Genomic DNA, 57,671 nt, shown 5'->3' on the forward strand with positions numbered 1-57,671 from the left:
AAGGAAGTTATACAGGAGACCGTAAAATACGGTAGCCCTAGTTTCCTATTGACTAAATTCAATTATTAACATTGTTATCAAAAAAGATAGGGTTTAAACCCTTAATTTATTTTCACAGAAAAGAGCCTTTAAAAATTCGCGGTTCTATCTTTTCTAGCATTGTCATAAGATTTACTAGACTTGCTAAAAGAGGTGGAACCGTGAAACGTTTAAAAGGGACAGGAATGATTGTAACAGTTCAAGGGACAAGCCTATTCAAAGTAGTACTGGCTTTTATTTTTTTTCTAATAGCTGTTTTTACTTTTAGTGGATTGATGACATCGCTCAAGCCAGAGTACCGAATTGCCTCCAATTCGATCAATCAAGCTGCTAACAACATCAATGGTGAAATTTTATATAAGTTGATGGGGTGGGAAAATCACCAGTTTTTACAAACATTACCTGAACAGGCGGATTCGTTAAATCTATCGAATCTTGTTTTCAAACTTTCTACCAATATCAGTTTAGATGACCCTCGAAGTTTTCTGGGCAGAGAACTACCAGGCTTTGATTTATTTGATGGGAAAATCTTGGTTGCTGGTGAAGGTACCAATTATACAAATATGCCAATGGAATCAGCTCCGCCAATTGAGGTGCTACAAAGAGAACAAGAAGCTGCTCTTCAGAATACGGAAGAACTTGAAGGGGAAGGAAAGAATAAGGATACACCTGCTCCGCCAAAATCCACTGGAGATCGGAAAGTTGTTTATGTTTATTTCTCTCATAATCGTGAATCATACTTGCCTTACCTAGAAGGTGTTACAAATCCTGACTTGGCTTATCATTCGCAGGTGAACGTGACAAAAATTGGTGACCGTTTGAAGGAAACATTGGCAGACAAGGGGATCGGAACACATGTTGATAAAACCGATGTGATGGGGCAATTAAATCAAAAAGGTCTTGGTTTTGGGCATGCTTACCAAGAGTCCCGGTCTGTCGTCCAAACAGCAATGGCTGGCAATAGGGATCTACAATATATCATTGATATTCATCGAGACGCACGCAGAAAGAAGGATACAACGGTAACAATTGATGGAAAGTCTTATGCTAAGCTCGCATTCGTAATCGGTGGAAAAAACCAAAACTATGAAAAGAACTTAAAACTCGCAAATCAAATTCATGAGCGCCTAGAAAAAGATTACAAAGGCTTAAGTCGGGGAATAATTGAAAATAAGGGTCCAGGACAGAACGGAGTATACAATCAGGATCTATCAGGGAATGCAATATTAATTGAGTTTGGCGGTGTAGATAATACATTTGAAGAACTATACCGGTCCGCTGATGCATTAGCCGATGTATTCAGTGAAGTTTATTGGCAAGCAGAAGAAGTGAATGCGGAGCCAGCTAATTAAGACAGTCCAAGGTGGTTATCACGATGAAGATGTTTATGCTAAAAGCTTTTTTACTAGTTTGTATGATGTTTATCTGCGTTCTTACTGGAATGCAATTAGCTAATAATGGCATACATGATATGAAGGGTTATGAAGATCCGAATTTCAATTCAGTAGTCTCCGTGAAAGAAAATGAAGAAGGGGCGGTCGAGGGGGCTTTTTTAGGAAATGACCTATCGAGCCATGATCTTCAACAGAAAAAGGAAAAGTTAGAAAAAATGGAGGCTTTTAATCTCTTTTCCACAATGGGGAAAAAACTGGCAGATGGTTTTGAAGTTGGGGTTGAAAAATCACTAGAGTTTATAACAAACAAGGAAAGTTGAAAGAAACAGGGGAAGTTCCTGTTTCTTTTTCTTTTGGTTGTTAAAGCACAATGTAGAAGTGTGATTTCAATAATAATTGAATCTTCATCTAGCTACTGATATAATCAAAAAATAGTGTGTATGCGCGAGAACAGTAGGAGTGAAGCACCAATGAATAGAGAAGAAAAATTGAAAAGACAATCGAAAATCCGGAATTTTTCGATTATCGCTCATATTGACCACGGGAAATCAACTTTAGCTGACCGTATCTTAGAGAAAACCAATGCGTTAACCGCACGTGAGATGAAGGACCAGTTACTTGACTCCATGGATTTAGAGCGTGAACGAGGAATTACCATTAAACTAAACTCAGTCCAGCTAAAGTATAAAGCAAAAGATGGTGAGGTTTATACATTCCACCTTATTGATACTCCAGGACATGTGGACTTTACGTATGAAGTTTCACGAAGCCTTGCAGCATGTGAAGGTGCCATCCTGGTTGTCGATGCGGCTCAAGGGATTGAAGCACAAACGCTAGCAAACGTTTATTTAGCTCTCGACAATGATTTGGAAATCATGCCTGTAATTAATAAAATCGATCTACCTAGTGCTGAACCAGAGCGCGTAAGGGCGGAGATTGAAGACGTTATTGGCCTTGATGCGTCGGATGCTGTGTTAGCATCGGCTAAAGCTGGAATTGGAATTGAAGAAATTCTTGAACAAGTTGTAGAGAAAATCCCAGCTCCCGAAGGAGATCCTGATGCTCCATTGAAAGCCCTCATTTTTGACTCATTATATGATGCATATCGAGGGGTTGTTGCTTATATCCGTGTCGTAGATGGAACGGTTAAAGCAGGAGATAAAATCAAAATGATGGCGACAGGAAAAGAATTTGAGGTAACAGAGGTTGGAGTGTTTAATCCGAAACCGCTTGTCACTGAAGAATTATCTGTTGGGGATGTAGGTTTTTTAACTGCTGCAATTAAAAACGTGAGCGATACCCGTGTTGGGGATACAATTACAAATGCAAAAAATGGTTCGACAGAGCCTTTACCAGGTTATCGTAAGTTGAATCCGATGGTATATTGTGGACTTTATCCGATTGATACATCTAAATTCAATGACTTGCGAGAAGCATTGGAAAAACTCGAGTTAAATGATTCAGCTTTACAATATGAGCCAGAGACTTCTCAAGCATTAGGATTTGGATTCCGGTGTGGCTTCCTTGGGTTGTTGCATATGGAAATTATCCAAGAGCGGATTGAACGCGAATTTAAGATTGACCTAATTACTACAGCTCCAAGTGTTATTTACCATGTCCACATGACAGATGGCACTGAGATCAAGGTTGATAATCCGGCCAATATGCCGGATCCACAAAAAATTGATCGGATTGAGGAGCCGTATGTTAAAGCAACGATGATGGCACCAAACGACTATGTTGGTGCAATAATGGAGCTGTGCCAGGATAAACGCGGAAACTTTATTGATATGCAATACTTGGATGAAAATAGGGTAAGCATTATTTATGAAATCCCGCTGTCGGAAATTGTATATGATTTCTTTGATCAATTAAAATCTAGTACAAAAGGATATGCCTCCTTTGACTACGAACTAATTGGATATAAACCATCAAAACTCGTTAAAATGGATATTCTTCTTAACGGGGAAAAAGTAGATGCTCTAAGCTTTATCGTTCATAGAGATTTCGCTTATGAACGGGGTAAGATAATTGTTGAGAAGCTAAAAGAATTAATCCCAAGACAGCAATTTGAAGTTCCGGTTCAGGCTGCGATTGGGACGAAAATTGTTGCTCGTTCATCCATTAAGGCCATTCGAAAAAATGTCTTAGCCAAATGTTATGGTGGCGATATTTCACGTAAACGGAAGTTGCTAGAAAAACAAAAAGAAGGTAAAAAGCGCATGAAACAGGTTGGATCTGTAGAAGTGCCGCAAGAAGCCTTCATGGCTGTCTTAAAGATGGATGACAGTTCGAAAAAACAGTAGGGGATTTCTTAAGGAGGTTAGACCGGTAGCAAGATTCGGCCGGCTCTAACCTCTTTTTTAAAGGCTGTTTTCGTAAAGTTTGATGTTAAAATCCTAATACCGATTTTAACGCAGAATAAGACTAAGTTTTCAAGCCCATTCTCCAAATCTACATTAAAAATATAGGTAAGGCTTAATATTTTATTTCTGATAGCAACAAAGCTTTAAGAAAAGAGCCTCGAAAAAAGATGTCTAGTTCAACACTTGTTTTTTCAAAAAGAGACAAGAGAGCTTTTAGAAAGAAGTGATTAGAATGTTAAAAGCTGCTTATATTCATATCCCATTTTGTCATCATATTTGTCATTATTGTGATTTCAATAAAGTGTTTATGGCTAGGCAACCTGTGGAAGACTATTTGCTCAGCTTAAAAAAAGAAATGGGAATTTCCATGAAAGAGAATCCTGTTCCCTATTTTCGATCTGTTTTCGTAGGTGGAGGGACACCAACAGCTTTAGATGAACGTCAATTGGAACTATTAGTAGAATCCATTCACGAAATATTGCCATACGATCAACAAACTGAATATACGTTTGAAGCAAATCCGGGAGATTTGTCAAAGGAAAAGTTAAGGATTTTAAAAGCTGCTGGCGTGAACCGACTTAGTTTTGGAGTTCAGTCTTTTAATGATGACCTATTGAAGAAGATCGGCAGGTCGCATCGAGCAGAGGATGTATTCAAGTCGATTCATGAAGCGCAGGATATAGGTTTTGAAAATATTAGTGTTGATTTAATTTATAGCTTGCCAGGACAAACGATTGAGGATTTTGAGGCAACATTAAAAACAGCACTGGATTTGGAACTAGTACACTACTCAGGATACTCACTCATTATTGAGCCGAAGACCGTTTTTTATAATCTCTTAAATAAAGGGAAACTTCGTCTACCGGGAGAGGATATTGAGGCGAGAATGTATGAAATGTTAATGGATAAAATGGAAGCGAGAGGGTTGAAACAGTACGAAATTAGTAATTTTGCGATCCCAGGATTTGAGAGTTACCACAACCTTACTTATTGGAACAATGATGAATATTTTGGTTTTGGTGCAGGGGCGCATAGTTATGTGAATGGCTATCGAAGATCCAATTATGGTCCGTTGAAAAAGTATATGGACCCTTTGAACGAGGGGAACCTCCCGTTAATGGACAATCATTTAACGACAAAAAGTGAGCGGATGGAAGAGGAAATGTTCCTTGGCTTGCGAAAGACAGAAGGTGTCTCAATTCCACGCTTTACCGAGAAATTCCAAGTGAATCCAGAGGTTCTTTTTGTGGAAGAGATCAAGGATTTAACCGCCAGAAAATTATTAGTAGTTGATGAAAATCATATCAAGTTAACAAGGAATGGGCGCTTGCTTGGAAATGAGGTTTTTCAATCTTTTCTTGGGATATCAAATGATTGACAGCAACGCTATTTATTGATAATTTATTATTAGATTTAGCACTCGTTAGGTGAGAGTGCTAACAGAGGTGATGAGTGTTGTTAACAGACAGGCAAGTATTGATTTTACAGGTGATTGTTGATGACTTTATCCGCACCGCTCAACCGGTGGGATCAAGAAGCTTGTCGAAAAAAGAAGAGATTTTGTTCAGCTCGGCGACAATTCGTAATGAGATGGCCGATTTGGAAGAGCTCGGTTTTATTGAGAAAACACACACTTCATCAGGGAGGGTTCCTTCCGAGAAGGGGTATCGATACTATGTCGACCATTTATTGTTACCACAAAAGTTGAATCGGTCGGAAATCCAAACCGTTAGATCAATTTTTGCTGAACAAATTTATGAGCTAGAAAAGATCGTTCAAAAGTCAGCAAGGATTCTATCGGAATTAACGAGTTATACCTCGATTGTGTTAGGTCCAACGGTTAACGAAAATAAACTTAAGAAACTACAAATTATTCCGTTGAATCAGGATACTGCGATTGCTATTATTGTTACTGATACTGGTCATGTCGAGAATCGTACATTCCATTTTCCTGCTAGTGTTGATCCTGGGGACGTCGAAAAAATGGTGAATATCCTGAATGAGCGTCTTTCAGGTATTCCGCTTGTGGATTTAAATACGCGTATTTACAAAGAGGTTGCCTCAATCCTAAGACAGCATATAAAAAGTTATGATGTCTTGATGGGGTCTTTATCTGAAACGCTATCGATTCCAGCAAGTGAAAAAGTCTTTTTTGGCGGTAAAACCAATATGTTAAACCAACCAGAGTTTAATGATATTGACAAGATTCGAAATCTCATGACGATGATTGAGCAAGAGGATGGGATTTCCCAGATTATTCGAAAAAACCCTAAGGGGATTAATGTGAAAATCGGTAGAGAAAATAATAACTCGGCAATGGATGATTGTAGTTTGATTACAGCAACCTATTCAATTGGAGACGAACAGCTAGGGACCATAGCAGTTCTTGGACCTACTCGGATGGAATATTCGAGGGTAATTAGCCTACTTGACTTTATTAGTGCAGATTTATCAAAGGTATTAACGAATCTGTATCAAAACAAATGAGCATGGAAATATTGTTAAGGGTGGAACTGCATCCGTTCAGGGTCATCCCTTAACATGTTAAAAAGTGTTCAAAAAATAGAAGAACTGGCCCTAATCTGACCAGTACTAGAGCGAAGCCTTTGGCCTTTGCTTTAGATTTCCTTTAAGGGAGGTGAGTTTGAACATGGAAGAGAAAAACAACATCGCACCAGAAATGGATCAGTCCGAAGAAACTCAGCAAGAGGAAGTTGTTGAAGTAGTTTTTGCTGAAGAACAAACGGACGAAACGAATCAAGGTTCCTCTTCAGAAGAGTCACTAGAAGAAGCGAACTTAGCTAAAATAACTGAATTAGAAGCGAAGCTTGAGGAAACGGAGAATCGTTATTTACGACTTCAAGCTGATTTTGATAATTTCCGTCGCCGTTCAAGATTAGACCTTGAAGCAAGTGCAAAGTACCGAGCTCAAAGTCTAGTAACAGAATTATTACCGGCGCTTGATAATTTTGAAAGAGCAATGCAAATGGAAGTAGATAATGAACAAGCCAAATCCCTTCAAAAAGGAATGGAAATGGTTTATCAGGGTTTGCTAACTGCTCTTAAAAATGAAGGTGTTGAGCAAATTGAAGCAGTAGGTCAAGAATTTGATCCACATCGACACCAAGCGGTGATGCAAGACAATGACGAAAACTATGGTTCGAACATTGTTGTAGCAGAATTGCAAAAAGGATACATCTTGAAGGACCGTGTAATCCGTCCGTCAATGGTAAAAGTAAATCAATAGTTTGTATACATATTAGTGGGGAGGTAATATTCCATGAGTAAAGTTATTGGAATTGATTTAGGAACAACAAACTCTTGTGTTTCCGTGTTAGAAGGGGGAGAACCAAAGGTTGTCCCGAATCCAGAAGGGAACAGAACGACTCCATCTGTTGTTGCTTTTAAAAACGGTGAACGCCAGGTAGGGGAAGTCGCAAAACGTCAAAGCATCACAAACCCTAACACGATTATGTCCATTAAGCGTCATATGGGAACATCTCATACTGTTGAGATCGAAGGGAAAAAATATACACCTCAAGAAGTATCAGCTATTATTCTTCAACATTTGAAATCTTATGCAGAAGATTATTTAGGTGAACCTGTAACAAAGGCTGTAGTTACTGTACCTGCTTATTTCAATGATGCAGAGCGTCAAGCAACGAAAGATGCTGGTAAAATTGCAGGCCTTGAAGTAGAGCGTATTATCAACGAACCTACAGCTGCAGCACTTGCTTACGGTCTTGATAAAATGGAAGAAGACCAAACCATTCTTGTCTATGACCTTGGTGGTGGAACGTTTGACGTTTCAATCCTAGAATTAGGTGACGGTGTATTTGAAGTTAAGTCAACAGCTGGAGACAATCGTCTTGGTGGAGACGACTTTGACCAGGTCATCATCGATTATTTAGTAGCTGAATTTAAAAAAGAAAACGGAATTGATTTATCACAAGATAAAATGGCAGGCCAACGTTTAAAAGATGCGGCAGAAAAAGCAAAGAAAGATTTATCTGGTGTAACATCGACACAAATTTCCTTGCCATTTATCACTGCAGGAGAGGCTGGTCCACTTCACTTAGAAGTAAACCTAACACGTGCGAAATTCGAAGAACTTTCTTCTGATCTTGTTGAACGTACAATGGGCCCAACTCGTCAAGCGTTACGCGATGCAGGATTAAGTGCATCAGAGATTGATAAAGTAATCCTTGTTGGTGGTTCCACTCGTATTCCGGCAGTACAAGAAGCGATTAAGAAAGAAACTGGAAAAGAACCTCATAAGGGAGTAAATCCAGATGAAGTTGTTGCAATGGGTGCGGCAATTCAAGGTGGAGTTATCACTGGGGATGTAAAAGATGTTGTCCTTCTTGACGTTACACCACTGTCACTTGGTATCGAAACAATGGGTGGCGTATTTACAAAATTGATTGATCGCAATACTACAATTCCAACATCTAAATCTCAAGTATTCTCAACTGCTGCAGACAGTCAAACAGCTGTTGATATCCATGTTCTTCAAGGGGAACGCCCGATGGCAGCAGACAACAAAACATTAGGTCGCTTCCAATTGACTGATATCCCACCAGCTCCACGTGGTGTGCCTCAAATCGAGGTAAGCTTTGATATCGACAAGAACGGAATTGTCAATGTTCGTGCGAAAGATTTAGGCACAAACAAAGAACAAGCTATCACAATTAAATCTTCTACTGGCTTATCAGATGAAGAAATTGATAAAATGGTACGTGAAGCAGAAGAAAATGCGGAAGCTGACAAAAAGCGTAAAGAAGAAGTTGATCTTCGCAATGAAGCAGATCAGTTAGTCTTTACTACTGAAAAGACGCTTAAGGATCTTGAAGGCAAAGTAGAAGAAGCCGAAGTTACGAAAGCGAATGAAGCGAAAGATGAGTTAAAAGCGGCTATCGAGAAAAATGATCTTGAAGAAATCCGTAGCAAGAAGGATGCATTACAAGAAATCGTTCAAAACTTGACGATGAAACTTTATGAGCAAGCTGCACAGGCACAGCAAGCAGCTCAAGGCCAAGAAGGTCAAGCTGATAAAGACAATGTTGTAGATGCTGAATTCGAAGAAGTAGACGATAAAAAATAAGCATTAGCAATCAAAAAGTCAAAGTCAGGTCCTTCTTGGCTTTGACTTTTTATTCGTTTTGATGATGGTTTAGTTTAAAGTGTGGATGGATATATATTGCACTCTTTGAGCTGTGAATGGTAAAATTACCTTTATGTGAAAAGAATCGGGAGTGTTCTAAAAATGAGTAAACGTGATTATTATGAGGTTCTTGGTGTCAGTAAAGAGGCATCTAAAGATGAGATAAAGAAAGCGTATCGTAAGCTCTCAAAAAAATATCATCCAGATATTAATAAAGAGCCTGATGCTGATGAAAAATTTAAAGAAGTAAAAGAAGCTTATGAAACATTAAGTGATGATCAGAAACGTGCTCACTATGATCAATTTGGCCATACTGATCCAAACCAAGGTTTTGGTGGTGGTGACTTCGGTGGTGGCTTCGGAGGCTTCGAAGATATCTTTAATAGTTTCTTCGGTGGCGGTGGCGGTAGAAGACGTGACCCGAATGCCCCTAGACAAGGTGCAGACCTACAATACACAATGACTCTTTCATTTGAGGAAGCGGTCTTTGGAAAAGAAACCGATATTGAAATACCACGTGAAGAGACTTGTGACACCTGTAAGGGATCTGGTGCGAAACCAGGTACAAAGGTTGATACTTGTGGACACTGTCATGGTACGGGCGAATTAAACATTACCCAAAATACACCATTTGGTAGGATTGTAAACCGTCGGGTTTGTTCATACTGTAATGGAACAGGGAAAGAAATTAAAGAAAAATGCCGTACATGTTCTGGTGCTGGAAAAGTGAAGAAACGTAATAAAATCAATGTGAAAATTCCTGCAGGTGTTGATGATGGTCAACAGCTACGCGTTGCCGGTAAAGGGGAGCCAGGTATCAATGGCGGCCCAGCAGGAGATTTATATATTGTCTTCCATGTTCGTTCCCATGAGTTCTTTGAGCGTGATGGCGATGACATTTATTGTGAAATGCCAATTACGTTTGTTCAGTCAGCACTAGGCGATGAAATTGAAGTGCCAACTGTTCATGGTCGTGTGAAGTTGAAAATTCCTGCTGGTACACAAACAGGAACTCGTTTTAGATTAAAAGGCAAGGGTGTTCCAAATGTCAGAGGGTATGGTCAAGGTGACCAACATATTATCGTAAAAGTTGTAACGCCTACGAAATTAACGGAGAAACAAAAGCAGTTATTACGGGAGTTTGCCGAAATCAGTGGTCAAGAGCCATTGGGAGAACATGAAGAAAGCTTTTTTTCAAAAGTAAAAAGAGCCTTTAAGGGTGAATAATGAAGGAGCGGTTTTTTTATGAAATGGTCTGAAATTGGGATTTTAACAACGAATGAAGCGGTTGAACCAATCTCAAATATTTTACATGAAGCAGGGGCTAGTGGAGTTGTAATTGAAGACCCGTTAGACCTAATAAAAGAGAGAGAAGACCAGTTCGGAGAAATCTACCAGCTTAATCCTGAAGATTACCCTAAAGAAGGAGTTATTATAAAAGCCTATCTTCCCGTTAATAGCCATTTAGCTGAGACAGTAGAAGAAATCAAACTAGCCATTAATAATCTGGTTCAATATAATATCGATATAGGTAAAAACAAAGTGTCTCTCAGTGAGGTCCGTGAGGAAGAATGGGCTACAGCTTGGAAGCAATATTATCATCCAGTGAAAATTTCTGAGAAATTTACGATTGTCCCGACATGGGAAGACTATACACCTGCAAACCGTGATGAATTAATTATTGAACTAGATCCGGGAATGGCGTTTGGGACAGGGACTCACCCCACAACCGTTTTATGTATCCAAGCGTTAGAGCGTACCGTGCAAGAAGCCGACCGGGTAGTGGATGTTGGGACAGGTTCAGGAGTCCTCAGTGTTGCTGCTGCGAAATTAGGTGCGAGTACAATTGAGGCCCTTGATCTCGATGAAGTAGCGGTAAGGGTCGCAAAGGAAAATATTGAGCTTAATAAGGTTCAGGATAAGGTTCAAGTTCGTCAAAACAATTTGCTAAATGGTGTGAATGGGCAAGCGGATTTAATTGTTGCAAACATTTTAGCTGAAGTCATCCTTCGCTTTGTAGATGATGCAAGCCGACTTGTAAAACAGGGTGGATATTTTATTACCTCGGGCATCATCAAACAAAAGGAAGAGATTGTGAAAGATGCGATTGTCAATGCCGGTTTTTCCATAGAAGAAGTCATGACGATGGAAGATTGGGTTGCTATTATTGCGAAAAAGTAACAAATGAGGAAAGGGGGCTCTCTTAATCCCCTTTTTTTCTGTTGTTAAAATAGAAATGAATCTTTAATCTGAATAGCTATTAAGATTTTATAGGTAAAATTGAATAATTCTAATCGCAAGGGAAGGTGCGTTGATGCAACGCTATTTTGTTAATAATCCTTCAGAAGATGGCCGCTTCCAAATAATTGGCGATGATTACCATCATCTTGTTCGGGTTATGAGAATGAAGCAAGGCGATCAAATCATCTGTGTTTCACCTAACGGGGACAGTGCGCTTTGTGAAATTGCAGAAATTACCGCTGACCAAGCAATAGCAGACATTGTAAAATGGAATGAGGATTCTCCTGAACTCCCTATTCAAATTACAATTGCGAGCGGACTGCCCAAAGGGGATAAACTTGAGTTGATTATTCAAAAAGGGACAGAGCTTGGAGCGTATGGATTTATCCCTTTTATTGCAGCTCGCTCTGTTGTGAAATGGGATGAGAAAAAAAGCAAGAAAAAAGTTGAGCGCTGGCAAAAGATTGCAAAAGAAGCTGCAGAGCAGTCCCATCGAACAAAGATTCCAAACGTTGAGGAACCTTTCAACTTTAAAGAGCTTGTTGAGTTAGGGAATCAATTTGATTACAAGTTAATTGCTTATGAGGAAGAGGCTAGGAAAGGAGAAGCATCTGTACTTGTTGATGTTTTTAGTACGATGCAGCCTAAACAGTCTTTACTAGTAGTATTTGGTCCTGAAGGTGGACTGACTGAAAAAGAAGTGGCTATGTTAACGGAGAAAGGGTTTCTTTCTTGTGGTTTAGGGCCACGAATTTTGAGGACAGAGACGGCACCATTATATTTGCTGTCTGCTGCTTCTTATCATTTTGAATTAATGAGGTGAAGAAAATGCCTACAGTTGCTTTCCATACACTTGGATGTAAAGTAAACCACTATGAAACAGAGGCAATCTGGCAATTATTTAAAGAACAAAACTATGACCGTGTAGAATTTGAATCTACTGCGGACGTTTATGTTATTAATACATGTACCGTGACTAACACGGGGGATAAAAAAAGTAGACAAGTGATTCGTCGAGCTGTACGTAAAAACCCTGATGCCGTTATTTGTGTAACTGGATGTTATGCGCAAACTTCACCAGCAGAGATTATGGCAATTCCTGGTGTTGATATTGTTGTAGGAACTCAAGACCGAGTGAAAATGCTTGAGTATATTGAACAATATAAAACGGAACGTCAACCAATTAATGGTGTTCGTAATATTATGAAAAACCGAGTTTACGAAGAATTGGATGTTCCGGCGTTTACCGATCGAACTAGAGCCTCTCTTAAAATTCAAGAAGGCTGCAACAATTTCTGTACATTCTGTATAATCCCTTGGGCGCGAGGATTGATGAGATCACGTGATCCGCAAGAAGTTATTAGACAAGCTCAACAACTTGTTGATGCTGGTTATAAAGAAATTGTTCTCACAGGTATCCATACCGGTGGATATGGCGAGGATATGAAGGATTATAACTTAGCTCGCTTGCTAACGGACCTTGAAGCAAATGTAAAAGGTTTAAAGAGATTACGTATTTCTTCAATTGAAGCTAGCCAAATCACAGATGAAGTGATTGAGGTTATTGATCGATCGAATATTATTGTGCGCCATTTGCACATTCCTATCCAATCTGGTTCGGATACAGTACTGAAGAGAATGCGTCGTAAGTATACAATGGCATTCTTTGCGGAACGTTTAAACCGTTTAAAAGAAGTGTTACCAGGCCTAGCTGTTACTTCTGATGTTATCGTTGGCTTCCCAGGCGAAACTGAAGATGAGTTTATGGAAACTTATAATTTTATTAAAGACCATCAGTTCTCTGAGCTTCATGTTTTCCCTTACTCAAAACGTACAGGTACTCCTGCTGCTCGGATGGAAGACCAAGTAGATGAAGAAGTAAAAAATGAGCGGGTGCACCGTCTTTTGACATTAAATGACCAATTGGCGAAAGAGTATGCCTCTCAATTTGAAGAAGAAGTGCTTGAAGTCATCCCTGAAGAACGTTATTCGGAAAAAGAAGGTTATTATGTAGGATATACAGATAATTATCTAAAGGTAATCTTGCCGGCAACAGAAGATATGGTAGGGAAAATTGTGAAAGTGAAAATTACAAAAGCAGGTTACCCGTATAGTGAAGGACAATTTGTACGAGTAATCGACGAAGAAGTCGTAGATGAAAAAGCTGCTATTTAATAGTTAAAGGGAGTTGCATAAGCAATTCCCTTTTTTCATTTGGCTCTTTTCTTAAAACTTGTTGCTTTCTAGAAAAATAAAGAGAAACACTTTATTTTCACTGGAAAGAACTATTAGATTAGGAGAAAAGGGCCTGCAAACTTAGTACGAACACACAATTTGGCTAATTCTGCGTTAAATTCGCTTTAAGATTTTAACAAAGATCGTTACGATCACAGCCTTTTCTGTTCTACGTTAACAGCCAAATGTCTTAATCGTGAGCTCGCAACGGGCTAGTTTTTTCTTACTAACTATTACTTCACTTCCGCTTTTCCGTGAAAATATAGAATCATTTTTCCGTATTGATTTGCAAATGGCAATACTACAAGGGACGACACTACATTAAATAGAACGCTAGCGTGAGCTAGTTGTACGTCAAGGCGATCAGCCGTTAATGGCGCGATTAAAGCATAATCATCAATAAATGGAAAGAAAAATAATGTCCCAGCTAAATTGAGCCATAAATGTGCATAAGCTGTTAACCGAGCTTCTCTTCCTGCACCAGTTGAGGCAAGTAAGGCGGTAGCACATGTCCCAATATTTGCGCCTAGCATCGCTGTTAAAGCAGGTGCAAATTGAAGGGTTCCTTCTGCCAGGAAACTCATTAAAATTCCAGACATGGCTGTACTGGACTGAATAATTGCTGTTATTAACGTGCCAGCAATTAAGCTGTAAAAAAGGCTATCGTTTATATGGTTAAGCATATTTTGAACAATCGATAAGCTTGTCAGGGGCTCTGCTAGAAAAGAAAAACCACGCATTGCCGCAAAAACTGCAGCCATCCCTAAGGATATGCGTCCAATGTTTTGGTTCCGCGCTCTTCCTGTGAACATAAGAATAGCTCCAAGTATCGCAAGTGGAACGATGAAAACGTCGATATCGATTGTAATGATTTCGAGTGTGAAAGTCGTCCCAATATTTGACCCAAGGATAATTCCAATCGATTGGCGAAAGGTCAATAAGCCGGCACTAATCAGCCCAATTGTAATAACCATGACTGCCGAACTACTGTGTAGTAAAGCAGTCACGATGATCCCTGCCAACATTCCTTTAAAGGGTGTATCTGTCATACTAGCGATCCATTTTTTCATTGTATCTGCGGACAGATTAAAGAGCCCTTTTCGAAGTCCCATCATTCCAAATAAAAATACAAGAACTAACAAAATAAATAATGCTAAATAGACCATCGTCCCCATCCTCTCTTCACTTTAATGTTTATGAGAATAAAATGTGGACATGCGTGAAATTTTTTGTCAGAATGGCTTATAACATTTAAAAGCACACAGATCAAGTCGTGTTTTCCTTTATCCCGCATTACTTGAGAGAGAGTAAGACTCCACTGAATGAAGTTTCATTTTATGGTATCTTTCTTGCGTGAGAAGGATGGTACAATAGTATAGTTTAAATCTCTTTATGTTTTTCTTCTTAGAAACCAAAACCCTATTGACCAGTAAAGGGAATGCTAGAGCTAATAAGGGTGTTTATTGTTGTGTATATTTTAGGCAATAATATTTTGTCTATCTTCATTTATTCAGTTGACCTTATACGATGGTTATATTATAATTGCAAAGTACATGGTATCCATGTGTTTTCATGTAAGTGTGTTGTGTTCGGAGGGAGGGAAAGAGAATGTCTAAAACTGTTGTTCGCAAAAACGAATCGCTTGAAGATGCTCTTCGACGCTTCAAAAAAACTGTATCGAAATCAGGTACAATTCAAGAAGCTAGAAAGCGCGAATTCTATGAAAAGCCTAGTGTAAAGCGTAAGAAAAAGTCTGAAGCTGCTAGAAAACGCAAGTTCTAAGAGAGGGTGGAATCATATGAGTCTTCTCGAGCGTTTAAATAAAGATATAATCCAAGCGATGAAGAACAAGGAAAAAGACAAACTCACGACGTTTCGGATGATAAAGTCTTCCTTGCAAAACGAAGCAATTAAGCTCGGGAAGCAGGAGTTGTCCGAAGAGGAAGAGTTGACTGTACTTTCTCGCGAAATGAAACAACGCAAAGATTCCCTCCAGGAATTTGATAAAGCAGGTCGTGAAGACCTTGTTGAAAAATTGCGAATGGAATTATCCTACGTTGAAGCGTACATGCCTGAACAGTTAAGTGAAGAGGAGTTATCGAAATTCATTTCGGAGACCATCACTGAAGTTGGGGCATCGTCGAAAGCTGAAATGGGTAAAGTGATGGCTGCTTTAATGCCTAAAGTAAAGGGTAAAGCAGATGGTTCACTTGTTAATAAACTTGTACAACAACACCTTTCATAAAAAAACTTGTACTGGCCGTAAGCATTTTGCTTACGGCTTTTAATATATCTGAGGGAAGAACATATGGTAACATAAGCTTATACATAAACTTTCATGCAAGTATTAAGCGACAAGTTGCATATATTTCTTAATTTAAATTAAGGAATGAAACCATTTGGGCATGATATCCGTAATATAGGAAGCCGTAAAAAAGGAAAGAAAGGGGGGAGAACTTGAAAAGGAGTCGAGCTTTTATATTGTTCTTCATGCTACTAGCATTTATGGCATCGTTCATTCCTGAAGAAATCACGGCGGCTAAAGAAGCAGAAACAATCTATGTTGTTCCTGTTGAAGAAACGGTTGAGAAAGGGCTTTTTGCTTTTTTAAACAGAGCTGTTTCGGAAGCGGAGAAAAATCAAGCTTCTGCCATTATTTTTGAAGTGAATACTCCAGGTGGTGCTGTGGATGCGGCTAGTGAAATTGGAAAGCTGTTTACATCCACGGACCTTCGAACGATTGCATTTGTGAATAAACAAGCCTTATCTGCCGGAGCGTTTATATCGTTGAATGCGGATGAAATTTATATGGTGCCTGGTGCAACAATGGGCTCTGCTGCAATCATTGACCAAAGTGGTAATGCAGCTGATAAGAAAGCACAATCTTATTGGCTTGCAGCAATGAGAAGTGCTGCTCAAGAGTCAGGCCGTGATCCTATTTATGCTGAGGCCATGGCAGAAGAGAGTGTGGATCTGCCGGAGTACGGTGCAGGCAAAGGGGCGCTATTAACCCTGACAACAGAACAAGCGCTAGAGGTAGGGTATTCTGAAGGTACTGTTGAAAATTTAGAGCAGTTAATTGAAACATTGGGATATGAGAATGCGACAATTAAAAGAGTAGATGAAACTTTTGCTGAAAAGGTAGCGCGGTTTATTACAAACCCCGTAGTTGTCCCGATCTTGTTATCAATTGGCAGCCTAGGTTTAGTAGTCGAGCTTTATTCTCCAGGGTTTGGAATTCCTGGTGCCATGGGAATTACTTCTTTACTTTTATTCTTCTATGGTCATCTCGTAGCTGGATTAGCGGGCTATGAAGCACTTATTTTATTTGCTGTCGGAATTGGCTTATTAATTTTGGAGTTATTTGTTCCTGGAGGAATTATTGGAATCATTGGTTTTATCGCTGTTATTGCTAGCTTCTTTCTTGCATCAGGAAATGTTGTTCATATGGGAATCTCCCTGTTAATTGCTCTCTTTGTTGCGATACTAGTTTCAATCCTAATGGTAAAGGTGATGGGAAAGAGGATGAAATTTTTCAGGAAAATAATCCTTACTGATTCAACTAGTACGGAAGATGGATATATTTCTAATAAAACACGAACTGAACTAGTTGGTTTAGAGGGTGTAACTGTTACGGCATTAAGGCCAGCAGGGACTGTGCTGATTGGCGACGAACGAATTGATGTTGTCAGTGAGGGGAGTTTTATTCAGAAAGATAAGAAGGTTAAAATTGTAAAAGCAGAAGGGTCTCGAATTGTTGTTCGGGAGTTAGTAGAATCTGAAGATTGATAGGAGGAGTTTTTATGGTTATGAGTACAAGTACGATTTTTGTTCTAGTAGCAGTTGTAATTGGAATTTTGCTACTAAGTGTTTTATTTACATTTGTACCTGTTATGCTCTGGATTTCAGCGTTAGCAGCAGGTGTTCGAGTTAGTATCTTTACGCTTATTGGAATGAGATTACGTCGGGTAATTCCTAGTCGCGTCATTAACCCGTTAATTAAGGCGCATAAAGCGGGTCTAGGGGTTTCAACTAACCAGTTGGAGAGTCATTACCTTGCTGGAGGGAACGTCGACCGAGTAGTGAACGCATTAATTGCCGCTCACCGTGCGAACATTGAACTAACTTTTGAAAGAGCCGCTGCGATTGATCTTGCAGGGCGTGATGTTTTAGAAGCTGTACAAATGAGTGTTAATCCTAAAGTAATTGAAACGCCATTTATTGCCGGTGTCGCAATGGATGGAATTGAAGTTAAAGCAAAAGCAAGAATTACCGTTCGAGCCAATATCGATCGCCTTGTCGGTGGTGCAGGTGAAGATACGATTGTGGCACGTGTTGGGGAAGGGATTGTTTCGACAATTGGTTCTTCTGATAATCACAAAAAGGTTTTGGAAAACCCTGATATGATTTCTCAAACGGTTCTTGCAAAGGGATTAGATGCTGGGACGGCTTTTGAAATTCTCTCGATTGATATTGCTGATGTGGACATCGGTAAAAACATTGGTGCTGAATTGCAAACAGAGCAAGCAGAGGCAGATAAGAAGATTGCCCAGGCTAAAGCTGAAGAGCGTCGTGCAATGGCGGTAGCTCAAGAGCAGGAAATGAAGGCACGTGTAGAAGAAATGAGAGCGAAAGTGGTTGAAGCAGAAGCGACTGTACCATTAGCGATGGCAGAGGCGTTAAAAGAAGGAAATATTGGTGTAATGGATTATATGAACATCCAAAATATCTCTGCGGATACGGACATGAGAGATTCCTTTGGTAAGCTCTCTGGTGGAAAGAAAGACGATAAGAAGAATGACTAAAAGGAATTCTAGTCTTGGAAGGGGGTAGATCAGATGGAGTTCTTATTTGAAAATCCCTTATTAATTTTTATCATAATGGGTATTCTTTCAAGTCTTTTTAGAAAAGGAAAAGAAGAACAAAAGCAGGAACCAAAAAGACCATCACGTCCTGTTCAACAACAAAGAAGTGATGGTCGAGCAAGCCAATCGGAAAGTATGGAGCCGACAATGGCACAAACAATAGAGCATGAAGAACCTAGAATGGATCCAAAGCAAATGGTTCCTGAAAACCCATTCCTCGATATTCAAAAAAAGTACGAGGAAAGAAGAAAAGAATTGGAACAAATTGCATCTGAACGAACTCATTCAAGTGTTAATCGGCCAACAGCTCCAACCCGAGCTGTCGATCCAAAAACCGATGGGGAGACATCACTTGACTTAACTCCAAGCCCAGATCGAGTAATCGAAGGTATTGCTTGGTCACAAGTTTTAGGACCGCCGCGCGCGCGTAACCCATACCACCGTGACCGACGGAGATAAACGTTTATTCCAACCGTTTCCAAACTGAAAAAGAAGTGCTAGAACCCCTTTTTGGCTCATAGATATGAGATGAAAGGGGGTTCTTTTTTTATGGCAAAAAAATGGAGCCAGCTCATACGAAATTGGATGACTCAAAAAATGGAACTTCCACCGGATGTCATGATGGATCTCCCCCGAATTACAATGGTTGGTCAAATCCATATTTATATTGAGAACCACCGTGGCTTATTGGCTTTCTCTGATAGGGAAGTTCGGCTGTTACTTGAGCAAGGTCAGCTGCTTGTAAAAGGGAAAGCGTTTGTTATAAAAATGATTTTACCAGAAGAAATCCTACTCGAAGGAAAAATCGACCAAGTGATATATATCAATGAATGATTCAGGAGGAAGGGCATGAAAAATCAGTGGATAAGCGGTTTGGTTGGGATCGTAAGAGTCAAAGTGACGGGCAAAGGTGTTGAACGTTTTTTAAATCAGTTGACCCGAAATGAAATCCTTATCTGGAATGTCAAAAGACACGGAACAGAAGCAATCACATTTCAGATAAAGTTAAGTGATGTTAAAAAAGTGCGTGGCCCTGCTAGGCAGAGTGAGTGTAAAATCCGATTTATTGAGAGGGCAGGTGGCCCTTTCTTTTTACAACGATTATGGACAAACAGTGGATTTGTCCTTGGGGGTGTCGCATTTTTTGCTCTCATTCTTTTCCTTTCAAATATGGTGTGGGGAATAGAAATAAAAGGAGCCAGTCCCGCAACGGAATACCAGATACGTAAGGAATTAAAAGAAATGGGGGTTAAAATAGGCAAACCCCAATTCACAATTGAAAATGTCGATGTGATTCAACGTGAATTAACGGATCAGGTAAAGGCATTGACGTGGGTCGGAGTGGAACTGCGAGGAACGACCTATCACTTCCAAGTAGTCGAGAAAGAAGAGCCAGAAAAGCCGAAAATATATGATGCGCAAAACCTTGTAGCAACAAAAAAAGCAACGATTGTAAAAATGTTCGTAGAGGAAGGAGAAAAAGTAGTTAGCATTCATGATCATGTTAAACCTGGACAGCTACTTGTATCGGGTTTAATTGGGAAAGAGGATGAGAAGCAAAAAGTGGCAGCACGGGGTGAAATTTTAGGGGAAACTTGGTATAAGTCACAAGTTGAACTTCCGTTAGAATCCACCTTTCAAGTTTTTAGTGGGGAAGAAAAACGGAAATTTTACCTTGATATATCGGGTGCTGAAATCCCAATTTGGGGTTTCGGTAAACATGAATTTCAAGAGTATGAAGAAGAATTGAACACTCATCAATTAAAAATATTTAAATGGAAAACACCGATTGCAGTTACAACGAAAACAATTCGCGAGCGGGAAGAAGTAAATCGAAGCTATTCTGAGAAGGAAGCCGTAAAACGTGCAATGGATTTAGCAAGAAAAGATATAAAAAACCAGTTACCTGAAGATGCTATAGTGAAAGGGGAAGAAATTTTACATCAGTCAATAAACAATGGTAAAGTAAAATTATCCATACTTTTTCAAATTATAGAAGACATTGCAAAAAGTCAACCAATTATTCAAGGAGACGAAAATGACGGAAGAAATAAAAACGATGGAAATTCAACTAGTTAATCATGAAGAAGCAATTGCTTTATTTGGAAACGCAGATGCTAATTTAAAAGCAATTGAGAACCAACTTAACATCTCAATCGTTACTAGAGGAGAATCAATTAGTCTTTCCGGTTCATCAGAAAAGGTTGAGTTAGCAAGAGATGTGCTTGAAAAACTTCTAGCAGTTGTAAGAAAAGGGATAACGATCAGTGAGAGGGATGTCATTAACGCTCTTCAAATGGCTGAAAAAGGCACCCTTGAGTTTTTCCATGATTTATATGATGAGGAAATTGCTAGAAACTCAAAAGGGAAACCCATCAGAGTTAAAACACTTGGGCAGAGATACTATATCAATGCGATTAAAAAACATGACTTAGTGTTCGGGATTGGTCCAGCTGGTACAGGGAAAACGTATTTAGCTGTGGTAATGGCAGTTAGTTCCCTGAAAAATGGAAATGTAAACAAAATCATTTTAACAAGACCTGCTGTGGAAGCAGGAGAAAGCCTAGGCTTTTTGCCTGGGGATTTAAAGGAGAAAGTAGATCCGTACTTACGACCATTGTATGATGCACTCCATGATATTCTAGGTGCTGAACATACTCAGAGGTTAATCGAACGGGGAACGATTGAAATAGCCCCATTAGCTTATATGCGTGGCCGAACGTTAGATGATGCTTTTGTCATTTTAGATGAAGCTCAAAATACAACTCAGGCTCAAATGAAAATGTTTTTAACAAGACTTGGATTTGGGTCAAAAATGGTCATTACAGGGGATAAAACACAAGTAGACTTACCAAAAGGGGTGAAGTCTGGACTGATTGTTGCTGAGGATATTCTAAAAGGTGTAAAGGGGATGGAGTTTGTCCATCTCGAACAATCAGATGTAGTGCGTCATCCATTAGTCGCTAGAATCATTAAAGCTTACGAACAAGTCGATAATGTGAAATAGTCTGCCTATTTGGGCAGACTTTTTCCTTTCCTCCATAAATTGTGAGCGAGGGGGGCATATAAATCACGTTTATGTTCATGTTTTCGCTTTCCAGATGAAAGGTGAAAAATCGAAAAAAAACTGGTATGATGTAAAATAATGAAGATAAAATTTACCAAATTAAATCATTTTAACGGTTTAAGGACGGGAAAGGAGGAATTGGGATGGAAAAGCTTCAACATTCTTTTACTAGCATACTAAATTTATTAAAAATCAGGCTTTTTCGGGTTTTACTTTTTCTGATCCTTGGTTTGGTTATGTTTTTGTCTATGTATAGCAATGTAAAACCAGAAAAGCTGAATCTAACCCTATTTTCGATTGCAGACCAGACAATCCGTTCCCCCATAACCGTTGAAGATAAGGTGAACACAGAAAAAAAGAAACAAGATGCCATAGATCAGGTCCAAGATGTATATACAGTTAAGAAGGAATATACACAAAATCAGGTGGACCTCATTACCTCTATTTTTGATACGATTACTGAAGTCCATGAAGAAGTAAACGAAGAAATCACTCAAAAAACAGATGAGGGTGAAGGAGAAGGTCCCTCTAGTCCTGAAGAAGTAATGTCAGAAAAATTGACTAGGGTCAAGGAGAAACTGACTGAAGGGGTTACAGATGAAGTTTCAGATCAATCGTTTATTTCAATGATAAACGCAAGCAATGGAGATTTGTCCATTGCTAAGGACTTAACAGTAACAGCGGTTAACAATGTGATGAGCAATCGGATTCCAGCTGATGGTGTGGAAAACGCTAAAAAACGTGTTGAAGAAGAATTAAAATATACTAGTCTAAACAGCGGACTAAAAAAAGCTGTCATTGAACTAGGTCGATTTGCGGTTATTCAAAATGAATTTTATGATCCAAAAGCGACAGAAGATCTTCGCCAACAAGCCGGTGATGGTGTCGAGCCTGTAAAGATTTTAGAAGGTCAGATTATCGTGTCAGAAGGGCAACTTATTAGTAGAGATGTTTATCATAAGTTGGAGTTAGCAGGTTTATTGGATAATGAAAATTCACTAAGACCTTTTGTTGGACTTGCAATGTTCATATTTATTATCATAGGTACTCTCTTGTTTATCTTCGATGAGATGAATACTGCAGAAAACAAACATAAGCAACTTTTGATTTTCAGCTTAATATTTGTTACAGCCTTATTAATTATGAAGCTTCTAAGTTTATTTACAGAATATGAACTATCGGAGATTGGTTATGTTTTTCCAGCTGCTATGGGACCGATGTTAATAAAGATTTTAATCAATGAGCGACTGGCCATCTTTCAAGCTGTTATTTTAGGGATTTCTGGAAGTATTATGTTTAATCAGGGGATCACTGGAACGTTAAATGTTATGGTGGCAATTTATATTATTGCAAGTGGTTTGGCTGGTGTTTTATATTTACGTCAGCAAAATCAACGTTCAAAGATCCTACAAGCAGGTGTATTTGTTTCGCTGGTTAACCTATTTATAATTATTGCTTTGGTTCTGTTACGGAACAGCCAATATACTGGTTTAGAATACGGTATCAATTTATTGGTTGCTTTTCTGTCAGGAATATCCTCAGCTGTCTTAACCATAGGGTTGCTTCCTTTTTTTGAGGCTGGCTTTGGTGTCCTATCAACAATGAAGCTCATTGAACTTTCGAGCCCTAACCATCCACTTTTACGGAAAATCTTGACAGAAGCTCCTGGTACCTATCATCATAGTGTGATGGTTGCAAATCTGGCGGAATCGGCTTGTGAAGCGATAGGTGCTAATGGTTTATTAGCTCGAGTAGGTTGCTATTATCATGACATAGGTAAGACGAAACGACCGCAGTTTTTCATTGAAAATCAAATGAATATTGAGAACCCGCACGATAAATTACCACCATTAACGAGTAAGAATATCATCATTGCCCATGCAATAGATGGAGCTGAAATGCTTAGAAAGAATAAAATTCCAAAGGAAATTGTCGATATTGCTGAACAGCATCATGGAACTACGCTCTTAAAATTTTTCTATCATAAAGCAAAACAGAATGGAGACGATGTTAAAGAAGCGGATTTCCGATATCCAGGACCTAAGGCAAAAACAAAGGAGACCGCGGTTATTGGTATAGCCGACAGTGTTGAAGCGGCAGTGCGCTCAATGTCTAATCCGACACACGAACAGATTGAATCCTTAGTGAAGAGTATTATTGCTGACCGTCTACAGGATGGTCAATTAAGCGATTGTGACATTACATTAAAAGAGTTGAATATTGTTGGGGAGTCGTTTTGTGAAACCCTAAAAGGGATCTTCCATTCACGTATTGAATACCCAGAAATGAATAAGCAGAAGGTGAATAAAACATGAATTTAGAGATTGATATTATTGATGAAGTAGAAGCATTAACGGAAGAACAAATAATTGAAATTGAAAAATTGCTTCAATTTGCTGCAAAAAAAGAGGGAATTGAGCAAGACTGTGAGGTTTCCATTACTTTTGTTTCAAATGAACGAATACACGAGATAAATCGTGAATACAGGGATAAAGATAGACCAACTGATGTCATCTCATTTGCATTGGAAGAGCTTGGAGAAGGGGAAATCGAAGTAATCGGTCTGGAAATGCCTCGTGTTTTAGGAGATATTATTATTTCGATTTCTAAAGCTAAAGAGCAGGCTGAAGAATACAATCATTCGTTTATGAGGGAGCTGGGCTTCTTAGCTGTACATGGCTTCCTTCATTTATTAGGTTATGATCATGAAACAGAAGCTGAGGAAAAGGTGATGTTTAATCGCCAAAAGGAAATTTTAGATGAGTATGGACTCACAAGGTAAAGGGAATAAAAAAAACCTTTCGATTGTTGCTTCGTTTAGGAATGCTTTAGAAGGAATTAAGAAGGCAATACAAACTGAGCGCAATTTAAAAATCCACCTATTCTTTACGGGTTTTATCATTATTGTGGGGAGTTTCCTCTCCCTTACAAAGCTGGAATGGGCTCTTCTTGTATTTGCTATTGGGGGGATGTTAACTGCGGAAATGATAAACAGTGCCATTGAAAGGGTTGTGGATTTAGTAACGGAAGAATATCACCCGTTAGCAAAACAAGCAAAGGATATGGCAGCCGGAGCGGTATTCTTATTTGCTGTAACCTCTGTTTTAGTTGGTTTTATCGTTTTGGGACCCAAATTATTGATGTACATCCAACCTTAGCTGCTCATTTTGGGCAGCTTTTTATCTTTTTGGAATGGTGGTTTGAGTATGAAACCGAAAAAATGTAAAATGAATATGAAACTGAATAGTATTAATAATTTTTTAGAAAATTTAAAATTTTTAACTTTTTTCAGTGAAAATACCTTTCAAATAAGGTAAAATAGTGGAAAGGAAGATCCTTTAAATGAATACAACAATGTTGATCAGTGAAGCAAAGAAAGCGATGGAAAAGGCCTATGTTCCTTACTCTAAATTTCAGGTAGGCGCTGCACTTCTAACTGATGGTGGGAAGGTTTACCATGGATGTAATATAGAAAATGCCGCATACAGTATGTGTAACTGCGCGGAGCGAACCGCGATTTTCAGTGCATTTGCTCATGGAGATCGTAATTTCAAAGCACTTGCTGTAATCGCAGACACAGATCGCCCAGTTTCTCCTTGCGGCGCTTGTCGCCAGGTTATATCAGAATTATGCCCAAGGGATATGACCGTTACATTAACAAACTTAAAAGGTGATACACTAGAGATTACAGTTGAAGATCTACTACCAGGAGCTTTTTCAGCGGAGGACTTAAATGAATAAAGAATTTAAATCAGGATTTATATCCATAATCGGTAGACCAAATGTAGGTAAATCAACGTTTTTAAACAGAGTAGTAGGACAAAAAATTGCGATCATGAGTGATAAGCCCCAAACAACACGCAACAAAGTTCAAGGTGTTCTCACACAAGATGATGCGCAATTGGTCTTTATAGATACTCCAGGGATTCACAAGCCAAAACATCGGCTTGGGGATTTTATGATGAAAGTTGCACAAAATACTCTTAAGGAAGTTGACCTTGTTTTGTTTATGGTGAACGCCGAGGAAGGCTATGGCAAGGGAGAAGAGTTTATCATTGAAAAGCTTCAGTCTGTCAAAACACCGGTCTTTCTTATAATCAATAAGATTGATTTAATTCACCCAGATCAATTATTAGAACTAATTGATGGTTATAAGGAAAAATTTGACTTCAAAGAGATTGTTCCGATATCAGCTTTAGAAGGAAATAATATTGAGACGCTTTTAGAACAAATTAAGGCTTATTTGCCGGAGGGACCTCAATATTACCCTAGTGACCAAGTTACTGACCATCCTGAGCGTTTCATTGTTTCTGAGTTAATCAGGGAAAAAGCGCTTCATTTGACACGTGAAGAAATTCCGCATTCTCTAGCAGTTGTAATAGAAAAAATGGAGCGACATTCAGAAAAGGATCAAGTGCATGTAATGGCTACCATTATTGTTGAAAGAGCTTCTCAAAAAGGCATAATAATTGGAAAGCAAGGAAGTATGCTAAAGGAAATTGGGAAACGAGCTAGACTCGATATTGAAAATTTACTAGGTAGTAAGGTGTTTTTGGAATTGTGGGTGAAAGTTCAAAAGGACTGGAGAAATCGTGCTTCCCACCTCCGAGATTATGGATTTAGGGAAGATGAGTATTAATCGTTACACATGCCTATAAGAAAGTCCTATTTAATGTATTAGGTGTAGTCGTATAATATGCATACAACCTTTTTACAATTTTTATGAAACATGAAAATTTGATTGACAGGCTATGATAATGTTAAGGATTTGGGATGTAATAAATGCTAGTACCGATTAATGAAAGGTGGGGTTTTCGATGTTGGATTTTACCTGGAAGGTGTTTAAGCAAACAGGTAATATTGACACTTATCTCCTCTTCAAGGAGTTGGAGCAGGAAAAACGAGAAATACCCGAAAATCAGGAAGATGAGCTAGCAGAAATTGATTTCCCCATCTCATAGGTTTGTCTCCTCAATGGATGGTGAAGAATGGTGCTGGAAAAGTGTGAAGGCATCGTTATAAGAACAACTGATTATGCTGAAACCAATAAAATTGTAACTTTATTTACTCGTGAATGGGGAAAGGTTGGAGTGATGGCTAGAGGGGCGAAAAAGCCTAACAGTCGGCTTACGGCTATCTCCCAGCCTTTTACTCATGGTTACTATCTTGTCCAAAAAGGTAGAGGATTGGGAAGTTTACAACAAGGTGAAATGATTACGTCTATGCGAAGCATTCGCGAAGACATCTTTTTAACCGCTTATGCGAGTTATGTGATTGACTTAACAGATAAAAGTACTGAAGAGAAAAAACCGAATCCATTTTTATTTGAATTACTTTTACAAACGTTAAATTATATGAATGAAGGATATGACCTTGATATTCTAGTGAATATTTACGAAATGAAGATGTTGAATGTTCTTGGTTTATATCCTGTTTTGGATCACTGTACGGTTTGTGGAAGTACTGAAGGGAATTTTAGTTTTTCAATCCGTGAAGGTGGTTTAATTTGCCATCGTTGTATTGAGAAAGATCCGTACCATTATAAGGTTTCTTCAGCAACAATTCGCTTGCTAAGGATTTTTTATATGTTAGATCTTTCACGGCTTGGCAATATCTCTGTTAAGGACTCTACAAAAGCTGAGTTAAAGCAAGTAATTAACGCTTATTATGATGAGTATTCTGGATTGAACTTAAAAACGAAGAAGTTCTTAAACCAATTGGATCGTTTTAAGGACAAGCTGTAGATGGTTGACATTTGATTTTGTTTCCGCTATGATTTTTAATATTAACTTACATATGTTGCGGTGAAGGAAAGGAGTATCTAATTTCCTCTATAAAAGCGAACTTGGGATGGTGTGAGCCAGGTTATAGAGCATTAGAGAATGGCGTTCCGGAGCAACTTGGCTCAAAGTGGCTGCTTAAATGCAGCAATTAGGGTGGAACCGCGGGTAACTCTCGTCCCTATGTCTTAATTAAGGCATAGTGACGGGAGTTTTTTGTTTTCCTGTCACTGCCTTAGTGCTTATAAATTTGGAGGTGTTAGCATTTATGAATATCCAAAATATGATTTTAACCCTGCAAAAGCATTGGTCTGAACAAGGCTGTATCTTGATGCAGGCATATGACGTGGAAAAAGGTGCAGGAACGATGAGTCCATACACGTTTTTACGAGCAATTGGACCAGAGCCTTGGAATGTCGCTTATGTAGAGCCTTCCCGTCGTCCTGCCGATGGACGCTATGGTGAAAATCCAAATCGCCTCTATCAGCACCATCAATTCCAAGTCATAATGAAACCATCACCAGATAATATTCAAGAACTTTACTTGGATTCTTTGCGTGCTTTGGGAATCGACCCACTTGAACACGATATTCGATTTGTAGAAGACAACTGGGAGAATCCATCCCTAGGTTGTGCTGGTTTAGGTTGGGAAGTATGGCTAGATGGGATGGAAATCACACAGTTTACTTATTTCCAACAAGTAGGGGGTCTTGAGTGTAAACCTGTTTCCGTTGAAATCACATATGGAATTGAGCGACTTGCTTCGTATATTCAAGATAAGGAAAATGTATTTGAACTAGAGTGGACAGATGGATTTACCGTTCGAGACATTTTTGGACAACCAGAATTTGAACACAGTAAATACACATTTGAAACATCAGACCCTGAGATGTTATTTAACCTATTCAATATTTATGAAAAAGAGGCTCATCGCCAAATGGAAGAGGGGTTAGTACACCCTGCATACGACTACGTTTTAAAGTGTTCTCATGTTTTTAATATCCTTGACGCAAGAGGTGCTATTTCGGTTACAGAACGCACTGGATATATCGGTAGATGCCGGAACTTAGCTAGAAAAGTAGCGAAAACATTCTATGAAGAACGTGAAAAGCTAGGCTTCCCAATATTAGCGCGAAAGGAGCAAAACGAACATGAGTAAACGAAACCTGCTTATTGAAATCGGCCTGGAAGAAATGCCAGCCCGGTTTATTGATGATAGTATTAATCAGTTAGCGTCAAAGCTCGAATCTTGGTTATCAAATCAAAAGATTGCATTTAATGAAGTCCAATCCTTCGCCACTCCCCGCCGACTTGCTGTGCTTGTGACGGATGTTGCCGAACGTCAAGAAGATATCCATGAAGAAGCTAAAGGTCCTGCAAAGAAAATCGCTCTAGGACAAGACGGGGCTTGGTCTAAAGCAGCTCAAGGGTTTACTAGAGGTCAAGGAATGACCGTTGATGATATTTACTTTAAAGAAATCAATGGGGTTGAATATGCTCATGTTAAGAAATTTATTGAGGGACAGGAAACGGCGGTCTTACTTCCTGAATTAAAAGGTCTTATTACAGGCCTGACCTTCCCTAAAAACATGCGCTGGGCAAATGAGGAATTACGCTATATTCGGCCAATTAAGTGGATAGTAGCTATGTTTGGAAAAGAGGTTATTCCGTTTTCCATTACGGGGGTTGCTGCAAGTAATCACTCGAAGGGACACCGATTCCTAGGTTCTGAATTGGAAATTTCTTCTCCAGAAAACTATCAAGATGAATTACTTGATCAATTTGTTATTGTGGATACAGAAAAGAGAAAACAAGCCATTTTATCCCAAATTGAAAATATTGAAGATGACAATGGTTGGGTGATTCCAGTAGATGAAGACCTATTAGATGAAGTAAAGAATTTAGTTGAATATCCAACAGCATTATATGGGAAATTTGAGGAAGAGTTTTTAGAAATCCCGGAAGAAGTACTCATCACATCGATGAAAGAACACCAACGGTATTTCCCGGTCAAATCAAAGGATGGACATTTACTCCCTTATTTCGTTACTGTTCGAAACGGTGATCATCAAAACCTCGAAAAAGTTGCCCGTGGAAATGAAAAAGTGCTTAGAGCACGTTTAGCAGATGCAGCTTTCTTCTATAAAGAGGACCAAAAGTTATCGATTGATCATGCATTGGCAAAGTTGAAGAACGTTGTCTATCATGAAGAAATCGGTACAGTAGCTGAAAAGACCATAAGGGTACAAAGACTGGCAAACTTAATAAGTGAGCGCTTAGGTCTTAATGCTGAAACGGCGACGGCTATAAATCGCACAGCTGAAATTAGTAAGTTTGACTTGGTTAGTCAAATGGTTTATGAGTTCCCAGAGTTGCAAGGGATTATGGGGGAGAAATATGCTCTTCAAAAAGGAGAATCCTCTATAGTTGCCAAGGCAATTAACGAACATTATATGCCAAGAAATGCCGAAGACTCTACCCCGGAAAGTGATACTGGAGCAGTAGTTTCAATTGCTGAGAAGCTAGACACGATATGCTCATTTTTTGCCATCGGCGTTGTGCCAAGTGGCTCACAAGATCCTTATGCGCTTCGTCGACAAGCTACAGGTATTGTTCAAACGCTTATTAACAAGCAATGGAGCTTGTCGCTGGAGCTATTAATCGGTCTTTCCTTGGATCTTGTTGATGAATCAGGTATCCTTAAACGTACGAATAAAGAAGTTTATGAAGACCTTGCTCATTTCTTCGGTCTGCGAATCAAACATTTGCTACAAGAGCATGGTATTCGCTATGATTTAATAGATGCGATTATCGGCAGTGGTTTGAGAAATATTCCTGGCCTATTGGAAAATGCCCACATTCTTCAAGTGAAAAAAGAAGAATTAGGATTTAAAGAAAGTATTGAGGCCCTAAGTCGTGTGTTAAATATTGCGAAGAAGGCTGAGGTAAGAGGGGATATTAACCCTGAATTATTTGAAAACGACCAAGAGCAACAACTTTATCAAGAATTTCTTGAAGCTGCAAAACAAGCAGAGGAAGGAATTTCAGGTTCAGCTTTATATGAACTACTTACTTCGTTGAGACCGACCATTACTGAGTATTTTGACCACACTATGGTCATGGCAGAGAATCAGGATTTACGTCAAAACCGTTTGAATCAAATGTCAGCTTTAGCTACATTGATTTTAAAGTTTGCTAAGGTTAATGATATCAATGTGAAATAATCCCTGAGATAAGTGCCTATCATCATCGATAGGTACTTTCTCCTGTTTTGAATTTAAGAATGGTCTATTATGGGTGGTGAGAACAATCGAACTGAATAAACGCCAAGAACAAATTTTAGAAATCGTAAAAGAGAATGGACCAATTACTGGAGAACAAATTGCTGACCGTCTTAATCTTACTAGGGCGACATTAAGACCGGACTTAGCAATCTTAACGATGGCGGGTTTCCTTGATGCAAGACCGAGAGTTGGTTATTTTTATACGGGGAAAACAGGGACTCAATTATTAACAGAAAGCCTAACAAAGATCCATGTGCGTGACTATCAATCTATTCCAGTAGTGATTTCAGAAAATGTATCTGTCTATGATGCAATTGTAACGATGTTTCTAGAGGACGTCGGAACACTATTTGTTTCGGACCATCAAGGGTGTTTAGCAGGTGTCCTTTCAAGAAAAGATTTGCTAAGAGCTAGTATTGGTAAACAAGAGCTGTCTGCAATACCTGTGAATATTATTATGACTCGTATGCCAAATATAACGGTGTGTAAGAAAGAGGATTTATTAATCGAAGCAGCAAAGAAACTGATTGAAAAACAAATTGATGCATTACCAATTGTCAAAGAGACGGACTTAGGATTCGAAATTGTTGGAAGATTGACAAAAACGAATATAACGAAAGCTTTTGTCGCTTTAGTGGATGAGGATTAGAAGAAGACAATTTAGGGGGATGGTATTGATATGGATAAAAAGCCGATCATCTATGTAGTTTCTGATTCAGTTGGTGAAACAGCTGAATTAGTGACGAAGGCTGCAGTAAGCCAATTTCACAAAACTGAAATAACAATTAAACGATTTCCTTTTGTAGAAGATATCTCTAATGTCGATGAAGTAATCTCCCTTGCAAAACTAGATGGCGGAATGATTGCTTATACATTGGTAAAACCAGAAATCAGCAATTATATGAAAGAAGTTGCTAAAAGAGAGGGAATTATCACTTCTGATCTTCTTGGTCCACTCATTACGCAAATTCAAGATCAATGTGGTGAAACCCCTTTATATGAGCCAGGGCTTGTTCACAAATTAGATGAGCATTATTTCAAAAAGATTGAGGCGATTGAATTTGCTGTCAAATATGATGATGGCCGAGATCCTAGGGGGATCTTAAAGTCTGATATTGTGTTAATTGGAGTATCCCGAACGTCGAAAACGCCGTTATCTCAATATCTTGCTCATAAGCGTTACAAGGTTGCGAATGTTCCGATTGTCCCTGAAATTGAACCGCCAGAAGAATTAAAATTAGTTCCAAAGGAGAAATGTTTTGGACTACGTATTTCTTCAGAAAAGCTTATTCAAATCCGACAGGAACGTTTAATTTCGTTAGGGTTAAATGAAAAGGCCATTTATGCCAACATCGATCGAATTAAAGAAGAGATCAATTATTTCGATTCAGTTGTTGATAAAATCGGGTGCCAAGTCATTGATGTAACGAATAAAGCGGTTGAAGAAAGTGCTAATGTTATTATGAATATCATTATGAAAAAAGCTTATCGATAAAATAAAAAATTCTTTGCGACGATAGCACAGAGATGTGCTATTCTTTTTTGGCGAAGGCTCTTTCTCAATGATTGTTGCTTTTTAAAGGAAAATTAAGCAATGATTCTATTCCAAAGATCATTTACATAATTAGAATTGAGCTTAAAAATTAAGTAGTAACGCAGAGAAAAGCTTTTTCACGTTAAGAGTGGCTCTAGGATATAACAACTAACTTTATGAGGCAGCCTTGGCACAGAAACATTTCGTGGAGACCTTCTCGATTTTGAGCGAGTCTAATCTTTAAGAGGCGTTGGAACATCATTGAGTCTGTTGAAACGCCTCGAGGACTTTTTTTGTAATGACCTTTGTCGCTTGCCATCCCTAGCAAGCCTGAGCCTTTCGTGATTGGTCCGAATTTTTTTGAAAAAATGGATGGCAAAATTGATTTTCTTATACTATAATAAAAAATTGTGATAAAAATACCCATCTTTAGGTTTAGACTTGACTATTTACGAATAAACTATTTATTGTTACATGTCAAGTTATTGGGTGAATAATATTTCGACAAAAACTGATTTTGAAAAATTCCTGTTACTAAGAAGGAAAACGCGGAGTGATGTAGAATTACTAGTTATGAATCGGAATATTTGACGGTTTTTGTCGATGCAGATTCCTGTCCTGTTAAGAAGGAGATCATTCAGATTGCTTCAGCCATTTCGGTAGAATTAGTCTTTGTTGCTTCGTATGCACATATGAGTAACGAATTTTCCTTCTGTTAAATGGGCCTATGTGGATTCTATTAAAGAGGCTGCAGACCTTTACATTATGAATTATATCTCTAAAGGAGATATTGCGATTACACAGGATATTGGTCTAGCTTCGACACTGCTCGTAAAAGGAGTTTATGTTCTTTCACCTAGGGGGATTTTATTCGAGGAAAAGGAAATCGAAACAGCCCTTGAACTTCGGCACCTTTAAACAAAAGCGAGGAGAAGAGGGATTTATGGGAAAGGTCCGAAACCTTTTAGTGAAAAAGATCGTGAAAATTTAAAGCAGGAATTAACAAAACTTTTGTCGAAATTTCAAGAGAGAAAATAATTGGAGTAATGCACATGGCGGAAAGGATTGCCGAAGAGAAAATTAATGAAATTCGTGAGGCGGTTGATATCGCCGATGTCATTGGTGATTATATCCAGCTAAAGAAGCAGGGACGCAATTATTTCGGTCTTTGTCCTTTTCATGGGGAAAATTCTCCATCTTTTTCCGTCTCACCTGATAAACAAATTTATCATTGTTTTGGTTGTGGAGCGGGAGGAAATGTATTTTCCTTTCTGATGGAGATAGAAGGATTTTCTTTTCAAGAAGCAGCCATCAAATTAGCTGAACGAACGAATGTTCAGTTGGATTTTGATGCTTCTGCCACATTGAGAAAGAAAGCTATTCCTGAGCATTTCCGTCAAATGGTAGAAGCGCATGAATTGCTCCGCAAATTTTACCATCATTTGTTGGTTAATACAGATGAGGGGCAAAATGCCCTTGAATATTTAACGAAAAGGGGTTTTTCAAAAGAGTCAATTGAAAAATTTCAAATTGGTTACGCTCTACCATCTTGGGAGTTTGTGAGTAATCTTCTTCAGAAAAGAGGATTTTCTCCAGAGCAAATGGAAAAGGCTGGTCTAATTATCCAACGCGAGCGTGATGACAGTTATTTTGATCGGTTTCGGAATCGAATCATGTTTCCAATTTACGATCATCAAGGGAATACGATTGCATTTTCCGGAAGAGCATTAGGGGACGATGAGCCCAAATATTTGAATAGCCCGGAAACACCAATCTTTAATAAAAGTAAAATTTTATATCGTTTTAATCAAGCTCGAGCGGCGATTCGGAAACAACAACATATTGTATTGTTTGAAGGGTTTGCCGATGTAATTGCTGCTGACAGGGCAGGGGTTGAAAACGGTGTTGCCACAATGGGAACATCTTTAACCTCAGAACATATTACCGTTCTAAAAAAGAACGCTCAGACTGTAACAATTTGCTATGATTCCGATAATGCGGGAATCGAAGCTGCCCACCGAGCTGCTTTGATGCTTCAAGAAGCGGGTCTTATTGTGAAGGTCGCCAAAATGCCTGACGGGTTAGACCCTGATGACTATATTCAAACATACGGCGAAGAAAAGTTTCGAAACGAAGTCATTCATTCAAGCCTTACGCTTATGGCGTTTAAGCTCCTTTATTACCGAAGAGGCAAAAATCTTCAGAATGAAGGAGATCGACTACAGTATATCGAAGAAGTAGTAGATGAGATTGGGCGCTTAGACAAAGCGGTCGAAAGAGATTTTTACCTAAGACAATTGGCCGATGAATTCTCCCTTTCGTTGGGGGCTTTACAACAACAATTAAGTCAGACAGCGAGACAAAAGCAGCCAAAGACAGAAGAACGTAGATCTGCGCCTGAGATGAACACTATTCCAACACCAGTAATCAGGCAAGGAACCCTCAAGCCGGCTCACTACGAAGCAGAGAGAAGATTAATTTCACATATGCTTAGAGATAGTGAGGTTGCTTATAAAGTTCATGAAATGCTACAAGGTCAAACCCTGAATGTCGATGAACACCAAGCAATCATTACTTACTTATTAGGTTTTTATGAAAAAGGACATGAGCCAGATTTAAATGGGTTCTTAAATTATCTAGAAGATAATAAGCTAAAAAGGATTGTAGCAGACATCGGAATGATGACCATCAACGAAGAGCTTAGTGATCAGGAATTAAATGATTATATCAAGCAGGTGTTGAAACATCAAAAGATGTTAAAAATAAAAGCTAAAGAGTTAGAACAAAAGGAAGCGGAACGTCAAAGTGATTATTTACGTGCAGCCGCAATCGCAATGGAGATTATCCAATTGCGTAAATCTTTATAGAGTTTGATTAATGTGTCGTGATTTTGGAAGGAGGGGTACATATGGCTGAAAAGTCGGCCCGTTCTAAAGAGGTTGAGCCAGAAGTTACCTTAGAACAAGTGAAAGACCAGTTAACTGCACTGGGTAAGAAAACCGGTGTCCTTGCATATGATGATATTGCTGAAAAATTGTCAAGTTATGAGTTAGATTCAGACCAGATGGATGAATTTTATGAGTTTCTTGGTGATCAAGGCGTAGAATTAGTAGGCGACAGTGAAGCAGATGCTGATGAGGATCCAGCTGTAAAGGAACTCGCAAAGGAAGATGATGAAGAATTCGATTTGAATGATCTAAGTGTTCCTCCGGGTGTTAAAATTAATGATCCAGTTCGTATGTATTTAAAAGAGATTGGTCGTGTCGATCTCCTTTCTGCTGAAGAAGAAATTAACTTGGCTACAAGAATTGAACAAGGTGATGAAGAAGCAAAAAGACGCCTTGCTGAAGCCAATCTTCGTCTAGTTGTTAGTATCGCGAAACGTTATGTTGGCCGTGGAATGCTATTCTTGGATCTCATTCAAGAAGGAAATATGGGATTAATTAAAGCAGTCGAAAAGTTCGATTATCGCAAAGGCTTTAAATTTAGTACCTATGCTACATGGTGGATTCGCCAAGCGATTACAAGAGCAATTGCCGACCAAGCAAGAACAATTCGTATCCCAGTTCATATGGTTGAAACAATCAATAAACTAATCCGCGTGCAAAGGCAGTTGTTACAAGATCTAGGTCGTGAACCAACACCCGAAGAGATTGCAGAAGATATGGATTTAACGCCTGAAAAAGTACGTGAAATTCTCAAGATTGCACAGGAGCCGGTTTCTCTTGAAACACCAATCGGTGAAGAAGATGACTCTCATCTTGGAGATTTTATTGAAGATCAGGATGCAACATCTCCATCTGAACACGCTGCATATGAATTATTAAAAGAACAACTCGAAGATGTTCTTGATACATTAACCGATCGTGAAGAAAATGTACTGAGACTCCGTTTTGGGCTTGACGATGGACGTACTCGAACTCTTGAAGAAGTTGGTAAAGTCTTTGGAGTTACCCGTGAACGGATTCGTCAAATCGAAGCCAAAGCTTTAAGAAAGCTTAGACATCCTAGTCGTAGTAAAAGGTTAAAGGATTTCTTAGAGTAACATTTTAAAAGCAGGAATAATTTGCTTAGGTGAATTATTCCTTTTTCAAAAAGACGGTGCTTTTACGCCGCTGTTTTCCCTTTAAGCTCGCCAGCCGGCGAGTTTTCTTTTAAGGGAAAATTAGTTTTGCCCTACAAGGAAGTTTCAATTAACACTATCTAAAGCTATTTTACTGAATTGTCTCTCACTTTGCAAATGCCCTTAGGATTATTTTCCAAACTGCGGTTAAAATTTTATTTTTTCGTTGAAAAAACAGAAAAATGTGTCTAAATTGTGGAATAGTGTGATAAAGTTTGTTTTTATACTTTTAATAGGAACATTTTTCAAGTAAAATAAAGTTGTTTGCAATAGTTATAACAACTAATAACTTATACATAAGGAGGGGTATATGTGAATCGAAATCCAATTATTCCATTTGTACTGATTATGGTCTTTGGGATTGGCTTAATGTTTTTCCTTTCTTTCAAAGGCTTAGGGGATGCTGAACAAATTGCTAAGGAAAGCGAAGGTGGAGAAGCGACGGAAGAGGTCGCTGATGCAAGCCCTGAGGAAATTTATCAGCAGAGCTGTGTCGCTTGTCATGGTGACCAAATGCAAGGTGTTTCAGGACCAGCTTTAACAGATGTTGGAGGAAAGTACTCAGCAGAAGAAATTCAGGACATCCTTGCAAACGGAACTCCTGGAGGAATGCCTGGTGGACTAGTTCCAGGTAATGAAGAAAAGATGGCCCAGTGGCTTGCTGAAATGAAATAATTATATGAAACAGTCCTTTGCAACTGCAAAGGACTTTTCTTATACTAAGAATTAAGCAATAGTTTGATGACAAAATGATTTTAGTAGGTGAATAAATGAATACAGATAAATTGTCAGCAAGACTGGCGACAGTTGCAAGTTATGTATCAGAAGGATTAAGAATTGCTGACATTGGATCAGATCATGCCTATTTACCATGCCATTTGGTAAAAAAGGGCGTTGTACCGTTTGCAATAGCTGGTGAAGTAGCGGAAGGTCCATATCAATCTGCAAGGAAGCAAGTGCGGTTAGAGGGCTTAAGCGAGCAAATTATCGTGCGTAAAGGCGATGGATTAGAGGTTGTTCAGCCAGGTGAAGTAGATTGCATTACAATTGCCGGAATGGGCGGCGCATTGATTGCTAATATTTTGGAAGCAGGTAAGGATAAGCTTAAGAATGTAAAGAAACTGGTACTTCAACCAAATGTAGGGGCATCAGCCATTCGAGAGTGGCTAATTGAAAATAACTGGAAGCTAACTGCTGAAAACATTTTAAAAGAAGATGGGAAAATCTATGAAGTCCTTGTTGCTGAAATCGGGAATCCCGAAGAACCTTACGGCAACCGACATGAACTAGAAATCTTATTTGGTCCCTATTTATTGAAGGAAAAGAACGAAGCTTTTAAAGAAAAGTGGGGACTGGAAAAACAAAACTGGGAGCGAATTCTCAATCAGTTAGAAAAAGCAGATCTAAATGAGGCAACGCAATCAAAGAAGACAGAGGTTATTGAAAAAATAAAAATGGCTGAGGAGGTTCTTTCTTGAAAAAAGTGAATGGACATCAAATTATCCAGTTATTTGAAAAGTTTTCACCAAAGGCTTATGCAGTTGAAGGTGACAAAATTGGCTTACAAGTTGGTTCTTTAAATAAGCCCGTTACTAGGGTAATGATTGCACTTGATGTTCTCGATGAGGTCGTGGACGAAGCGATCGAGAAAGAGATTGACTTAATTATTGCACATCATCCTCCTATTTTTCGCCCAATGAAAAAAGTTACCGATGATCAAGCTTCGGGTCGTTTGATTACCAAGCTAATAAAACATGATATAGCCGTTTATGCAGCGCATACCAACTTGGATGTAGCAAAAGGTGGTGTAAACGACTTATTAGCTGAAGCATTGGGGTTGCAAAACACGGAGGTGCTTGTACCTACATATGAAGAAAAGCTCCTTAAATTAGCTGTCTATGTGCCTGAGGAAGCAGTCGACAAAGTCCGGGAAGCTCTTGGAAATGTCGGGGCAGGTGCAGTAGGAAACTATAGCCATTGTTCTTTTTCGGTAGCAGGAACTGGTCGCTTTTTACCAGGTGAGTCAACAACCCCTCATATAGGTGAGCAAGGAAAACTTGAAGCTGTTCAGGAGGAAAGGATTGAAACGGTTTTTCCGAAAAGGCTAGAAAAGAAAGTGCTTTCGACCTTGTTTAAGGTACACCCTTATGAGGAAGTAGCTTATGACCTATATCACCTTGAAAATAAAGGAGAAGAGCTAGGACTAGGGCGTATTGGGCAAGTTGAGGAAATGAGCTTGAAAGAATTCGCTGAGCATGTGAAGGATGTGTTGAATGTTCAAGCTGTACGAGTAGTGGGGAATCTAAATGATCGAGTAAAAAAGGTCGCTGTCTTGGGTGGAGATGGGAACAAATACTATTCTCATGCGAAATTCCGCGGAGCAGATGTTTATGTAACCGGAGATATTTATTATCATACTGCGCATGATGCTATGATGGATGGGTTAAATATGATTGACCCTGGGCATAATGTCGAAAAGGTAATGAAAGCGGGAGTAGCCAATAAGCTTGCCAACATGTGTAAAGAAAATGGTTTTGAGGTTGAGTTTATTTCTTCTGAAATTCATACTGATCCATTTTACTTTGTTTAAAAACATTTAGTTTTGACGTTGCTTGTCAGGATTCGCTAGAAAGGCAAAACAAAAACCCAATCTTTGAAGATTGGGTTTTTGTTTCTATTTTGTTGCCCTTTTCACTTTAGGAAGGATTTTGTTAAGTGGTACTTTTTTCTCGTGATCCCAAGTGCTAGGGTCTTCAGGATTAAATTGTTCTATGAATGCAATGACTTCTTTGGTGATTGGTGTTGGAGTAGAGGCTCCGGCCGTAACAGCGACAGTTTCTACATTTTTTAACCACTCTAACTTTAACTCGGATACATCGGCAATTCGATAGGCGGGTGTCGAAGCAATATCTTGAGAAACTTGTGCTAATCGGTTCGAATTATTGCTTTTTGGATCACCGACAACGATTAGTAGGTCGGCCTCTTTCGCTTGTTCCGCTACAGCTTCCTGACGGACTTGTGTGGCCATACAAATTTCACGATGGACTTCCACTGCTGGGTACTTTTCTTGCACTTTTTCCATGATGTCGGCCACATCCCACTGACTCATAGTAGTTTGATTGGTAACAATTAAACGGTCATGGTTTAAGGAAAGTGCTTCAACATCTGCCACTGTTTCGACAAGGTGTACCTTTCCAGGGGCTACTCCAATTGCTCCCTCAGGCTCAGGATGTCCTTTTTTTCCAATATAGATGACTTGAAAACCTTCTTGTACTTTTTCCTCAATTAGTTCATGGGTCCTTGTTACATCGGGACAAGTTGCATCAATGGAGACAAGTCCTTTCTGAGAAGCAAGTTCGCGAACTTCCGGAGAGATTCCATGAGCTGTAAAAATGACAGTGCCTCCGTCCACTTTCTCTAAAATTTCCCTGCGGTTATTTCCATCTAGTGTAATTATTCCTTCTTCAGCAAAGGCATCGGTAACATGCTTGTTGTGAACAATCATACCAAGAATGTAAATAGGTCTTGGCAAGCTTTTATCGAGAGCCGCGTTTCTGGCGATAACCATGGCATCGACAACACCATAGCAATAGCCACGCGGAGAGATTTTGATTACTTTCATTAAGTCATCCTCCTGCAGAAAGCTCTATTTCTATGTCTCTATTATAGTAAACTTAAAAACAGATTACAAAAATAGTTTATTTCCAGCAGGAGATTAACAGAACCTAGAGTTTATGAACAGTCTATTTAATAGGCTGTTTCGGAGAGATTGTTGTTAAAATCCTAGTGCTGATTCAAACACACCAGTATCCATTACGTATGTTTAAATTAAATTTGCAAGTTCTTTTTTTCATAAATGAAACTGTTTTTTTGTGTTCATATAGTAACGAGGTTTGAGTAAAGAGCCATTTAATAAAATAACTTTGGGGTCGATTCTCGTTGTTTTTCTGTGTTTAAAGACCTTTTGGGTTTTTCGTTAAGTTCTTGTGAAGTCTGTTCTCTTCGGGTAGTGGTGGTTCTTCTCGTTGTTTTAGAAGTATTTTTAGTTTCTTTTGTCTCCTTAGCTTGCTCTTTTTGTTCTGGTTCGTCAGGTAAGTCTTTAAATCCGCGATACAGCTTCCACATCGCTGGTAAATTTTTTACTATTGGACCGTACTGTTGAATCATGGGACCAACCTGTTGCGCTGTTTTAAGCACTTGCTGCGTATTATTTAAAAAACTATTTATATTGCCGGGGTTTGAGATGGCGTTAAGTAGACCGCCGCCAGCAGTTCGCGATCCACCTTGTAGGGCTCCACCTCCAAAGCCTCTTACTGCCCCACCAGCTGCCCCCTGTCGGCCTTTCCCTAATAATCTTGCTAGAATACCTCCTTGCTTAGCGGGTTGACGCATGCCCATCATTGGATTCATCCCTGATGGGGGTCCCATGGGTCCTCTAAAAGATCCACCGTATGGACCTGATCCGAATCTTGATGGTCCTGGTCCCATCATCATGTTCATGCCATGATAAGGAGCCCTTGGTCCTGGACGCATAATGTAGCCTCCTTTCAAAAATGCTTTCATTATCAGGATATGCATTAAGTGGCTTTTGGTTTGGAAAAATAGAAATCTTCTCATCGGTGGGAAAATTTTGATAAGAAAAGGGTAAAATAAGGATAAATGGCGATTTTTTTGATTGTCGATTATAATAACAGGATGGGTAAGAGGTCGATGTTGACGAGGCGATTCGAAACTCCAGAAAATGTAAAGGCAAAAGGAGCTTTAATTAATGAAATTAACTAAATTTGAACAATATCCATTTAAACCGTTTATTCTTGAGGCTGTAAAAGAACTCGGTTTTTTCGAACCAACTGAAATTCAAGGAAAATTGTTTCCAATCATTGAAAAAGGGGACAGTGCAATTGGGCAATCCCAGACAGGTACAGGGAAGACGCATGCCTATATCCTCCCAATCATTGAAAAAATAAATCCGAATCTAAATGAGGTACAAGCCGTGATTACGGCGCCAACGAGAGAGTTAGCGAATCAAATCTATCATGAAATTCTTAAAGTGTTAAAACACGCAAATGAGGAAGAAAATTTTACAGTTCGATGTTTTATTGGTGGAACAGATAAGCAGAGAGCAATCGAGAAATTAAAGAATCAGCCACAAATTGTTGTAGGAACCCCTGGTAGAATTAACGACCTTGTCAAAGAGAATGCCTTATTAATCCATAAAGCAGAAATGCTAGTTGTTGACGAAGCCGACTTAATGTTGGATATGGGCTTTTTATATGATGTCGACCAGTTTGCAGGTAAAATGCCAGAAAAAATCCAAATGCTTGTTTTTTCAGCAACAATCCCTGAAAAACTTAAACCATTTCTGAAAAAATATATGGACAACCCTACCTATGTGCAGGTAGATCCTAAACAAAGGACAGCTGAAAAAATTAATCATATGCTATTGCCTGCGAAACATCGGAATAAGGTTGGTCTTGTTCACTCTGCTTTGTTGGCTTTTAACCCATATTTGGCGATTGTCTTTACTAATACGAAAAAGAAAGCAGATGAAGTCGCCGATGGATTGATTGCACAAGGAGTAAAAGTTGGGCGGATTCATGGGGATTTAACTCCGCGTGAACGGAAACGCGTGATGAAGCAAGTTAAAGACTTAGAGTTTCAATATATAGTAGCCACCGATCTTGCAGCAAGAGGGATTGATATTGAAGGCGTTAGCCATGTCATAAATTATGAACTACCATCTGATTTGGATTTCTATATTCATCGCGTTGGAAGAACTGCCCGTGCAGGTTATTCTGGGATCGCTCTTACTATTTATGAAACATCTGATGAGGATGCGCTAAATCGTCTCGAAAAAATGGGTATAGAGTTCCAACATGTAGATCTTTCAAAAGGTGAAATCATTGAGATTGCAGATCGTAATAAACGTCAAAATCGCAAAAAGAAGGAATCCGAGGTTGATGTAAAGGTAAAATCAATGGTTAAGAAACCTCAGAAGGTAAAGCCTGGATATAAAAAGAAAATGCAGGCTGATATTGATAAAGTTAAAAGAAAAGCGAATAGACTTGAGAAACGAAAAAATAGTAGAGGATAGAAACTAGGGGGAAGGAATATGTTGAAAATTGGTTCTCATGTATCAATGAGTGGAAAGAAAATGCTTTTAGCAGCAAGTGAAGAAGCTGTTTCATATGGAGCAAATACTTTTATGATTTATACAGGTGCACCACAAAATACTAGAAGAAAGAAAATTGAGGATTTAAATATCGAGGTTGGCCGCCAACATATGGCTGAGAATGGCATAGATGAAATCGTGGTTCATGCTCCATATATTATAAATATTGGAAACACAACCAACCCTGACACTTTTGATTTAGGGGTTCGGTTTTTGAAAAGTGAAATTGAGCGGACAGAAGCGATTGGAGCAAAACAAATTGTTCTCCATCCGGGAGCCCATGTGGGTGCGGGTGCCGAAGAAGGTATCAAAAAAATCATCGAAGGGTTAAATGAGGTTCTAACTGGGGACGAAAACCTTCAAATCGCATTAGAAACCATGGCAGGTAAAGGTTCGGAGTGCGGTAGATCGTTTGAGGAATTAGCGATGATTTTCGATGGTGTTACGCACAATGATAAGTTATCAGTCTGCTTTGACACTTGTCATACACATGATGCTGGATACAATATCGTAGAAGACTTTGATGGCGTCCTTAATGAATTTGACAATATTATTGGACTTGACCGACTAAAGGTCCTCCATATTAATGATAGTAAAAATGATCGCGGTATGAAAAAGGACCGCCATGAAAACATCGGCTTCGGTCACATTGGTTTTGAAGCACTTAATTATATTGTTCATCATCCGCAACTGCAGGATATTCCGAAAATACTCGAAACTCCTTACGTTGGTGAAGATAAGAAAAATAAAAAACCACCTTACCGCCATGAGATTGAAATGTTAAAAAACAAGAAGTTCGAAGAAAACTTACTTGACCAGATTCTACAAGGATAAGCTGAAAAAGCTGTGAAATTTTCACAGCTTTTTCTCTTTCCTAATTCTAGGTACAAAAACAAGTATTAATCCGCTCCATATGTCTTGGTCAGGCAGATTGCTTTATTATTTTTTATCCTTAGTAAACAACAAAAATAATTTATTTACTTCTTTTGCTGTTTCCGGACCAGCAACTTTTGCAATTTCCTTAATTAATTTTGCTCGTTCACGGTCATCGAAAATATTAACCTTTTGACCTCTGAGGTACTTAGCGATCTTATCAGCTTGCGCTCGGCTAATTGATAACTTAAATGGCTCGGCATACTTTAATAATTCTTCACCAGTAATATTGTTGACTTTGTGATTCACGATGTTTTCAAAAATTTTCACTCTCATCACTCCTCTTTGTAAGGTATGAGGACTCAAATCTATTCGTGACAGGAAGAATCTTGTATTTACTTTTTTTCTGCCATAAGGTATACTACGTGAGTAAATCGGAATGATTCTTATTTTGTAGGTGATAAAGTTGAACGGAAAGATTCCTATAATAGAAATAAAAAATTTATCTTACCGCTATGAACGGGAAAATATATTAGAAAACGTGAATCTTAGCATTGAAAAGGGTGCTTTTCTTGGTATCGTAGGTCCAAATGGCTCAGGAAAATCTACCCTATTAAAATTAATATTGGGACTCATAAAACCTCAAAAAGGAGAAATTAAGCTTTTTGGTGAAGATAGCAAACATTTTAGGGACCAACAAAAAATTGGGTTCGTTTCGCAAAAAGCTAATTCTTTTAACACTGGGTTCCCTGCAACAGTATATGAGGTAGTCGCTAGTGGTTTGACAAAAAAGTTGGGTTTATTTCGTTCCCTCTCAAAGCGAGATGCTGCTAAAGTTAAAGAGGCAGTTGCATCTGTTGGGATGGAAGCGTACATGGATCGAAATATTGGAGAGCTTTCTGGTGGGCAACAGCAGAGGGTTTTTATCGCAAGAGCTCTCGTTAGCGAACCAGAACTGCTTATTTTGGATGAACCCACTGTAGGTGTTGATGCAGAAAATGTTCAATCTTTCTATGAAATGTTGGAAGAATTAAATAAAGCTGGGATTACATTATTATTGGTTACCCACGACATCGGTGTCATTTCGGATAAAGTGACAAACGTAGCTTGTCTAAATAAAGGGTTATTCTTTCATGGGACACCAAGTGAATTCGAGGAACAAAAAATCGGACTTTCCGAAATCTATGGACATGAAGTACAGCTTCTTACGCACGACCATCACGAGGAGGCAGCACATACATGATTTCGGGTATTTTCCAATATGAGTTTTTACAGAATGCCTTTCTTTCGGGCATGATTATCGGTATTATTGCCCCATTATTGGGGGTTTTTATCGTGGTTCGAAGATTATCTCTAATTGCAGATGCATTGAGCCATGTAACGCTGGCAGGAATTGCAGCAAGTTTATTTCTTGGAAAATATTCAACACTTTTCTTAGGCTTAAACCCTTTATATATGGGAATGGCTTTTTCGGTAGGGGGAGCCGTACTAATCGAGAAATTAAGAAGTGTATATAAACATTACGAAGAGTTAGCGATTCCGATTATTCTTTCCGGTGGGATTGGATTAGGGGTCATCTTCATTTCATTAGCTGATGGATTTAATACAGATTTATTTAGTTATTTATTTGGTAGTGTTAGTGCTGTTAGCAGAACAGATTTATGGACAATTATCATCATTAGTATTTTTGTTATTCTTGTAATTAGACTTATTTATAAAGAACTATTTTTGTTATCTTTTGATGAAGAATATGCAAAGGCTACAGGAATAGCAGCAAAATCGATTCATTTTATTTTTATTGTCATGGTTGCTCTAGTTATTGCCGCTTCGATGAGGATTGTAGGGATTCTTTTGGTATCCTCTTTAATGACATTGCCAGTCGCTGCTAGTATTCGAATTGCAAAAGGATTTAAGCAAACGATTTTTTATTCTATCTTATTTGGTGAGACAGCTGTCTTAGGTGGTCTCTTCCTTTCATATTATTTGGATTTGGCTCCCGGGGGAACCATCGTGATGATTTCTGTTTTAATCCTAATCCTAACTGTTGTTTTTAAAAAGCTTGCGGTAAGAACAGCCGTTTAATGGGGGTGGAGGCAAAAAATGAATTTAAATGAAGCAATGGATCGACTAAAGGAATCTGGTTACAAACATACAGGGAAGCGGGAAGAAATGCTCCAATTATTTTCGGTCAATGAAAAATATCTAACCGCCCGTGATGTGCTTGGACGACTGAAGCATCAATACCCAGGCTTAAGTTTTGATACCATTTATCGAAACCTCTCCATTTTTGTAGAGCTTGGTATTTTAGAAATGACAGAGTTATCAGGCGAAAAGCATTTCCGTTTTGCCTGTTCCGATCATTCCCACCATCATCATTTTATCTGTCTTGATTGTGGAAAAACCAAAGAAATTGAAACATGTCCAATGGCTGCTTTGAATGAAAATTTAAAAGGGTATGATGTTTCAGGACATAAGTTCGAGATTTACGGGAAATGCCCTGAATGTATACAATAAAAATAGTCCACCCAAAGGGGAGGACTATTTTTTTGCGCTTGCAATATGAAATTGAAATGATTTACAAAAGCTTGCATAAACATTTCTCTATTAGCTTGAAGAGCCGTAGCGTTAAACTCCTTCAAAATTGCCTGCTCTTTTTTTTAGTTTGACTTTAACCACTTGTCCACCCACTGGGATGCCTCAAACCAGTCATTGACACGAATAACTCCTTTTGGAATGGGATCCTGATTATATGGTGTATTAAATAATAGAACTGGAATGTTACATTCTTCATGAATCATGACAGCATTATCATGCTTGTCTTCAAAAAATAAATCAACATCGTGTTTCTTTGCTGCTGAAACCTTATCATGACTACCGATCAATTCAACATGATCATAATCAATCTCTTGTTTTTGGAACCAATTTGTGGTGACGTCAAGAAGATGATTCCGTCTAGCACTAATGAAAAAGAGTTCATAATCATTGGACCATTTGGATAAAATCTCTTTTGCTCCTTTAGCTAGTGGAGATTGTGAATAAATTTTGGGTTCATTATTTGTAAACCATTCAGCGAATTCCTGTTCGGAAACAGATACTAAAGGCATTAAATCATATTGTTTTACATCATCTAATGTGATGTTTAAATTAAAAGCTTCATTTAAAAACGGAACCATTGAAGATGGGCATGTAACGGTTCCATCGATGTCAATCCCAAAACGCTTCTTCATGTGAATCAATTCTCCTCTGTTCATATTCTCTTCTTGTTTTATCTTAGCAGATGCCTACGGGGCTTTGAAGATGTTTTTCCTTTTTTCGACAGAATTCAACTTGTATAGTTGGTCATCATCGGTAGTAAATATTGTCATCGTAAAATTTCTTTTCCTTGCTAACACTATAAATGCTCCACTATGAAAGCGAGGGATTATGATGGCAGACGATTTACGTAACCAGGATAAACCCGGATATTTGAACGAGCCTGAACATGATTATTTGCAAAATAACATCAATGCTGAGAGAGCAGGCAGTTCAGCACCAACTGCTTCTACTCAACCAAGCGAAAATAAAGTCGATTACACCCAGGTATCTGGAATGAATACCGGCTCTCAAGCACAATCGTCTAATAAAACGGATTCGACAAATGGGGAAAAGACTTATTTGCAGAATAACATTAATGCTGAGAGAGCAGATAGTTCAACACCAACTGCTTCTGCTCTACCAAGCGAAAATAATGTAGATTATAACCAGGTATCTGGAATGGATACCGGCTCTCAAGCTCAGTTGTCTAGAGAAACAGAGTCAACATATGGGGAAGAGACTGCTGCAGAAATTGCTGCTCCTGTAAGCCTTGGTCGTGATCGTCAGTCAGATGCAGATAACGATCAAGAGACGATGAAGGCCAGATCAGGAATTATTGGGATATCTGCTTTGGTCATCTCAATTCTTTCCCTATTTGTTCTTCCAATTGTCTTAGGGATAACAGGTGTTGTACTAGGTTTTGTTGCAAGGAAACGTGGAGGAGCGAAAGGTCTTGCAAACTGGGCTATTGGAATTGGAGCTATTTCCATCATCATTGGCATGTTTGTGTTACCGTTCTATTAAAGCATTCTAGGGAGCAAAAAAAGAAGGTCCGGAACTTCCGGACCTTCTCTTAATTTAAAAGTAAAGAGCTTATTGCTTTAATGAGAGCAAGGCTCGGCACCTTGCGCCAATAATTACTGCTGTGCCATTTCTTTTAGTTTTTCTTCCGCAATTTTATCAATTTCTTTTTTTAATTCCTCAACCATTTGGTCTTCAGGGACTTTTCGAACGGTTTTGCCATGTCGGAATAATAATCCCTCACCACGTGCTCCTGCAATCCCTATATCCGCTTCTCTGGCTTCTCCTGGACCATTAACAGCGCAGCCAAGAACCGCAACCTTAATTGGTGCTTTAATGTTTTGAATATACTCTTCAACTTCATTTGCAATTGAAATTAAATCGATTTCAATCCTTCCGCAAGTCGGGCAAGAAATTAGTGTTGCTGCATTAGCAGCCAATCCAAATGATTTCAATAGTTCTCTAGCTACTTTTACTTCCTCTACAGGATCGGCACTTAACGAAATTCGGACCGTATTTCCGATTCCCTTGCTTAAAATAGCTCCTAATCCTGCAGCGCTCTTTACAGTTCCTGCAAATAGCGTACCAGACTCAGTAATTCCTAAATGTAGCGGATAATCAAATGCTTGGGCAGCTTTTGTATAGGCTTCAATCGCAAGGTTTACGTCAGAGGCTTTCATCGAAACGATGATATCATGGAAATCCAAGTCTTCAAGAATTTTGATATGGTGCAGAGCACTTTCAACCATTCCATCGGCTGTTGGATAGCCATACTTTTCAAGAATTCTTCGTTCTAGTGAACCTGCATTTACCCCAATGCGAATTGGAATTCCACGCTCTTTTGCAGCTTTGACAACAGCCTCAACTTTTTCACGTCTTCCAATATTGCCTGGGTTAATTCTGATTTTATCCGCGCCGCCTTCAATAGCTTTTAGCGCTAACTTATAGTCAAAATGAATATCAACAACAAGTGGGATATTAATTCGCTTTTTAATTTCCGAAATCGCATTCGCTGCACGTTCGTCTGGGCATGCGACACGGACAATCTGGCAACCAGCCTCTTCAAGTCGTTTAATTTCCGCAACTGTCGCTTCAACATCATGTGTTTTTGTCGTTGTCATACTTTGGATGACAACTTCATTGTTGCCGCCAATAGTTAAATTTCCCACACGAACAGGTCGGGTTTTTGTACGGTGTGTTATTTCACTCAACAGTGATTCGCTCCTTTGTTTGAAAAAGAAATAAGGCACTTCCTTTTCATTTTGTACACCTTTATATATTATCAGTCCGCAGTGAAAGTTGACAAGGAAGATGTTTTACCTTGTTTATAGAGTTAAAACAAAGTAATGGTGTTATCTTTAACCTGCACTATCTTGCTTGAGTATAATCCGGAAACTTATATGTTTGTCCAATCATAATCTCTTCGGGGGTTGTCCCATTGTTTAAGTCTGCAAAATCTGTTATAGCTTGAGAAATTGGGACAGGGAGTGATGCGTTTAGTTGCATTTCCAGTACGGAGAGAACAGTATCTCCCGGTAATATTTCTTTTTCGAAAAATGGTTTTGTTTCTTTCGTATTAACTTCTTGTGGTGCAGCTTTTGCCTCGATTGCGTTGCTGTTATTAGAGGAGGTAGGTAAACTGCCGTTGCTAAGGTCATTGTATATTGAATATAGTACAAGAACGATAAATAAGAATCCTGCCAGCTTTTTCATTGGAACAATCCTCCAATTTTAAGGTTTGTCCATCTATATGCAGTAGTTAGAGGATTTAGAACAAAAAAACCGCACCTTTTAAGGTGCAGTTTCTAAAATTCGATTTAATTTTTTTCTGGCTGGTCAATCTCTTGGATCGCTAGCAGTAAAACAGTCAAGCTTACGAACCAGTTGATTAGTGACCCGAATGGAACGGTGGTTTGAACAAGAGACATAATCGTGAAAAAGACCGTTGGCAGTGTAATGCTGTATGTGGTCATCCTCCATAGTTCTCGATAACTTAGTGTCTTCTTCGCAATATTCTTTAACAGAAGTCCAATTAGGGCAAGAACTGAAATCTCAATAAGCTTAATTCCTGTGGCAAAAAGATACATTGCAATTGAAAGAATTGGAATGAAGATTGCCATCAGCGAGTTGGATTCCTCAATAAATGATTCTAATTCTCCTTTTGTAATCGTATCAGAGCCCATCATGGAGTAAGAAACCGAATTCACCTCACCACCAGAACTTAACACCATTTCTTGTTGGAGAAGGGCTAATGTTGCTCCAGTTTTAGATAAGTTTTCTTTTTGGATCGATCCTGTTGAATCGAAAATTATGGTTATACTTTCCTTAGTAATGGTAACAGGATTGTTTTCTGACGAAACTAGGTTTCCGTTTTTAATTTGGAAATCTGGTAATTCTTGCTTTACTATCTCCTCGATCCCATTCACGGCTTGTGTTAATGTTGAGTTTGTATAATAAAGGGTAGGAATGACGGATAATAGAGACAAAAGAAAGACATACAGAATGGTTTTTCCGATTCCTTGTACGCGAAAATTTGCAATATCTTTTGGAGAATAGAGACTTTTGAAAAATTGTTTAAATAAATTAATGTTTATTCACTTCCTTATTTTTAATGACTGTATTATTGTATCTTGGGGATTAGTGAATAACAAGCAATAACTATTTTGTTTGTAACATTTTTGTAACATAAGGGAGAAATGTTAAGGTATTGTAAATTTACTCAAAATAATATTTACAATCTCCATGTTCATCTTACATAATTGGGGAGGTTTTGTAGAAATTAGTCGAAAAAATTGTAGGGGTTGAAACAATGGATATTAATGTACAGGCTATGCTGTTTGAATTTTTGGGCGGTCTTGGTATTTTCCTTTTCGGAATTAAATACATGGGAGACGGACTTCAAAAATCTGCGGGTGACCGCTTGCGTGACTTGTTAGATAGATTTACCACGAATCCGGTAATGGGGGTACTAGCAGGGATTTTCGTAACAGTTCTAATCCAAAGTAGCTCTGCCACAACGGTTTTAACGGTCGGGCTGGTTAGTGCGGGTTTTATGAACTTAAGACAGGCTATCGGGGTTATTATGGGTGCCAATATTGGTACCACTGTTACAGCCTTTATCATCGGAATTGATATTGGTGAATATGCACTTCCGATCATAGCTGCTGGTTCAATTCTGCTTTTCTTCTTTAAAAATCAAAAAGTACACAATTTTGGTCAGATCGTATTTGGATTCGGTGCATTATTTTATGGCCTTGAGCTTATGAGTGCTGGGATGAAACCTCTCCGGAGCCTTGAGGCGTTCCATGAGCTAACGGTCCAAATGAGTACAAATCCGATATTAGGGGTAGTTATTGGTACTGTTTTTACAGTTATCGTTCAAAGTTCAAGTGCGACTATCGGTATTCTTCAAGGACTTTTTGGCGATGGTCTCATCACCCTAGATGCTGCACTACCGGTTCTCTTCGGTGACAATATTGGTACAACTATTACGGCAATTTTAGCATCTATTGGGGCTTCTGTTGCGGCTCGTCGTGCTGCTGCTACCCATGTGTTATTTAACTTGATTGGTACATTAATCTTTTTAATTTTGTTAATTCCATTTACGAACTTGGTTGAAGCGATTAAAGCTGGAATGAACCTTAACCCAGAGATGACTATTGCGTTCGCGCATGGGATCTTTAATACAACGAATACAATCATCCAGCTACCTTTCGTAGGAGTTCTTGCTTTTATTGTTACTAAGTTAATTCCAGGGAAAGACACAATTGTGGATTATAAGGCAAAACACCTTGATCCAATCTTTATTGAACAATCACCGTCCATTGCTTTAGGTCAAGCTAAAGAAGAAGTACTACGGATGGGGCAATTTGCAGTTCAAGGACTAGAAGAAACAAGAGGTTACCTAGAAACGAAAAATAGTAAAAATGCTAATACCGCTTATCAACTTGAAGAGGCAATAAATAATCTTGATAGAAAAATTACAGATTATCTAGTTAGATTATCAACGAGTTCGTTGTCTAAACAAGACTCAGAAGTTCATAGTAACTTAATGGATACTGTCCGTGATATCGAACGAATTGGAGATCATTTTGAAAATATCCTCGAATTGGTTGAATATCAACAAGCCAATAAAGTAAAGATGACGAATTTAGCGATGGATGATCTTAATAAAATGTTTTCTCTTACGATTTCTACAGTGAAAAATGCACTACAAGCACTAGATCAAAATGATCGTACAGTTGCTGAAAAGGTAGTTAAGAAAGAGGAAGAAATTGATAAGATGGAAAGAACTTTAAGAAAACAACATATCCTTCGTATTACAGAAGGCGCTTGTACAGGCCAAGCTGGAATTGTGTTTGTTGACATTGTCAGCAACTTAGAAAGAATAGGCGATCATGCTGTAAATATAGCGGATTATGTTCTAGGGGAAACTCATTAGAGGTAAACTAGCAAGGGGGAGTTCCCCTTGCTTTTTATTTTGGGAGAGGAGTTGATTGGGTTGGACATAATTTTTTGGTTAATAATCGGTTTAATGTTTGTAATTGCCTTTGCCGGGCTTGTATATCCTGTGATACCAAGTGTCTTATTTTTGTTAGGTGGTTTCCTTCTTTACGGTGCTTTTTTTTCGTTCGAACCATTTAGTTGGTTGTTTTGGAGTATTCAATTGTTATTTGTGATTTTGTTATTTGGAGCGGATTATATAGCCAATATGGTTGGAATAAAAAAATTTGGTGGATCGAAAGCTGGGGTTTGGGGTAGTACGATTGGTTTAATTGCTGGACCATTTATCATCCCAGTGCTTGGAATTCTCATAGGGCCATTTTTAGGGGCAATCATTGCAGAGCTTGTCGTACATAGAAGAAAGGTCAAAGAGGCTATTAGGATTGGGTTTGGATCTGTTATAGGGTTTATCACAAGTGCGTTTACGAAAGGCATCGTTCAGGTGCTAATGATTGTGTATTTTTTCATTGTGATTTAGTGCGGAAGTAGGTTTAGAACCTGTTTCCGCTTTTTGTATTTCTAGAGCCAAAGGTCATAGGGTGATGAGTTTGTCTAGTTGCGGTTTTAAGGGAGTTAAGGCTGCTACGGTTTTTCAGAATGTTTGTTATAAGGACAGAATTTTTAAAGCGCTGAAAGTAAGAACGAGTGGCGTTTGCGAGATAAGTATGAAGGACAGAAAGCAGAGCGTGTGCCGGGAAAGTGTCTCCCAACGAGTGTTTGAAGGACAGAAAGCAGTGCACACACAGGAAAACTGTCTAATCTGATCGACTTTCTAAGGGATAAAGCCCAAAAAAAAGTCTTATTCAGTCAAAGAGGCTCCAGTCCATACGTCGCTGGCCAGTCGCCTCCGCTTTTAGTTGTCCAGCTCCAACGGCTAACTCCTCGGGTCATAAGTCACCCCTGAATTAAAGGCAAAGAACACCTTTTATTCAGGTGCGCCTTATGCCTGTCGGAGTTGAACGAGCCGTTTCCGCTTTTCTAGTTTAACCCACAGATTTCGAATGCGCAGTTTTGGCAATCTACTGTTTGCTTTAGGTAGTTAAGGTTTTTTACGGTGAACTTTAGTTGGTCATAAGAAATAATGTCTTTTTCTCTTAGTTCTTTTAACATCCGTTGAATGACTTCTCTAGTCCCGTATGTGAGGTTGGCCAGTTCTTGGTGTGTCAACGGGAGATCGATAAGAATTCCTTCTTCTGTTTTTACGCCATAACTGTTGCAGAGTCGGATTAAAATGGAGTAAAGTCCTCCTTTTTTTCCGTTCATAATCAAATCTTGGCATTTCATTTGCGCTTTTAAGTAGCGACTGCTTAGCCAGTGCAAAAGGGCATTCATCGCTGTTTGGTCAGCTAGTATATATTTCTCGAAAGCCTCTCTTTTTATCATCATAACTTCGGTATCTGCTAACGTTTTGGCAGTGAAATGGTAGCGAGGATTATGTTTAAACAGTTCATATTCAATAATCATCTCTTCTCCATTTAGTAATTTTAAGATGAATTCTTTCCCCTTCATATGCACACGGCCAATAGAAACAGCTCCATTTATAATTAAATAGATATGTTCAACTAACTCATCTTCTTGGAAAAGGATGGAGTTTGCCGGAACTTTCTGAATGGCTTCTGTTTCAATGAAGTGCTGTAATATTAAACTGAATAAACTTATATTTTTTTCCACTAGGATCACTCCCTATAAAGCCTTTACACCTTTGATTTAAAGTAATTGTAGATACTATGTCAATAGTGTTTTTACATAATTTGGTAACCCCAAAGGCGGGGGAGCGACTTAAATCGTTGACAGGACTGATTTTAAATAATAATGTCGATTTTTCGAAACTTTGTGGATTTCTCAATAGAAGAAAATAATTGCATAATAAAATAGCTAAAAACATAAACTTAGTGGGGTTAAAATGAAACGTTTTATTTGAATCCATTACTGTTGTTTGGTAATCTATTCCTAGAGCCTTTAGAATGGTTCTAATATCTTATACCAGATAGTTGGAGCATTCTTAAGGTATCATACGAATACATAGGAGGATGTTAAAAATGGCTTTTGAATTACCACAATTACCTTACGCATATGATGCACTAGAACCACACATTGATAAGGAAACAATGAACATTCATCACACAAAACATCACAATACGTATGTGACTAACTTGAATAATGCTTTAGCAGGTAACGAAGAGCTTCTTTCTAAGTCTGTAGAAGAAGTTATTTCTAACCTTGATGCAGTTCCTGAAGCTGCACGTACAGCTGTACGCAATAATGGTGGCGGACATGCTAACCATTCTCTATTCTGGCAAATCCTTTCACCAAACGGTGGCGGTGCTCCAACAGGTGAAGTTGCAGAAGTAATCAACAATAAGTTTGGTAGCTATGATGCATTCAAAGAAGAGTTTACAAAAGCTGCAACTACTCGTTTTGGTTCTGGTTGGGCTTGGCTAGTTGTGAATAACGGTGAGCTTGAAGTAACAAGCACTCCTAACCAAGACTCTCCATTAATGGAAGGGAAAACTCCTGTTCTTGGATTAGATGTTTGGGAGCATGCTTATTACCTTAACTACCAAAACAGAAGACCAGATTACATCGGTGCATTCTGGAATGTAGTAAACTGGGAAGAAGTAAACAAGCGTTATAACGCTGCAAAATAATGATTTAGTAAGAAAAGGACAAGCAGAAATCGCTTGTCCTTTTCTTTATGTTTATTGTGAATAAGGAGGGAGTGATTGTTAAAAACTACTCAGAAGAAAAGGGGAGTTTCAAATGAGTAGATTACAAAAACTGATAGGTGATGTGGAACTAACTAAAGATTTAACCTTACTGTTATTAATTGGCGGGTTGTATTCCTTGAGCGTGGCACTGTCCAATACGTTTGTAAATATCTATTTATGGAAACAATCTGGACAATATGTCGACCTTGGGTTTTATAACTTAGCGATTGTTATCATGCAGTTGGTAACCTTTATCTTAGCGGGACGATGGGCGAAAAAAATTGACCGGGTCATTGTATTAAGGGTTGGCGTTATTTTTTTGGCATCATTTTATCTCGCTGTTTTATTTGCGGGTTCGAATGCATCTGAGTACTTATTGCTGTTAGGAGGCCTTTTAGGAGTTGGGTATGGATTCTACTGGTTGGCTTTTAATGTTCTCACGTTTGAAATTACTGAGCCAGAAACAAGAGATTTTTTTAATGGTTTTTTAGGAATCCTTTCTTCTGCAGGTGGAATGATTGGTCCTTTTGCAGCAGGGTTTATCATTTCTCGACTCGAGAAATTTGCCGGTTACTCAATTATTTTTGGAATTTCATTAGGGTTATTTTCGGTAGCGGTATTTTTGAGTTTTTTCCTTAAACGACGCCCAGCAGAAGGGAAGTTCTGGTTTAAACGTATTTGGCAAGAAAGAGCACAAAGCCAAAATTGGCGTATGGTAACGAATGCTCACATTTTTCAAGGGCTAAGAGAAGGTACATTCGCTTTCATTGTCTCTGTGTTTGTGTTTATATCAACAGGGAGCGAAATGGCACTTGGAACTTTTGGTTTGATCAATTCAGGAATTTCCTTTCTAACCTATTTTTTAGTTTCACGAATGCTCAAAAAGCAAATGAGGAAAAAAGCCATACTTCTCGGAGGCATCATTCTGTACTTGGTCATTTTCCTGCTAATTTTTGATTTAACCTATTACAAACTTCTCTTGTATGCTGCGATAATTGCCGTTGCCTATCCGCTTTTACTAGTTCCATACAACTCTTTAAGTTATGACGTCATTGGTAGAGGATGGAAGGCAGCAGAAATGAGGATTGAATACATAGTAGTTAAAGAAGTCTTTTTGAATATCGGAAGAATTCTTTCAATCAGTTTGTTTTTAATTGCAATTAAATACTTTAATCAGGAAATAAGTATTCCAATCCTCCTATTAATAATTGGAAGTGGTCATACTCTCATATACTTTTTCATCCGACAAATTAAGCTATCATACGCTTAGCCGGGGAAGCGCGCTTTCCCTAATCTTGTTTTCAGGAGGCTTTTAGGACATGTTACCTCTTTGAGTTAAAAGTTTAAGACTTTCAGAAAACTGTTCTATAATGGCCAGTCTTTCGTAAAAACTGTAGTTAAAATTCTAAAGCCGATTTTATTTGCCATTTTAACGATTTTGAAAGTCTAAGTTAAGTTAGAGGCTCTTTTCTCATACAATGAAATTATTTTGTTTAACCTGGCTTATTCAGTCGTATTTATTGTACAAAAGAAACAAAGTTTGAGAAAAGAGCCTTTATAAAATAGAGATCGACATTAGTTTAAGCATGAAGCGCGGTAAAAAAAGGGATTAGTATTTCTTCGTAGAAATATACCTGCTTTTCCTATAAAATAAAAGGTAATGCAAAGACAACCTTTTGCTTTAGGAAGAAGGTGGGGAGAAATGGGAAAAAAGAAAAAGAAACAAGTCTCTTTTCGGTTAAATCTAGTATTTTTTGCTGTCTTTCTTTTGTTCTCAATGTTAATCCTGCGACTTGGTATTGTCCAAATCGTCTATGGTGAGGATTACAAGCGTGAAATTGAACGAACAGAAGATGTAACGGTAAACAGTCCTGTGCCCCGGGGGAAGATGTATGACCGTAACATGAAGGTTATTGTCGATAATTCAGCTAGTAATGCTATTACTTATACGCGGAGCCAGAGTACTAAAAATGATGAAATGCTAGAAGTTGCGGAGAAGTTAGCGCAATTAATTGAAAAAGACACTGAAGATGTTAGAGAACGTGATAAAAAAGACTTTTGGATTTTAAAACATCCTGAAGAAGCAAAAGAGAAAATCACAGAAAAAGAATGGGACTTATATGATGAAAAAGAGCTTGATGATAGTGAAATTTATAAGCTCCAATTAGAGCGGATTACTGAGTCCGATCTTAAGGCAATAACAAAGAAGGAATTAGAAGTCTTAGCTATCTTTAAAGAATTTAACAAAGGTTATGCATTAACACCTCAGATTGTAAAGAATGAGGTAACAGCTAAAGAATATGCAGCTGTAAGTGAAAATTTAGAACAACTGCCTGGAGTCGATACAACTACTGATTGGGCAAGGGAGTATCCTCTAGAACCTACACTAAATTCTGTGTTAGGAGACATCACCGAGTCAGATGAAGGTTTGCCTAGAGAGCAAGTGGACTATTATCTAGCTAGGGATTATAGTCGAAATGATCGTGTGGGAAAGAGTTATCTTGAATATCAGTATGAGGATGTCTTACATGGTCAGAAGGCTAAAGTAAAAAATATCACAGATAAAGCCGGAAATGTACTCGACACAGAAATTATCACAGAAGGTCAAAGAGGAAAAGACCTCGTCCTTTCAATTGATACCGATTTACAAGTAGCAGTTGAAAAGATTATTGAGGAAGAATTATGGAAAGCAAAATCACAAGGGAATACACGCTTTCTAGACAGAGCATTTGTTGTTTTAATGGATCCTAATACAGGTGAAGTGTTAACGATGGCCGGTAAAAGAATTGTAAAAGATGAAGAAACCGGAAAACAGTCTATGCAAGACTTTGCCTTAGGAAATATCACCAGTTCCTATGCTGTTGGTTCTGCGGTCAAAGGTGCCACGATTCTAACTGGTTTCCAAACGGGCGCTATCCAACCAGGAACAACTTTTCTTGATACCCCGATTAAAATTAAAGGAACTCCAGCGAAAAAATCTTGGAGGGCAGGTTTAGGGGTCTTAAATGACATTAATGCGTTAAAAGTGTCTTCCAACGTTTATATGTTCAGAACTGCCATTAATTTGGGTGAAGGTGTTTACCAGTACGATCAGCCACTTTCTATTAATAATGAAGCTTTTGATACCTTCAGAAACTCCTTTGCACAATATGGCTTAGGAGTAAGAACTGGAATCGACTTACCGAATGAAATGGCTGGTTTTAAAGGAATTACTAGACTTCCTGGTCT

At 38.6% G+C, this 57,671-nt stretch carries 57 protein-coding genes and 1 other annotated feature (1 of these 58 running past the window's edge); of the genes, 48 read left to right on the forward strand and 9 right to left on the reverse strand.

Going from position 1 to position 57,671, the window contains the following annotated elements:
• Positions 1-200: 200 nt before the first annotated feature.
• The 11 genes from spoIIP to mtaB all read left to right on the forward strand — a co-directional run bounded on the left by spoIIP (position 201) and on the right by mtaB (position 13,379).
• Positions 201-1,391, forward strand: a complete 1,191-nt coding sequence (gene spoIIP, locus M3182_RS11070; protein ID WP_251436325.1) for a stage II sporulation protein P — start codon at positions 201-203, stop codon at positions 1,389-1,391.
• A gap of 23 nt (positions 1,392-1,414) precedes the next feature.
• A complete protein-coding gene (locus M3182_RS11075) occupies positions 1,415-1,753 on the forward strand; it encodes a YqxA family protein (protein ID WP_251436328.1) in 339 nt (112 codons plus the stop codon).
• Between the two features lie 150 nt (positions 1,754-1,903).
• Positions 1,904-3,739: a translation elongation factor 4 gene (lepA, locus tag M3182_RS11080; protein ID WP_251436343.1), complete on the forward strand. Its 1,836-nt coding sequence runs from the start codon at positions 1,904-1,906 to the stop codon at positions 3,737-3,739.
• A gap of 292 nt (positions 3,740-4,031) precedes the next feature.
• A complete protein-coding gene (gene hemW / locus M3182_RS11085; RefSeq protein WP_251436345.1) occupies positions 4,032-5,177 on the forward strand; it encodes a radical SAM family heme chaperone HemW in 1,146 nt (381 codons plus the stop codon).
• 77 nt (positions 5,178-5,254) lie between these two features.
• Positions 5,255-6,286, forward strand: coding sequence for a heat-inducible transcriptional repressor HrcA (hrcA, locus tag M3182_RS11090; protein WP_251436347.1), 1,032 nt, complete (start codon positions 5,255-5,257; stop codon positions 6,284-6,286).
• Positions 6,287-6,449: 163 nt separating this feature from the next.
• Entirely contained in the window at positions 6,450-7,046 is a 597-nt protein-coding gene (gene grpE, locus M3182_RS11095) for a nucleotide exchange factor GrpE (protein WP_285867801.1), read from the forward strand.
• A 33-nt stretch (positions 7,047-7,079) separates the two neighbouring features.
• Entirely contained in the window at positions 7,080-8,903 is a 1,824-nt protein-coding gene (gene dnaK / locus M3182_RS11100) for a molecular chaperone DnaK (RefSeq protein ID WP_251436349.1), read from the forward strand.
• 162 nt (positions 8,904-9,065) lie between these two features.
• Positions 9,066-10,190, forward strand: coding sequence for a molecular chaperone DnaJ (dnaJ, locus tag M3182_RS11105; RefSeq protein ID WP_251436350.1), 1,125 nt, complete (start codon positions 9,066-9,068; stop codon positions 10,188-10,190).
• An 18-nt stretch (positions 10,191-10,208) separates the two neighbouring features.
• Positions 10,209-11,144: a 50S ribosomal protein L11 methyltransferase gene (prmA, locus tag M3182_RS11110; RefSeq protein ID WP_251436351.1), complete on the forward strand. Its 936-nt coding sequence runs from the start codon at positions 10,209-10,211 to the stop codon at positions 11,142-11,144.
• A gap of 133 nt (positions 11,145-11,277) precedes the next feature.
• Positions 11,278-12,027, forward strand: coding sequence for a 16S rRNA (uracil(1498)-N(3))-methyltransferase (locus M3182_RS11115; RefSeq protein WP_251436352.1), 750 nt, complete (start codon positions 11,278-11,280; stop codon positions 12,025-12,027).
• A 5-nt stretch (positions 12,028-12,032) separates the two neighbouring features.
• Positions 12,033-13,379: a tRNA (N(6)-L-threonylcarbamoyladenosine(37)-C(2))-methylthiotransferase MtaB gene (mtaB, locus tag M3182_RS11120; RefSeq protein ID WP_251558128.1), complete on the forward strand. Its 1,347-nt coding sequence runs from the start codon at positions 12,033-12,035 to the stop codon at positions 13,377-13,379.
• 293 nt (positions 13,380-13,672) lie between these two features.
• Here the strand turns inward: mtaB and M3182_RS11125 are convergent, their stop codons facing one another.
• Positions 13,673-14,605 carry a Na/Pi symporter gene (locus M3182_RS11125; protein WP_251436357.1) on the reverse strand — a complete coding sequence of 311 codons (933 nt, stop codon included), beginning with the start codon at positions 14,603-14,605 and terminating at the stop codon, positions 13,673-13,675.
• 442 nt (positions 14,606-15,047) lie between these two features.
• Between M3182_RS11125 and rpsU the strand changes: the two genes are divergently transcribed.
• The 26 genes from rpsU to M3182_RS11250 all read left to right on the forward strand — a co-directional run bounded on the left by rpsU (position 15,048) and on the right by M3182_RS11250 (position 38,682).
• Positions 15,048-15,221 carry a 30S ribosomal protein S21 gene (gene rpsU / locus M3182_RS11130; RefSeq protein ID WP_090741070.1) on the forward strand — a complete coding sequence of 58 codons (174 nt, stop codon included), beginning with the start codon at positions 15,048-15,050 and terminating at the stop codon, positions 15,219-15,221.
• Between the two features lie 16 nt (positions 15,222-15,237).
• Positions 15,238-15,684, forward strand: a complete 447-nt coding sequence (locus M3182_RS11135) for a GatB/YqeY domain-containing protein (protein WP_251436360.1) — start codon at positions 15,238-15,240, stop codon at positions 15,682-15,684.
• 260 nt (positions 15,685-15,944) lie between these two features.
• Positions 15,945-17,228: an NfeD family protein gene (locus tag M3182_RS11140; protein ID WP_251558230.1), complete on the forward strand. Its 1,284-nt coding sequence runs from the start codon at positions 15,945-15,947 to the stop codon at positions 17,226-17,228.
• Positions 17,229-17,242: 14 nt separating this feature from the next.
• The gene (gene floA, locus M3182_RS11145) at positions 17,243-18,244 is read left to right on the forward strand and encodes a flotillin-like protein FloA (RefSeq protein WP_490715551.1); all 1,002 of its coding nucleotides are present in this window, start codon (positions 17,243-17,245) and stop codon (positions 18,242-18,244) included.
• Between the two features lie 33 nt (positions 18,245-18,277).
• Entirely contained in the window at positions 18,278-18,763 is a 486-nt protein-coding gene (locus M3182_RS11150) for a YqfB family membrane protein (protein ID WP_251436362.1), read from the forward strand.
• Between the two features lie 90 nt (positions 18,764-18,853).
• Positions 18,854-19,138: a sporulation protein YqfC gene (gene yqfC, locus M3182_RS11155; RefSeq protein WP_251436365.1), complete on the forward strand. Its 285-nt coding sequence runs from the start codon at positions 18,854-18,856 to the stop codon at positions 19,136-19,138.
• A 15-nt stretch (positions 19,139-19,153) separates the two neighbouring features.
• Positions 19,154-20,383, forward strand: a complete 1,230-nt coding sequence (gene yqfD / locus M3182_RS11160) for a sporulation protein YqfD (protein WP_251558130.1) — start codon at positions 19,154-19,156, stop codon at positions 20,381-20,383.
• Positions 20,343-21,311 (forward strand): PhoH family protein, encoded by a 969-nt coding sequence (locus tag M3182_RS11165; RefSeq protein ID WP_251436371.1) that lies wholly within the window; start codon positions 20,343-20,345, stop codon positions 21,309-21,311. Before yqfD ends, M3182_RS11165 begins: the two co-directional genes overlap by 41 nt.
• Before the next feature lie 203 nt (positions 21,312-21,514).
• Complete coding sequence (locus M3182_RS11170; protein ID WP_251436374.1) at positions 21,515-23,686, forward strand: HD family phosphohydrolase; 2,172 nt, start codon at positions 21,515-21,517, stop codon at positions 23,684-23,686.
• Complete coding sequence (gene ybeY, locus M3182_RS11175) at positions 23,683-24,153, forward strand: rRNA maturation RNase YbeY (protein ID WP_251436377.1); 471 nt, start codon at positions 23,683-23,685, stop codon at positions 24,151-24,153. Before M3182_RS11170 ends, ybeY begins: the two co-directional genes overlap by 4 nt.
• A complete protein-coding gene (locus M3182_RS11180; protein WP_251436380.1) occupies positions 24,131-24,529 on the forward strand; it encodes a diacylglycerol kinase family protein in 399 nt (132 codons plus the stop codon). The genes ybeY and M3182_RS11180 overlap by 23 nt, the downstream gene beginning before the upstream one ends.
• Before the next feature lie 184 nt (positions 24,530-24,713).
• Positions 24,714-25,112 (forward strand): cytidine deaminase, encoded by a 399-nt coding sequence (locus tag M3182_RS11185; protein WP_251436383.1) that lies wholly within the window; start codon positions 24,714-24,716, stop codon positions 25,110-25,112.
• Positions 25,105-26,010 carry a GTPase Era gene (era, locus tag M3182_RS11190; RefSeq protein ID WP_251436386.1) on the forward strand — a complete coding sequence of 302 codons (906 nt, stop codon included), beginning with the start codon at positions 25,105-25,107 and terminating at the stop codon, positions 26,008-26,010. The genes M3182_RS11185 and era overlap by 8 nt, the downstream gene beginning before the upstream one ends.
• Before the next feature lie 178 nt (positions 26,011-26,188).
• Positions 26,189-26,332 carry a YqzL family protein gene (locus M3182_RS11195; RefSeq protein WP_251436389.1) on the forward strand — a complete coding sequence of 48 codons (144 nt, stop codon included), beginning with the start codon at positions 26,189-26,191 and terminating at the stop codon, positions 26,330-26,332.
• A 30-nt stretch (positions 26,333-26,362) separates the two neighbouring features.
• Positions 26,363-27,115: a DNA repair protein RecO gene (gene recO, locus M3182_RS11200; protein ID WP_251436466.1), complete on the forward strand. Its 753-nt coding sequence runs from the start codon at positions 26,363-26,365 to the stop codon at positions 27,113-27,115.
• A gap of 51 nt (positions 27,116-27,166) precedes the next feature.
• Positions 27,167-27,337, forward strand: a binding site (T-box leader).
• A gap of 82 nt (positions 27,338-27,419) precedes the next feature.
• Entirely contained in the window at positions 27,420-28,310 is an 891-nt protein-coding gene (gene glyQ, locus M3182_RS11205; protein WP_251436392.1) for a glycine--tRNA ligase subunit alpha, read from the forward strand.
• The gene (gene glyS / locus M3182_RS11210; protein ID WP_251558132.1) at positions 28,303-30,375 is read left to right on the forward strand and encodes a glycine--tRNA ligase subunit beta; all 2,073 of its coding nucleotides are present in this window, start codon (positions 28,303-28,305) and stop codon (positions 30,373-30,375) included. The genes glyQ and glyS overlap by 8 nt, the downstream gene beginning before the upstream one ends.
• A gap of 73 nt (positions 30,376-30,448) precedes the next feature.
• Positions 30,449-31,084, forward strand: a complete 636-nt coding sequence (gene ccpN, locus M3182_RS11215) for a transcriptional regulator CcpN (protein WP_349775445.1) — start codon at positions 30,449-30,451, stop codon at positions 31,082-31,084.
• Between the two features lie 30 nt (positions 31,085-31,114).
• On the forward strand, positions 31,115-31,930 hold the full coding sequence (locus tag M3182_RS11220) for a pyruvate, water dikinase regulatory protein (RefSeq protein ID WP_251436400.1): 816 nt from the start codon (positions 31,115-31,117) through the stop codon (positions 31,928-31,930).
• Between the two features lie 626 nt (positions 31,931-32,556).
• On the forward strand, positions 32,557-32,688 hold the full coding sequence (locus M3182_RS26595; protein ID WP_490715552.1) for a DUF188 domain-containing protein: 132 nt from the start codon (positions 32,557-32,559) through the stop codon (positions 32,686-32,688).
• A gap of 10 nt (positions 32,689-32,698) precedes the next feature.
• Positions 32,699-32,887 carry a DUF188 domain-containing protein gene (locus tag M3182_RS26495; RefSeq protein ID WP_432806703.1) on the forward strand — a complete coding sequence of 63 codons (189 nt, stop codon included), beginning with the start codon at positions 32,699-32,701 and terminating at the stop codon, positions 32,885-32,887.
• A 134-nt stretch (positions 32,888-33,021) separates the two neighbouring features.
• The gene (dnaG, locus tag M3182_RS11230) at positions 33,022-34,836 is read left to right on the forward strand and encodes a DNA primase (RefSeq protein ID WP_251558134.1); all 1,815 of its coding nucleotides are present in this window, start codon (positions 33,022-33,024) and stop codon (positions 34,834-34,836) included.
• A 41-nt stretch (positions 34,837-34,877) separates the two neighbouring features.
• Entirely contained in the window at positions 34,878-36,014 is a 1,137-nt protein-coding gene (rpoD, locus tag M3182_RS11235; RefSeq protein WP_251436418.1) for an RNA polymerase sigma factor RpoD, read from the forward strand.
• A 390-nt stretch (positions 36,015-36,404) separates the two neighbouring features.
• Positions 36,405-36,767: a cytochrome c550 gene (gene cccA, locus M3182_RS11240; protein ID WP_251436421.1), complete on the forward strand. Its 363-nt coding sequence runs from the start codon at positions 36,405-36,407 to the stop codon at positions 36,765-36,767.
• Positions 36,768-36,862: 95 nt separating this feature from the next.
• Entirely contained in the window at positions 36,863-37,570 is a 708-nt protein-coding gene (locus M3182_RS11245) for a tRNA (adenine(22)-N(1))-methyltransferase (protein WP_251436423.1), read from the forward strand.
• Positions 37,567-38,682: a Nif3-like dinuclear metal center hexameric protein gene (locus M3182_RS11250; protein ID WP_251436426.1), complete on the forward strand. Its 1,116-nt coding sequence runs from the start codon at positions 37,567-37,569 to the stop codon at positions 38,680-38,682. The genes M3182_RS11245 and M3182_RS11250 overlap by 4 nt, the downstream gene beginning before the upstream one ends.
• Before the next feature lie 84 nt (positions 38,683-38,766).
• Here the strand turns inward: M3182_RS11250 and M3182_RS11255 are convergent, their stop codons facing one another.
• Positions 38,767-39,714, reverse strand: coding sequence for a 4-hydroxy-3-methylbut-2-enyl diphosphate reductase (locus M3182_RS11255; RefSeq protein WP_251558136.1), 948 nt, complete (start codon positions 39,712-39,714; stop codon positions 38,767-38,769).
• Between the two features lie 287 nt (positions 39,715-40,001).
• A complete protein-coding gene (locus M3182_RS11260; RefSeq protein WP_251558138.1) occupies positions 40,002-40,625 on the reverse strand; it encodes a YqfQ family protein in 624 nt (207 codons plus the stop codon).
• Between the two features lie 235 nt (positions 40,626-40,860).
• Here M3182_RS11260 and M3182_RS11265 point away from each other — a divergent pair, with 235 nt between their 5' ends.
• Complete coding sequence (locus M3182_RS11265) at positions 40,861-42,186, forward strand: DEAD/DEAH box helicase (RefSeq protein ID WP_251558140.1); 1,326 nt, start codon at positions 40,861-40,863, stop codon at positions 42,184-42,186.
• 18 nt (positions 42,187-42,204) lie between these two features.
• On the forward strand, positions 42,205-43,098 hold the full coding sequence (locus tag M3182_RS11270; RefSeq protein ID WP_251436439.1) for a deoxyribonuclease IV: 894 nt from the start codon (positions 42,205-42,207) through the stop codon (positions 43,096-43,098).
• 105 nt (positions 43,099-43,203) lie between these two features.
• Here the strand turns inward: M3182_RS11270 and M3182_RS11275 are convergent, their stop codons facing one another.
• A complete protein-coding gene (locus M3182_RS11275; protein WP_251436441.1) occupies positions 43,204-43,467 on the reverse strand; it encodes a DUF2624 domain-containing protein in 264 nt (87 codons plus the stop codon).
• Positions 43,468-43,603: 136 nt separating this feature from the next.
• On the opposite strand from M3182_RS11275, the gene M3182_RS11280 reads away from it, so the two are divergent.
• The 3 genes from M3182_RS11280 to M3182_RS11290 are packed head-to-tail and all read left to right on the forward strand — an operon-like array spanning position 43,604 to position 45,651.
• Entirely contained in the window at positions 43,604-44,380 is a 777-nt protein-coding gene (locus tag M3182_RS11280) for a metal ABC transporter ATP-binding protein (protein WP_251436443.1), read from the forward strand.
• Positions 44,377-45,219, forward strand: a complete 843-nt coding sequence (locus M3182_RS11285) for a metal ABC transporter permease (RefSeq protein WP_251436445.1) — start codon at positions 44,377-44,379, stop codon at positions 45,217-45,219. The genes M3182_RS11280 and M3182_RS11285 overlap by 4 nt, the downstream gene beginning before the upstream one ends.
• Positions 45,220-45,237: 18 nt before the next feature.
• Complete coding sequence (locus M3182_RS11290) at positions 45,238-45,651, forward strand: Fur family transcriptional regulator (protein ID WP_251436447.1); 414 nt, start codon at positions 45,238-45,240, stop codon at positions 45,649-45,651.
• Between the two features lie 143 nt (positions 45,652-45,794).
• Here the strand turns inward: M3182_RS11290 and M3182_RS11295 are convergent, their stop codons facing one another.
• A complete protein-coding gene (locus M3182_RS11295) occupies positions 45,795-46,364 on the reverse strand; it encodes a hypothetical protein (RefSeq protein WP_251436450.1) in 570 nt (189 codons plus the stop codon).
• A 199-nt stretch (positions 46,365-46,563) separates the two neighbouring features.
• Between M3182_RS11295 and M3182_RS11300 the strand changes: the two genes are divergently transcribed.
• Positions 46,564-47,235, forward strand: a complete 672-nt coding sequence (locus tag M3182_RS11300) for a DUF4190 domain-containing protein (RefSeq protein WP_251558142.1) — start codon at positions 46,564-46,566, stop codon at positions 47,233-47,235.
• A gap of 113 nt (positions 47,236-47,348) precedes the next feature.
• Here M3182_RS11300 and ispG read toward each other — a convergent pair whose 3' ends face one another.
• The 3 genes from ispG to M3182_RS11315 all read right to left on the reverse strand — a co-directional run bounded on the left by ispG (position 47,349) and on the right by M3182_RS11315 (position 49,826).
• A complete protein-coding gene (gene ispG, locus M3182_RS11305) occupies positions 47,349-48,443 on the reverse strand; it encodes a flavodoxin-dependent (E)-4-hydroxy-3-methylbut-2-enyl-diphosphate synthase (protein WP_251436453.1) in 1,095 nt (364 codons plus the stop codon).
• Between the two features lie 157 nt (positions 48,444-48,600).
• Positions 48,601-48,945, reverse strand: coding sequence for a hypothetical protein (locus tag M3182_RS11310; RefSeq protein ID WP_251436455.1), 345 nt, complete (start codon positions 48,943-48,945; stop codon positions 48,601-48,603).
• A gap of 104 nt (positions 48,946-49,049) precedes the next feature.
• Positions 49,050-49,826 carry a DUF1189 domain-containing protein gene (locus M3182_RS11315; RefSeq protein ID WP_349775450.1) on the reverse strand — a complete coding sequence of 259 codons (777 nt, stop codon included), beginning with the start codon at positions 49,824-49,826 and terminating at the stop codon, positions 49,050-49,052.
• Between the two features lie 215 nt (positions 49,827-50,041).
• Here M3182_RS11315 and M3182_RS11320 point away from each other — a divergent pair, with 215 nt between their 5' ends.
• Entirely contained in the window at positions 50,042-51,673 is a 1,632-nt protein-coding gene (locus M3182_RS11320; protein WP_251436458.1) for a Na/Pi cotransporter family protein, read from the forward strand.
• A 60-nt stretch (positions 51,674-51,733) separates the two neighbouring features.
• Positions 51,734-52,213 (forward strand): DUF456 domain-containing protein, encoded by a 480-nt coding sequence (locus M3182_RS11325; RefSeq protein ID WP_251558144.1) that lies wholly within the window; start codon positions 51,734-51,736, stop codon positions 52,211-52,213.
• Positions 52,214-52,713: 500 nt separating this feature from the next.
• Here the strand turns inward: M3182_RS11325 and M3182_RS26385 are convergent, their stop codons facing one another.
• The gene (locus M3182_RS26385) at positions 52,714-53,406 is read right to left on the reverse strand and encodes a Crp/Fnr family transcriptional regulator (RefSeq protein WP_251430486.1); all 693 of its coding nucleotides are present in this window, start codon (positions 53,404-53,406) and stop codon (positions 52,714-52,716) included.
• A 368-nt stretch (positions 53,407-53,774) separates the two neighbouring features.
• Between M3182_RS26385 and M3182_RS11335 the strand changes: the two genes are divergently transcribed.
• The 3 genes from M3182_RS11335 to M3182_RS11345 all read left to right on the forward strand — a co-directional run.
• Positions 53,775-54,383 carry a superoxide dismutase gene (locus M3182_RS11335; RefSeq protein WP_251558146.1) on the forward strand — a complete coding sequence of 203 codons (609 nt, stop codon included), beginning with the start codon at positions 53,775-53,777 and terminating at the stop codon, positions 54,381-54,383.
• Positions 54,384-54,495: 112 nt separating this feature from the next.
• Positions 54,496-55,713: an MFS transporter gene (locus M3182_RS11340; protein WP_251558148.1), complete on the forward strand. Its 1,218-nt coding sequence runs from the start codon at positions 54,496-54,498 to the stop codon at positions 55,711-55,713.
• Positions 55,714-56,145: 432 nt separating this feature from the next.
• A protein-coding gene (locus tag M3182_RS11345) for a peptidoglycan D,D-transpeptidase FtsI family protein (protein WP_251430477.1) crosses the window boundary here: on the forward strand, positions 56,146-57,671 show its 5' portion. 589 nt of this gene lie beyond the right edge of the window; only the first 1,526 of its 2,115 coding nucleotides appear in the window; it begins with the start codon at positions 56,146-56,148; the stop codon falls past the right edge of the window.

This window comes from Mesobacillus maritimus (assembly GCF_023715205.1).
Classification (GTDB): Bacteria; Bacillota; Bacilli; order Bacillales; family Cytobacillaceae; genus Mesobacillus_B; species Mesobacillus_B maritimus_C.

Bases quoted from the DNA above. Each gene is read 5' to 3' on its own strand.
- M3182_RS11165 (WP_251436371.1), top strand. From the start codon at position 20,343: ATGACGGAAGAAATAAAAACGATGGAAATTCAACTAGTTAATCATGAA.
- M3182_RS11300 (WP_251558142.1), top strand. From the start codon at position 46,564: ATGGCAGACGATTTACGTAACCAGGATAAACCCGGATATTTGAACGAG.
- dnaK (WP_251436349.1), top strand. From the start codon at position 7,080: ATGAGTAAAGTTATTGGAATTGATTTAGGAACAACAAACTCTTGTGTT.
- M3182_RS11150 (WP_251436362.1), top strand. From the start codon at position 18,278: ATGGAGTTCTTATTTGAAAATCCCTTATTAATTTTTATCATAATGGGT.
- M3182_RS11140 (WP_251558230.1), top strand. From the start codon at position 15,945: ATGGCATCGTTCATTCCTGAAGAAATCACGGCGGCTAAAGAAGCAGAA.
- grpE (WP_285867801.1), top strand. From the start codon at position 6,450: ATGGAAGAGAAAAACAACATCGCACCAGAAATGGATCAGTCCGAAGAA.
- M3182_RS11195 (WP_251436389.1), top strand. From the start codon at position 26,189: ATGTTGGATTTTACCTGGAAGGTGTTTAAGCAAACAGGTAATATTGAC.
- M3182_RS11115 (WP_251436352.1), top strand. From the start codon at position 11,278: ATGCAACGCTATTTTGTTAATAATCCTTCAGAAGATGGCCGCTTCCAA.
- yqfC (WP_251436365.1), top strand. From the start codon at position 18,854: ATGGCAAAAAAATGGAGCCAGCTCATACGAAATTGGATGACTCAAAAA.
- M3182_RS11340 (WP_251558148.1), top strand. From the start codon at position 54,496: ATGAGTAGATTACAAAAACTGATAGGTGATGTGGAACTAACTAAAGAT.
- M3182_RS11255 (WP_251558136.1), bottom strand. From the start codon at position 39,714: ATGAAAGTAATCAAAATCTCTCCGCGTGGCTATTGCTATGGTGTTGTC.
- yqfD (WP_251558130.1), top strand. From the start codon at position 19,154: ATGAAAAATCAGTGGATAAGCGGTTTGGTTGGGATCGTAAGAGTCAAA.
- M3182_RS11245 (WP_251436423.1), top strand. From the start codon at position 36,863: ATGAATACAGATAAATTGTCAGCAAGACTGGCGACAGTTGCAAGTTAT.
- floA (WP_490715551.1), top strand. From the start codon at position 17,243: ATGGTTATGAGTACAAGTACGATTTTTGTTCTAGTAGCAGTTGTAATT.
- M3182_RS11185 (WP_251436383.1), top strand. From the start codon at position 24,714: ATGAATACAACAATGTTGATCAGTGAAGCAAAGAAAGCGATGGAAAAG.
- M3182_RS11265 (WP_251558140.1), top strand. From the start codon at position 40,861: ATGAAATTAACTAAATTTGAACAATATCCATTTAAACCGTTTATTCTT.
- M3182_RS11075 (WP_251436328.1), top strand. From the start codon at position 1,415: ATGAAGATGTTTATGCTAAAAGCTTTTTTACTAGTTTGTATGATGTTT.
- rpsU (WP_090741070.1), top strand. From the start codon at position 15,048: ATGTCTAAAACTGTTGTTCGCAAAAACGAATCGCTTGAAGATGCTCTT.
- prmA (WP_251436351.1), top strand. From the start codon at position 10,209: ATGAAATGGTCTGAAATTGGGATTTTAACAACGAATGAAGCGGTTGAA.
- lepA (WP_251436343.1), top strand. From the start codon at position 1,904: ATGAATAGAGAAGAAAAATTGAAAAGACAATCGAAAATCCGGAATTTT.
- M3182_RS11260 (WP_251558138.1), bottom strand. From the start codon at position 40,625: ATGCGTCCAGGACCAAGGGCTCCTTATCATGGCATGAACATGATGATG.
- rpoD (WP_251436418.1), top strand. From the start codon at position 34,878: ATGGCTGAAAAGTCGGCCCGTTCTAAAGAGGTTGAGCCAGAAGTTACC.
- M3182_RS11335 (WP_251558146.1), top strand. From the start codon at position 53,775: ATGGCTTTTGAATTACCACAATTACCTTACGCATATGATGCACTAGAA.
- M3182_RS11170 (WP_251436374.1), top strand. From the start codon at position 21,515: ATGGAAAAGCTTCAACATTCTTTTACTAGCATACTAAATTTATTAAAA.
- M3182_RS11135 (WP_251436360.1), top strand. From the start codon at position 15,238: ATGAGTCTTCTCGAGCGTTTAAATAAAGATATAATCCAAGCGATGAAG.
- glyS (WP_251558132.1), top strand. From the start codon at position 28,303: ATGAGTAAACGAAACCTGCTTATTGAAATCGGCCTGGAAGAAATGCCA.
- M3182_RS11320 (WP_251436458.1), top strand. From the start codon at position 50,042: ATGGATATTAATGTACAGGCTATGCTGTTTGAATTTTTGGGCGGTCTT.
- glyQ (WP_251436392.1), top strand. From the start codon at position 27,420: ATGAATATCCAAAATATGATTTTAACCCTGCAAAAGCATTGGTCTGAA.
- M3182_RS11285 (WP_251436445.1), top strand. From the start codon at position 44,377: ATGATTTCGGGTATTTTCCAATATGAGTTTTTACAGAATGCCTTTCTT.
- M3182_RS11270 (WP_251436439.1), top strand. From the start codon at position 42,205: ATGTTGAAAATTGGTTCTCATGTATCAATGAGTGGAAAGAAAATGCTT.
- M3182_RS11180 (WP_251436380.1), top strand. From the start codon at position 24,131: ATGAGTATGGACTCACAAGGTAAAGGGAATAAAAAAAACCTTTCGATT.
- mtaB (WP_251558128.1), top strand. From the start codon at position 12,033: ATGCCTACAGTTGCTTTCCATACACTTGGATGTAAAGTAAACCACTAT.
- era (WP_251436386.1), top strand. From the start codon at position 25,105: ATGAATAAAGAATTTAAATCAGGATTTATATCCATAATCGGTAGACCA.
- M3182_RS11295 (WP_251436450.1), bottom strand. From the start codon at position 46,364: ATGAAGAAGCGTTTTGGGATTGACATCGATGGAACCGTTACATGCCCA.
- M3182_RS11220 (WP_251436400.1), top strand. From the start codon at position 31,115: ATGGATAAAAAGCCGATCATCTATGTAGTTTCTGATTCAGTTGGTGAA.
- M3182_RS11125 (WP_251436357.1), bottom strand. From the start codon at position 14,605: ATGGTCTATTTAGCATTATTTATTTTGTTAGTTCTTGTATTTTTATTT.
- M3182_RS11290 (WP_251436447.1), top strand. From the start codon at position 45,238: ATGAATTTAAATGAAGCAATGGATCGACTAAAGGAATCTGGTTACAAA.
- ybeY (WP_251436377.1), top strand. From the start codon at position 23,683: ATGAATTTAGAGATTGATATTATTGATGAAGTAGAAGCATTAACGGAA.
- M3182_RS11310 (WP_251436455.1), bottom strand. From the start codon at position 48,945: ATGAAAAAGCTGGCAGGATTCTTATTTATCGTTCTTGTACTATATTCA.
- hemW (WP_251436345.1), top strand. From the start codon at position 4,032: ATGTTAAAAGCTGCTTATATTCATATCCCATTTTGTCATCATATTTGT.
- dnaG (WP_251558134.1), top strand. From the start codon at position 33,022: ATGGCGGAAAGGATTGCCGAAGAGAAAATTAATGAAATTCGTGAGGCG.
- dnaJ (WP_251436350.1), top strand. From the start codon at position 9,066: ATGAGTAAACGTGATTATTATGAGGTTCTTGGTGTCAGTAAAGAGGCA.